This window comes from Haloferax sp. Atlit-10N (assembly GCF_003586325.1).
Taxonomy (GTDB): Archaea; Halobacteriota; Halobacteria; order Halobacteriales; family Haloferacaceae; genus Haloferax; species Haloferax prahovense.
In genome coordinates this window covers 1-57,671 of the sequence record NZ_PSYX01000007.1, presented here as the reverse complement: position 1 = coordinate 57,671, position 57,671 = coordinate 1, and the positions used below count along the sequence as shown (strand labels likewise).

General features: G+C 63.8%; 41 protein-coding genes (1 of these 41 running past the window's edge). 18 read left to right on the top strand and 23 right to left on the bottom strand.

Features of this window, described 5'->3' with window-relative positions; all coding sequences use genetic code 11:
• Positions 1 to 234, bottom strand: the 5' portion of a protein-coding gene (locus C5B91_RS17350) for a hypothetical protein (protein ID WP_008097251.1). Its footprint begins 123 nt before the window's first position; the window shows 234 of its 357 coding nt (coding positions 1–234); the start codon lies at positions 232 to 234; its stop codon lies off the left edge, out of view.
• A gap of 66 nt (positions 235 to 300) precedes the next feature.
• Positions 301 to 1,323: an LLM class flavin-dependent oxidoreductase gene (locus C5B91_RS17345; RefSeq protein WP_008097253.1), complete on the bottom strand. Its 1,023-nt coding sequence runs from the start codon at positions 1,321 to 1,323 to the stop codon at positions 301 to 303.
• A gap of 345 nt (positions 1,324 to 1,668) precedes the next feature.
• Here C5B91_RS17345 and C5B91_RS17340 point away from each other — a divergent pair, with 345 nt between their 5' ends.
• Together C5B91_RS17340 and gdhB are read left to right on the top strand one after the other, a co-directional pair.
• Entirely contained in the window at positions 1,669 to 2,847 is a 1,179-nt protein-coding gene (locus tag C5B91_RS17340) for a M24 family metallopeptidase (RefSeq protein ID WP_008097255.1), read from the top strand.
• Between the two features lie 26 nt (positions 2,848 to 2,873).
• A complete protein-coding gene (gene gdhB / locus C5B91_RS17335; RefSeq protein ID WP_199519543.1) occupies positions 2,874 to 4,181 on the top strand; it encodes a glutamate dehydrogenase GdhB in 1,308 nt (435 codons plus the stop codon).
• 81 nt (positions 4,182 to 4,262) lie between these two features.
• Here the strand turns inward: gdhB and C5B91_RS17330 are convergent, their stop codons facing one another.
• Positions 4,263 to 7,397: an FAD-binding and (Fe-S)-binding domain-containing protein gene (locus C5B91_RS17330; protein ID WP_115820124.1), complete on the bottom strand. Its 3,135-nt coding sequence runs from the start codon at positions 7,395 to 7,397 to the stop codon at positions 4,263 to 4,265.
• Positions 7,398 to 7,403: 6 nt separating this feature from the next.
• Positions 7,404 to 8,372, bottom strand: a complete 969-nt coding sequence (locus tag C5B91_RS17325; RefSeq protein WP_049968805.1) for a D-2-hydroxyacid dehydrogenase — start codon at positions 8,370 to 8,372, stop codon at positions 7,404 to 7,406.
• 127 nt (positions 8,373 to 8,499) lie between these two features.
• Between C5B91_RS17325 and C5B91_RS17320 the strand changes: the two genes are divergently transcribed.
• Positions 8,500 to 9,807 (top strand): amidohydrolase, encoded by a 1,308-nt coding sequence (locus C5B91_RS17320; protein ID WP_049968806.1) that lies wholly within the window; start codon positions 8,500 to 8,502, stop codon positions 9,805 to 9,807.
• Positions 9,804 to 11,102, top strand: a complete 1,299-nt coding sequence (ilvA, locus tag C5B91_RS17315) for a threonine ammonia-lyase (protein ID WP_049968807.1) — start codon at positions 9,804 to 9,806, stop codon at positions 11,100 to 11,102. Before C5B91_RS17320 ends, ilvA begins: the two co-directional genes overlap by 4 nt.
• 75 nt (positions 11,103 to 11,177) lie before the next feature.
• Here ilvA and C5B91_RS17310 read toward each other — a convergent pair whose 3' ends face one another.
• Positions 11,178 to 12,536, bottom strand: a complete 1,359-nt coding sequence (locus tag C5B91_RS17310) for an aminotransferase class III-fold pyridoxal phosphate-dependent enzyme (protein WP_049968808.1) — start codon at positions 12,534 to 12,536, stop codon at positions 11,178 to 11,180.
• A 185-nt stretch (positions 12,537 to 12,721) separates the two neighbouring features.
• Positions 12,722 to 14,356, bottom strand: a complete 1,635-nt coding sequence (locus C5B91_RS17305; RefSeq protein ID WP_049968809.1) for a BCCT family transporter — start codon at positions 14,354 to 14,356, stop codon at positions 12,722 to 12,724.
• A gap of 440 nt (positions 14,357 to 14,796) precedes the next feature.
• Between C5B91_RS17305 and C5B91_RS17300 the strand changes: the two genes are divergently transcribed.
• Positions 14,797 to 15,450 carry a hypothetical protein gene (locus C5B91_RS17300; RefSeq protein ID WP_008097264.1) on the top strand — a complete coding sequence of 218 codons (654 nt, stop codon included), beginning with the start codon at positions 14,797 to 14,799 and terminating at the stop codon, positions 15,448 to 15,450.
• Positions 15,451 to 15,513: 63 nt separating this feature from the next.
• Here C5B91_RS17300 and C5B91_RS17295 read toward each other — a convergent pair whose 3' ends face one another.
• Entirely contained in the window at positions 15,514 to 15,900 is a 387-nt protein-coding gene (locus tag C5B91_RS17295; RefSeq protein WP_115805557.1) for a Rid family detoxifying hydrolase, read from the bottom strand.
• Between the two features lie 18 nt (positions 15,901 to 15,918).
• Positions 15,919 to 17,298 carry an aspartate aminotransferase family protein gene (locus C5B91_RS17290; RefSeq protein ID WP_008097269.1) on the bottom strand — a complete coding sequence of 460 codons (1,380 nt, stop codon included), beginning with the start codon at positions 17,296 to 17,298 and terminating at the stop codon, positions 15,919 to 15,921.
• 158 nt (positions 17,299 to 17,456) lie between these two features.
• Here C5B91_RS17290 and C5B91_RS17285 point away from each other — a divergent pair, with 158 nt between their 5' ends.
• The gene (locus tag C5B91_RS17285; protein ID WP_115805556.1) at positions 17,457 to 19,124 is read left to right on the top strand and encodes an aldehyde ferredoxin oxidoreductase family protein; all 1,668 of its coding nucleotides are present in this window, start codon (positions 17,457 to 17,459) and stop codon (positions 19,122 to 19,124) included.
• 69 nt (positions 19,125 to 19,193) lie between these two features.
• Here the strand turns inward: C5B91_RS17285 and C5B91_RS17280 are convergent, their stop codons facing one another.
• From C5B91_RS17280 to C5B91_RS17270, 3 genes are all read right to left on the bottom strand, one after another.
• Complete coding sequence (locus tag C5B91_RS17280; protein WP_115805555.1) at positions 19,194 to 19,991, bottom strand: IclR family transcriptional regulator; 798 nt, start codon at positions 19,989 to 19,991, stop codon at positions 19,194 to 19,196.
• 656 nt (positions 19,992 to 20,647) lie between these two features.
• Complete coding sequence (locus tag C5B91_RS17275; protein ID WP_008097275.1) at positions 20,648 to 21,451, bottom strand: inositol monophosphatase; 804 nt, start codon at positions 21,449 to 21,451, stop codon at positions 20,648 to 20,650.
• Positions 21,452 to 22,030: 579 nt separating this feature from the next.
• Positions 22,031 to 22,186 (bottom strand): universal stress protein, encoded by a 156-nt coding sequence (locus C5B91_RS17270; protein WP_233514290.1) that lies wholly within the window; start codon positions 22,184 to 22,186, stop codon positions 22,031 to 22,033.
• A 154-nt stretch (positions 22,187 to 22,340) separates the two neighbouring features.
• Here C5B91_RS17270 and C5B91_RS17265 point away from each other — a divergent pair, with 154 nt between their 5' ends.
• Together C5B91_RS17265 and C5B91_RS17260 are read left to right on the top strand one after the other, a co-directional pair.
• Entirely contained in the window at positions 22,341 to 23,735 is a 1,395-nt protein-coding gene (locus C5B91_RS17265) for a GntP family permease (protein WP_049913735.1), read from the top strand.
• 64 nt (positions 23,736 to 23,799) lie between these two features.
• Positions 23,800 to 24,246, top strand: coding sequence for an SDR family oxidoreductase (locus tag C5B91_RS17260; RefSeq protein WP_081909250.1), 447 nt, complete (start codon positions 23,800 to 23,802; stop codon positions 24,244 to 24,246).
• Here the strand turns inward: C5B91_RS17260 and C5B91_RS17255 are convergent.
• Complete coding sequence (locus C5B91_RS17255; protein WP_233514291.1) at positions 24,142 to 25,638, bottom strand: family 43 glycosylhydrolase; 1,497 nt, start codon at positions 25,636 to 25,638, stop codon at positions 24,142 to 24,144. The genes C5B91_RS17260 and C5B91_RS17255 overlap by 105 nt on opposite strands.
• Positions 25,639 to 25,933: 295 nt before the next feature.
• Positions 25,934 to 30,784, bottom strand: a complete 4,851-nt coding sequence (locus tag C5B91_RS17250) for a glycoside hydrolase family 2 TIM barrel-domain containing protein (RefSeq protein WP_115820125.1) — start codon at positions 30,782 to 30,784, stop codon at positions 25,934 to 25,936.
• Positions 30,785 to 31,170: 386 nt separating this feature from the next.
• On the opposite strand from C5B91_RS17250, the gene C5B91_RS17245 reads away from it, so the two are divergent.
• On the top strand, positions 31,171 to 32,724 hold the full coding sequence (locus C5B91_RS17245) for a family 43 glycosylhydrolase (RefSeq protein ID WP_233514293.1): 1,554 nt from the start codon (positions 31,171 to 31,173) through the stop codon (positions 32,722 to 32,724).
• A 980-nt stretch (positions 32,725 to 33,704) separates the two neighbouring features.
• Positions 33,705 to 34,316, top strand: coding sequence for a molybdenum cofactor guanylyltransferase (locus C5B91_RS17240; RefSeq protein ID WP_008097293.1), 612 nt, complete (start codon positions 33,705 to 33,707; stop codon positions 34,314 to 34,316).
• Here the strand turns inward: C5B91_RS17240 and yqeC are convergent.
• Positions 34,313 to 35,044, bottom strand: coding sequence for a selenium cofactor biosynthesis protein YqeC (gene yqeC, locus C5B91_RS17235; RefSeq protein ID WP_115820126.1), 732 nt, complete (start codon positions 35,042 to 35,044; stop codon positions 34,313 to 34,315). The genes C5B91_RS17240 and yqeC overlap by 4 nt on opposite strands.
• 51 nt (positions 35,045 to 35,095) lie before the next feature.
• A complete protein-coding gene (locus tag C5B91_RS17230) occupies positions 35,096 to 36,850 on the bottom strand; it encodes an aldehyde ferredoxin oxidoreductase family protein (protein ID WP_115820127.1) in 1,755 nt (584 codons plus the stop codon).
• A gap of 279 nt (positions 36,851 to 37,129) precedes the next feature.
• Here C5B91_RS17230 and C5B91_RS17225 point away from each other — a divergent pair, with 279 nt between their 5' ends.
• The 3 genes from C5B91_RS17225 (at position 37,130) to C5B91_RS17215 (ending at position 40,009) form a co-directional block, all read left to right on the top strand.
• Positions 37,130 to 38,245, top strand: a complete 1,116-nt coding sequence (locus C5B91_RS17225) for a GTP-binding protein (protein ID WP_049913737.1) — start codon at positions 37,130 to 37,132, stop codon at positions 38,243 to 38,245.
• Between the two features lie 142 nt (positions 38,246 to 38,387).
• Entirely contained in the window at positions 38,388 to 38,777 is a 390-nt protein-coding gene (gene tnpA / locus C5B91_RS17220; protein WP_115805550.1) for an IS200/IS605-like element ISHvo18 family transposase, read from the top strand.
• Complete coding sequence (locus C5B91_RS17215) at positions 38,774 to 40,009, top strand: RNA-guided endonuclease TnpB family protein (protein WP_115805549.1); 1,236 nt, start codon at positions 38,774 to 38,776, stop codon at positions 40,007 to 40,009. Before tnpA ends, C5B91_RS17215 begins: the two co-directional genes overlap by 4 nt.
• A 68-nt stretch (positions 40,010 to 40,077) precedes the next feature.
• Here C5B91_RS17215 and C5B91_RS22510 read toward each other — a convergent pair whose 3' ends face one another.
• The 3 genes from C5B91_RS22510 to C5B91_RS17205 all read right to left on the bottom strand — a co-directional run bounded on the left by C5B91_RS22510 (position 40,078) and on the right by C5B91_RS17205 (position 42,324).
• Positions 40,078 to 40,242, bottom strand: coding sequence for a hypothetical protein (locus tag C5B91_RS22510; protein WP_199519545.1), 165 nt, complete (start codon positions 40,240 to 40,242; stop codon positions 40,078 to 40,080).
• A gap of 69 nt (positions 40,243 to 40,311) precedes the next feature.
• Entirely contained in the window at positions 40,312 to 41,469 is a 1,158-nt protein-coding gene (locus C5B91_RS17210; protein ID WP_049968816.1) for a glutathione-independent formaldehyde dehydrogenase, read from the bottom strand.
• A 579-nt stretch (positions 41,470 to 42,048) separates the two neighbouring features.
• Entirely contained in the window at positions 42,049 to 42,324 is a 276-nt protein-coding gene (locus tag C5B91_RS17205; RefSeq protein WP_008097301.1) for a hypothetical protein, read from the bottom strand.
• A gap of 223 nt (positions 42,325 to 42,547) precedes the next feature.
• Between C5B91_RS17205 and C5B91_RS17200 the strand changes: the two genes are divergently transcribed.
• From C5B91_RS17200 to C5B91_RS17185, 4 genes are all read left to right on the top strand, one after another.
• On the top strand, positions 42,548 to 44,068 hold the full coding sequence (locus tag C5B91_RS17200; protein ID WP_115805548.1) for an NADH-ubiquinone oxidoreductase-F iron-sulfur binding region domain-containing protein: 1,521 nt from the start codon (positions 42,548 to 42,550) through the stop codon (positions 44,066 to 44,068).
• On the top strand, positions 44,065 to 47,391 hold the full coding sequence (gene fdhF, locus C5B91_RS17195; RefSeq protein WP_115820128.1) for a formate dehydrogenase subunit alpha: 3,327 nt from the start codon (positions 44,065 to 44,067) through the stop codon (positions 47,389 to 47,391). Before C5B91_RS17200 ends, fdhF begins: the two co-directional genes overlap by 4 nt.
• Before the next feature lie 1,573 nt (positions 47,392 to 48,964).
• Positions 48,965 to 50,500, top strand: coding sequence for an alpha-N-arabinofuranosidase (locus C5B91_RS17190; protein ID WP_115820129.1), 1,536 nt, complete (start codon positions 48,965 to 48,967; stop codon positions 50,498 to 50,500).
• Between the two features lie 78 nt (positions 50,501 to 50,578).
• Entirely contained in the window at positions 50,579 to 51,913 is a 1,335-nt protein-coding gene (locus tag C5B91_RS17185) for a sialidase family protein (RefSeq protein ID WP_115820130.1), read from the top strand.
• 2 nt (positions 51,914 to 51,915) lie between these two features.
• Here C5B91_RS17185 and C5B91_RS17180 read toward each other — a convergent pair whose 3' ends face one another.
• The 4 genes from C5B91_RS17180 to C5B91_RS17165 form a co-directional block, all read right to left on the bottom strand.
• Complete coding sequence (locus C5B91_RS17180; protein WP_049968818.1) at positions 51,916 to 52,626, bottom strand: hypothetical protein; 711 nt, start codon at positions 52,624 to 52,626, stop codon at positions 51,916 to 51,918.
• On the bottom strand, positions 52,623 to 53,498 hold the full coding sequence (locus tag C5B91_RS17175; protein ID WP_049968819.1) for a carbohydrate ABC transporter permease: 876 nt from the start codon (positions 53,496 to 53,498) through the stop codon (positions 52,623 to 52,625). Before C5B91_RS17175 ends, C5B91_RS17180 begins: the two co-directional genes overlap by 4 nt.
• On the bottom strand, positions 53,491 to 54,366 hold the full coding sequence (locus C5B91_RS17170; RefSeq protein ID WP_008097310.1) for a carbohydrate ABC transporter permease: 876 nt from the start codon (positions 54,364 to 54,366) through the stop codon (positions 53,491 to 53,493). Before C5B91_RS17170 ends, C5B91_RS17175 begins: the two co-directional genes overlap by 8 nt.
• Before the next feature lie 63 nt (positions 54,367 to 54,429).
• Complete coding sequence (locus C5B91_RS17165; RefSeq protein WP_049913739.1) at positions 54,430 to 55,809, bottom strand: ABC transporter substrate-binding protein; 1,380 nt, start codon at positions 55,807 to 55,809, stop codon at positions 54,430 to 54,432.
• Positions 55,810 to 56,016: 207 nt separating this feature from the next.
• Between C5B91_RS17165 and C5B91_RS17160 the strand changes: the two genes are divergently transcribed.
• Positions 56,017 to 57,150 carry an ABC transporter ATP-binding protein gene (locus C5B91_RS17160; protein WP_081909252.1) on the top strand — a complete coding sequence of 378 codons (1,134 nt, stop codon included), beginning with the start codon at positions 56,017 to 56,019 and terminating at the stop codon, positions 57,148 to 57,150.
• A gap of 178 nt (positions 57,151 to 57,328) precedes the next feature.
• Here C5B91_RS17160 and C5B91_RS17155 read toward each other — a convergent pair.
• On the bottom strand, positions 57,329 to 57,671 hold a 343-nt coding region (locus C5B91_RS17155; protein ID WP_199519546.1), incomplete at its 5' end, for a fumarylacetoacetate hydrolase family protein.

Genomic DNA, 57,671 nt, shown 5'->3' with positions numbered 1-57,671 from the left:
ACAGAGGAAGAAGACCGCGAGCTTCGGGAGGACGAGCCCCCAATGGCCGAGGGCGTCCGTGCTCGCCACGAGCAGGGCGTTCGCCTCGTCGAACCGGCGCTCGTAGTAGAGGATAGTGAGCGTCGTGACGATGTCGCCGACGCCGTAGGTTGCGAGCGCGATGAGCCAGAGGAGCGAGAATTCCCGCGCCTCGAAGGGCGTGTCCTTGAGTCGGAGATACCGTACGCGTGACACACTCTCCATTTCGGGGACCGCAATATGAATTATCCGGGCCGACGGACTGTCGCGGAAGCTGACGCGTCAGACGAGCCCGACGCCCTCGGCGAGCAGTTCGTGCGAGCGGAGGCCGTCTTCGTGGTCGCCGACGACGTGCTGAATCATCATCTCGTCGGCTCCGACGCGTTCGGCGAGCTGGTCCAACAGCCCCGAAACCGTCTCGGGACTGCCGGAGATGGCTCGCGGCCACTCTTTCGCCCCGAGCGTCGCGGGCGTGGGTTCGGGGACGCCGCCGAGTTCGTCTATCGCCTCCTCGACAGTCGGTCTCGTCCCGACCTCGCCGCGACGCATCCGCTTGTACGTCGCCTCGGCCACCGCGCGGAGCCGCGCCGCCTCCTCGTCGGTCTCGGCGCAGACCGCGTTCACCGCGACCATCCCGTGGGGTTCGTCGATGCCGCCGGCCAGTGGCGACGCCCGGAAGCTCTCTCGGTACTCCTCGAAGGAGTGGACGGCGAACTGCGGTCTGATGAAGCCCGCGAAACAGTAGGGCAGCCCGAGTTCGCCCGCGATGGTCGCGCTCGACGGACTCGACCCGAGCACCCACGGAACTGGCGGATCGCCGTTGCCTCGCGGAATTTCGAGGTCGGCGTAGGGGTGTTCGTCGGGGTAGTCGTCGTAGAGGTGGTTGACGACGGCCTCGACCTTCTCGGCGTGGTCGCCGTCAGGGTCCTCGACGTGCCGGTCCGTCCCGAGCGCCTGGTCCGAGGCGGGCGACCCGTTCGCCCGGCCGAGCCCAGCGTCGATGCGACCGGGAGCGAGCCCGTCGAGCGCGCCGAACTGCTCTGCGACCTTGAACGGGCTGTAGTGGTTGAGCAGCACCGCGCCGGAGCCGAGCCGAATCGAGTCGGTCTCCGCGGCGAGGTGGCCGAGCAACACCTCGGGGGTCGTTCCCGCGAGGGTGCTCGCCATGCCGTGGTGTTCGGCGACCCAGAAGCGCGAGTAACCCAGTCGCTCGGCTTGCGCGGCGGCCTCGACGGTGTTCGCGTAGGCGTCGGTCGCGGTCCCGCCTCGCGGAACCGGGGAGAGGTCGACGATAGAGAGGTCCATACCCCGCCTCCGAGACTGCGAGGAATAACGATTGGGCTCCCAGCAGATGCGTACTGTTCTCGGTGGGTCGGAGGGACATTAGTATTGTTTATATAGTACTTTATTATATGTTTGAATATCTTGAAAAACCCGAATAATCTAGATTATTTAAGTAGTTATGCATTTTAAGGCATCCTACGTGGGATATATGGATAGAGGGTATATATGGTTATCTGGGTCGGACTGTGTTCTTGTACTATCTACCCATTATACTCATCTCCCGAGCCGTCGGCGTACACAGAATTCGTGACCATGGTCCACAAAAAATTTTTACGGGCCCTATCCGATGGTTCGATAGAGGTTCCCATGCCAAGAGCCGTATTCGACAGCGCCGAGTACGACAGACGCATCGCCCGGACCAAAGAGCGGATGGCCGAACGCGGGCTGGACGCGCTCTTCGTGAGCGACCCCGCGAACATGAACTATCTCACCGGCTACGACGGGTGGTCGTTCTACGTCCATCAGGGGGTCGTGGTCACGCGGGACCGCGACGAACCCGTGTGGGTCGGTCGCGACATGGACGCCAACGGCGCGCGCGCGACGACCACGCTGAGCGAGGAGAGCATCCGGCCGTACAGCGACGACCACGTGCAGTCGCCCCACGACCTCCACCCGATGGACTTCGTCGCGGCCGTGCTGGAGGACCTCGGCGTCGACGACGCGCGCGTCGGCCTCGAGATGGACGCCTACTACTTCACCGCGAAGTCCTACACGCGCCTGCAGAAGAATCTCCCCGAGGCGAGTTTCGAGGACACGACGCTCCTCGTGAACCGGGTGCGCATCAAGAAGTCCGACGCCGAACTCGACTACATGCGCGAGGCGGCCCGCATCTCCGAGAACGCGATGCAGGCCGGCCTCGACGTCATCGAGGAGGGCGTTCCCGAGTACGAGGCCGCCGAGGCCATCTACTCGGCGCTCATCGAGGGCACCGACGACTACGGCGGCGACTACCCGTCTATCGTCCCGCTGATGCCCTCGGGCGACCACACGGGGACGCCGCACCTCACGTGGACCGACCGCGAGTTCGAGGACGGCGACCCGGTCATCATCGAACTCTCCGGCTGTCGGCACCGCTACCACTCGCCGCTCGCCCGGACGACGTTCGTCGGCGACCCCCCGGAAGAGCTGTCCCGGCGGGCCGACATCGTCGTCGAGGGGATGGAAGCCGCCCTCGACGCGGTCGAACCCGGCGTGACCTGCGAGGCCGTCGAGAAGGCGTGGCGCGACACCATCGCCGAGTACGGCATCGAGAAGAAAGACCGCATCGGCTACTCGATGGGGCTCGGCTACCCGCCGGACTGGGGCGAGCACACCGCGAGCCTCCGCCCCGGCGACGAGACGGTGCTCGAAGAGAACATGACGTTCCACACCATCCCCGGCCTCTGGTTCGACGACTTCGGCGTCGAACTCAGCGAGACGTTCGTCGTCACGGCCACTGGGGCGGAACCGCTGGCCGACTTCCCCCGCCGGCTATTCACAACTTAATTATGACTCCGGGTCACAGCCCTCATATGATGACCGAAGATGGCAAAAATCGAAACGGCGAAGCGGTCGCCGACGGCGGCTCGGAGTCCGAACCCGAATCGGCGCTGGCGACGGCGCGCAGGCAGCTCGAACGCGCGGCGAGCCACGCCGACGTCGACGACGGCGTCGTCGCGCGCCTGAAGCACCCGACACGAGTCCAACAGGTGTCGGTCCCGCTCCGCCGCGACGACGGCTCCCTCGACGTGTTTACTGGCTTCCGCGCGCAGCACGACGACGTGCGCGGGCCGTACAAGGGCGGCCTCCGCTACCACCCGGAAGTGACCGCCGACGAGTGCATCGGGCTCTCGATGTGGATGACTTGGAAGTGCGCCGTGATGGACCTCCCGTTCGGCGGCGGCAAGGGCGGCGTCGCGGTCGACCCGAAGACGCTCTCTGACGAGGAGCGCGAGCGACTCACGCGACGGTTCGCCGAGGAGATTCGGAACGTCGTCGGGCCGAAGAAGGACGTTCCCGCGCCCGACATGGGAACCGGTCCGCAGGAGATGGCGTGGTTCATGGACGCCTACTCGATGCAGCAGGGCGAGACGACGCCCGGCGTCGTGACGGGCAAGCCGCCGGTCATCGGCGGCTCGTACGGTCGCGAGGAGGCACCCGGCCGCTCCGTCGCCATCGTCACCCGCGAAGCCATCGACTTCTACGACTGGGACATCGAAGACACCACCGTCGCAGTCCAAGGGTTCGGTTCCGTCGGCGCGAACGCCGCCCGCCTCCTCGACGAATGGGGCGCGAAGGTGGTCGCCGTCTCCGACGTGGACGGGGCCATCTACGACCCCGACGGCCTCGACACGCAGGACGTCGAGGGTCACGACGAGCGCCCCGGCATGGTGTCGGGCTACGACGCCCCCGAGTCGCTCACGAACGAGGAACTGCTCGAACTCGACGTGGACGTGCTCATCCCGGCGGCCATCGGGAACGTCATCACGACCGAAAACGTCGACGCCATCTCGGCGGACATGGTCGTCGAGGGCGCGAACGGGCCGACGACGTTCGCGGCCGACGCCGTCCTCGAAGAGCGCGGGATTCCCGTCGTCCCCGACATCCTCGCCAACGCCGGTGGCGTCACCGTCTCGTACTTCGAGTGGCTGCAGGACATCAACCGCCGCCAGTGGTCGCTCGACCGCGTCCACGAGGAACTGGAAGCGGAGATGCTCAAGGCGTGGAACGCGGTCCGCGAACACGTCGACGAACGCGACCTGACGTGGCGCGACGCGGCGTACGTCGTCGCGCTCTCCCGCATCGGCGGCGCGAAGGAGACGCGGGGCCTCTGGCCCTGAGCGGCTGAGCGTCGAGCGAACCCCAATCGACCGACGACCCAAGGGCCGCGGTGCGGCCCGGTTTCTTTTTCGGCGCGCTTCTCAGTCAGCGACCGCTTCGGCGACCTTCTCTATCGGGTGCGGCGGGTCGTCGGCCGCGCCGTCCATGTCTTCGAGTTGGGTTCGACAGGACGCCCCGGGCGCGACGACGGTGTCGCCGCGGCTCTCGCCGATTTGGTCCGAGAGGATGCCGCCGATGGCCTTCGACAGTGAGTGGTGTTCGGCCTCGTAGCCGAAGCTCCCGGCCATGCCGCAACAGCCCGAATCGAGCGGGTCTACGTCGTAGCCGGCGCGCCGGAGGACGCCCACCGCGTGGTGGTCTTTGCGCGTCGCCTTCTGGTGACAGTGGCCGTGATACGTCAGCGTCTCGGCCGACGCTGAGGCGTCGATGTTTTCCACGAGGCGCTTCGCGTCGAGGTACTCCATGATGCCGTAGGTCTCGGCGGCGACGGTCTCAGCCGCATCGCTCGAAAGCAAGTCGAGGTAGTCCGACTGGAACATGACCGCGTCCGAGGGCTCGACGAGCACGACGCTCCAGCCGGCTTCGACGCGGGGCGCGAGCGCGTCGACGTTCGTCTCGGCGCGCGCCCGCGACCGGTCGAGGAAGCCCTTCGAGTGGGCCGGGCGGCCGGTGGCGGTCGCGTCGTCCGGAATCGAGACGTGGACGCCGGCGGCTTCGAGGACGCGGACCGCGGCCTTCCCCGCGTCGGGGTGGTTGTAGTTGGTGTAGCTGTCGGGGAACAGGAGCACCTTGTCGGTGGCTTCGGCCTCGGGGACGCGAGCGCCGCCCCGCGCCTCGAACCAGTCTTCCAGCGATTCGCGGTAGAACGTCGGGAGCGACCGCTCTCTGGCGATGCCGACGGTCTTCTCTATGACCGTCCGCGCGCCCGGTATCTTCGCCGCCCAGTTCGAAAGCGGGGCGAGCCGCGAGCCCAGCGCGTTCAGTCGGTCCACCTCGGCGAACAGGTGGTCTCGGAGGCTCGCGCCGTGAGACTGGTGGTGGGCGTGTTCGACCTCGGCTTTGAGCTTCGCCATGTCGACCTCGCTGGGGCAGTCACGGGCGCAACCCTTACAGCCGACACAGAGGTCCAGCACCTCGTGCATGAACTCAGTGTCCGTCGCGTCGGCGTCGAGGTCGCCGCTCATGGCCTGCCGGAGCATGTTCGCGCGACCGCGGGTGGAGAGCCCCTCTTCCTCCGTGGCGCGGTAGGTCGGACACATCACGCCGCCGGTGGTCGACTGGTCGCCCCGACAGCCGCCGCAGCCGTGGCAGAGTTCCGCCATCCCCTGAAAGCCGTTTTCGGTGTCCCACTCGAGTTCGGGGTCGAAGCCGGCGTCGAACTCGTAGTCGGGGTCGAACCGGAGGTTCTCGGTCATCGACACGTCGCCGCAGACCTGCCCCGGGTTGAGGAGCCAGTCGGGGTCGAACGCGGTCTTGAGGTCGCGGAAGGCGTTCCAGAGGCGGTCGCCGTACAGTTTGCGGTTCCACTGGGTCCTCGCGCGGCCGTCACCGTGTTCGCCCGACACCGACCCGCCGGCTTCGACGACGAAGTCCGTCACCTCGTCGGCGATGGTCTCGAACGAATCGAGGCCGTCGAGCGTCTTCGTGTTGACGAGTGGGCGGACGTGCAGCACGCCCGGCCCCGCGTGGGCGTAGAAACTCGTGTTGGCGTCGTGGTCGTCGATGACCTCGCGGAACCGCTCGACGTAGCCCGGCAGTTCGTCGGCCGGCACGGCGCAGTCCTCGATGAAGGAGATGTGTTTCTCGTCGGTCGTCCGGGAGAGCAGGATGGGCGCGGCGGCCTTGCGCATCTCCCAGAGCCCCGCGCGGGCCGCCTCGTCGTGGGCTTCCAGCGCGTCGAACGCGCGGGCGTCGTCGGCGACGCCGACGCCCGAAGATGGCGTCGCCTCCGACGTCACCGAGGGTGCGCGAGCCGTCAGCAGGTCGGCGACCTTCCGCCGGCCGTCAGCGTCGGAGTCGGCGTAGAACTCGACCAGCAGGGCCGCGCGGGTCCCGTCGGGGAGCGACGCGGCCACGTCGTGGAACTCCGCGGTGTCGAGCGCGAGGTCGATGAGCACGTCGTCGATGAGTTCGACCGCCGCCGGGTCGTGGTCGAGGATGGGGGCCACGTCGGCGGCGGCGTCGAACACGTCCTCGTAGGTGAGGAGCGCGACGGCCTTCGTCTCCGGGAGCGGTTCGAGCGAGACGGTCGCCTCGGTCACGACGGCGAGGGTCCCCTCGCTCCCGGCGAGCAGGCGCGCGAGGTTCACGGTCCCCGACTCGCAGTCCGGGTCGGTTCCGGTCCCGTCGGCCAGCGGGCGCTCCCCGCGGGCCTCCTCGACCAGCGCGTCGAGGTTGTAGCCCGAGACGTTGCGCTTGAGGTCCGGGTAGCGGGCGTCTATCTCCGCTCGTTCCTCGTCGAGCACGCGGACGACCTCGGCGTAGATTCGGGGGAGAAGCGGACTCTGCGGCCCGTCGGAACCCCACGCGTCGCTCTCGGGGTCGGCCTTCTCCCGGAGTTCGTCCACGCGCATCTCGTCGAAGCGGTGGACGCTCCCGTCGGCGAGGACGACCTCGCACTCCTCGACGTAGTAGTCGGTCTTGCCGTACTTCAGGGAGTGCGCGCCGGTGGAGTTGTTGCCGATAGCGCCCCCGAGGACGCTCCGGTCGCCCGCGGCGGGGTCCGGGCCGAACGTGAGACCATGGTCGGCCGCGGAGTTATTGAGGTCCGCGAGCGTAACCCCGGCCTGCGCGGTCGCCGTCGCCGCCTCGGAGTCCACCGACTGGACCCCGTCCATGTGCCGCGAGAGGTCGAGGACGACCGCCTCGTTGACGGCCTGTCCGGCGAGGCTCGTGCCGCCGCCGCGGGGGAGGACGGGAATCTCGCGGTCGGCGCAGTACTCTACGACGGCCGCCACGTCGGCGGTCGAGGTCGGCATGACGACGCCGACGGGGAGCACCTCGTACGCTGAGGCGTCGGTCGCGTACAGTTGTCGGGTGTACTCGTCGAACCGCACGTCGCCGTCGACGAGGCGTTCGAGGTCGCGGACGAGCGCCTCGCGGTCGGTGTCGCCGCCGACGTAGTCGTAGTCGGCGCGCGGGTCGTCGCCGGGGTCGGCTGACGGGTCGGTCCGCTGGCCGTCGCTGGAGTCGTCCGGACGTTCCTGCGTCGCCATCGGGAGTCAGTTCGACTCGGCGGCCAGCACTTGGTTCTCCAGCTCCTCGCCCTCGTCGAGCCGCCCGAGGTTCCCGGCGACGATGTCGGCGAGGCGGTCCCAGTGCTTCGGCGTGTGGCCGCCCGTGTGGGGCGTGATGAGGCAGTTTTCCAGTCCCCACAGTGGGTGGTCGGCGGGAAGCGGCTCGGGGTCGGTCACGTCGAGCGCGGCCCCGCGAATCTTGTTCGACCGCAGCGCCGACACGAGCGCGTCGGTGTCGACGATGCCGCCGCGGGCGGCGTTGACGAGCACGGCGTCGGTCGGCATCGTGGCGAACTCCGCCTCGTCGATGAGCCCGCGGGTCAGGTCGTTCAGCGGACACGCGACCACGACGTACTCGCTCCGGGAGAGCGCGTCGTGAACCGCGTCGGGTTCGAAGCCGGCGACCTCGTCGGTCGGGCCGCCCTTCGACGGCGTGTAGCGGATGCCGATAGTCTCGACTTCGAAGCCCTGCAACCGCTGGGCGACGGCCTGCCCGATGGAGCCGAGGCCGATAATCGTCACCGTGCTGTCGGTGAACTCGCCGGACTGGAAGTGCCGCCACTCGGCGCGCTCCTTGCGCCGCCAGCCCTCGTGGAGGCGGCGGGCGAACACGAGCATGTTGCCGATAGCCTGCTCGGCGATGCCGGGCGCGTGGATGCCGCCGGCGTTGGTGACGGCGACGCCGTGTTCCGCGAGCGCGTCCATCGGGACGTGGTCGGTCCCGGCGAACGTGCAGGCGAACAGTTCGAGTCGATCGGCGTGGTCCAGCAGGTCCTCGTCTATCGTGATGCCCGTGACGACGCGGGCGTCGGCGACGAGTTCGCGTTCCTGTTTCGGCGTCCGGGCGAGCGTCACGGTCCGGTCCGGGAGGCGCTCGCGGAGCGCGTTCGCGTACGATTCCATCGAAAGGCCCTCGGTCCCCTCGCGGAGGACGACGATGTCTGTCTCGGTCATGGTGTGAGTCGCGCGTCGCGGGCGCGGTTGCTACATCGATTGGGTGACGTTCCCTTAGTCTTTTTGTGTAGCCGGTGTCCACGGATACCGTTTATGCTTAAGTGGGTGGCGAGTGGTACGTGTACGCATGGCCGACGCCGTTCGAGCGCGACTAGCGGAGCTTCGCAGAGACCTCCACCGTCACCCCGAACCCGGCTGGTGCGAGTTCCGGACGACCGCGCGGCTCGTCGAGGAACTGCGCGCCATCGGCGTGGACGAACTCGCCGTCGGCGCGGACGCTTACGACCCCGACGACCGGATGGCCGTTCCGAGCGACGACCGACTCGACGAGTGGTACGACCGGGCGCTCGACAGCGGGGTCGACCCGGACCTCCTCGAACCGCTCCGCGGCGGGACGACCGGTTGTGTCGCCGTCCTCGACCGCGGCGAGGGGCCGACGGTCGGCCTTCGGGTCGACATTGACGGGCTGTTCATCGAGGAGTCGGACGACGCGGGCCACGACCCCGCCGCCGAGGGCTTCCGCTCGGAGACGGGCGAGACGATGCACGCCTGCGGCCACGACACCCACATGACGTGGGGGCTGGCGACGCTCGAAGCCGTCAAGGAAAGCGACTTTTCGGGTCGGCTCGTCGTGTTCTTCCAGCCCGCGGAGGAGATCTCGGGGGGCGGCGCGCCTATGGCGAAAAGCGAGTACGCCGCCGGTATCGACTACTTCTTCGCGGTCCACGTCGGCCTCGACCACCCGACGGGGGAGGTCGTCGCCGGTATCGAGAAGCCGCTCGCCATGTGCCACATCGACGCGGAAATCGAGGGGACGACCGCCCACGCCGGCAAGGAACCGGAAGCCGGCGCGAACGCCATCCACGCGCTCGGCACCGCCATCGAGAGCGTCTACGGGATTCCGCGGCACTCCGACGGGATGACCCGCGTCAACGTCGGTCGGGTCGAAGGCGGCACCGCGAGCAACGTCATCGCCGACGAGGTCGAAGCCGTCGCCGAGGCGCGCGGCGAGACGACCGAACTCATGGAGTACGCCAAGTCCGAACTCCGCCGGCGGTTCGAGAAGGCCGCCGAACTGCACGACTGCGAAGCGACGGTCGACGTGGTCAGCGAGAGCCCGCGGGCCGACAGCGACCCCGAACTCGTGGAGGCCGTCGCCGACGCCGCCGAGAGCGTGCGCGGCGTCGACCGCGTCGTGCCGACCGCCGACTTCGGCGCGAGCGAGGACGCCACGTTCCTCATGGAGCGCGTCCAGCGCGACGGCGGCCTCGCGTGCTACTCCATCGTCGGCACCGACCACCCGACGAGCCACCACACCGCGACGTTCGACGTGGACGAGCGAAGCCTCGAAACCGGCGTCGAAGTCCTCACGCGGTCGATTCTGTCGGTCGCCGGCGTCGAGTCGGTTCCAGAAATCGCGGGAGCGAACCGATGAGCGACGGGCGCGTCACCGGCGAGTCGGCACCCCCGGCGTCGGAAGTCGTCACCGCCGACGACGTTGCGGACGCCCACGAGCGACTCGACGGCGTGGTCCACCGGACGCCGCTCGATAGCTCGCGAACCATAGCCGACCGCTGCGGGGCCGAGCGGGTCGACCTCAAACTGGAGAACGTCCAGCGGACGGGGTCGTTCAAGATTCGCGGCGCGTACAACGCGATGGCGCAGCTCCCCGAGTCGGTGCGAGAACGGGGCGTCGTCGCCTCCAGCGCCGGCAACCACGCGCAGGGCGTCGCGCTCGCCGGCGACCTGCTCGACATCGACACGACCATCGTCGTCCCCGAAATCACGCCGGCGGTGAAAATCGACGCCACCCGCGGTTACGGCGCGGAGGTCGTCGTCGAGGGCGACCTGTACGAGGAGTCGTACGAACACGCTCTGCGACTCGCCGACGACGAGGGACTGGAGTTCGTCCACCCCTTCGACGACGCGGCCGTCATCGCCGGACAGGGGACCGTCGGACGGGAACTCGCGGCTGACGCGCCCGACGTGGATACGGTTCTCGTCTCCATCGGCGGCGGCGGCTTCATCTCCGGTATCGCCACCGCGCTGAAGGCGCGGAACCCCGACGTGCGCGTCGTCGGCGTCCAACCCGAGGGCGCGGCCCACGCCAAGCCCTCGCTCGAGGCCGACGAGATTCGCATGCTCTCGGAGGTCGATACCGTCGCCGAGGGCATCGCCGACGCGCGGCTGTTAGAGCGGACCTTCGCGGTCGTCCGCGACCGCGTCGACGACGTGGTCTCGGTCGACGACACGGACCTCGCGGTCGCCACCACGGTCCTCGCCGAGCGGGCGAAGACCGTCGCCGAACCGGCCGGTGCGGCCCCGGTCGCAGCGCTGCTATCGGGCGCGGTCGACGTCGAGGGCGAGCACGTCGCGGCCGTCGTCTCCGGCGGCAACGTCGGCCTCTCCGAACACGCCGAACTGACTCGCGTCGGGATGGAGGCGCTCGGACGCGCCGCCGAAGCGCGACTCGAACTCGACGACTGGCCGGCGGTTCTCGGCGACCTCTCCGAGGCCGTCGCCGCGTCCGGGGCCGAACTCGATAGCGTCGAGCGCGCCGCCCGAACCGCCGCCGACGAACCGAATCGGGTTCCGGTCGAGGTTCGCCTCGACGGGAGCGGTCCGGACCACCTCGCGGACGCGCTCGGCTCGCTGGCCGCGGTCGACGGCGTCGAAGTCGCTTCGCACTCGCTGGACAGGTGCGTCGGCGAGTCTGCTGACTCGGCCTGAGTAGTCCGGAAAAACGGGACAGACCGCGTCTCGGGTCCGTTTTTTCTCACGCTGTTCGTCCGGCGAAACCCACGCTCACGCGACCGCTTCGGTCGCCACGGCGTCCATCGCCTCGCAGAAGATGCCCACGCCCAGTTCGATTTCGCGCTCGGTGGAGTCGAGCGGGGGCAGGAGGCGAATCGTCTTCTTCCCGCAGCCAAGGGTGAGCAGGCCGCGGTCGAGCGCCGCTTCGACGACGGCGTCGCGGCGCTGTTTGGTGTCGAACTCGACGGCGAGCATCAGACCCTTGCCGCGCACGTCGACCACGTGGTCGGGCGCGTCGTCGGCGAGGAGTTCCTTCGCCTGCCGGCCGCGCTCGGTCGCGTTGTCGAGCAGGTCGTACTCCTCGATGGCGTCGAGCGTGAGCGCGCCCTGCATCGACGCGAGCAGGTCGCCGCCGCCGAACGTCGACCCGAGGCGGTTCTTCTCGGTCGGGAAGACGTCGGACCTCGAGACGGTCGCGCCGACGCGGAGCCCCTTCGCGCTGGCGATGACATCGGGTTCGATGGGGTAGTGGTCGGCGGCCCACATCTCGCCCGTCCGCCCGACGCCCGACTGAATCTCGTCCACGACGAGCGGGATGTCGTAGGTGTCGCAGACGTCGCCCACCTCGGCCATGAACTCCTCGCTCGGGAAGCGGTAGCCGCCGACGCCCTGAATCGGTTCGAGAATCGCGAACGCGACCTCGTCGGGGTTGACGTGGCCGCCCTCCGGCGAGAGCGAGTTCCGCAACTGCGACCCGCCACCCGCGAAGAAGCCGCAGTCGCAAGAGTCCGCCGAACAGCCCGAGTCCGCGCAGAACGGAACCGTCTCGATGCCCGCGACTTGCGGGTAGTGGCGGGTGTAGACCTCTTTCGATTTCGTGAGCGAGAGCGTCCCGAGAGTCCGGCCGTGGAAGCTCTGGTCGAAGGCGTAGCCGTACTTCGCGGGGGCCTTGTGGTCGTGCGTTATCTTCATCGCGTTCTCGACGGCCTCGGCCCCGGAGTTCGACAGGAACACCGTGTCCATCCCGTAGTGAGAGGACACGTCGGTGAGCTTGTCCATCAGATGGCTCGACCCGGGGAACTCGGCGGTTTCGGGGTCCGGTCCCGCGCCGAAGTACATGTCTTGGCCGGCGATTTTCATCGGTTCGACGAGGTCGAACTCCCGGAGCTTCGACAGCACTTTCTCGTTGTTGTAGCCGAGCGGCGCGGCCCCGATGTGGCAGGTGAAGTCCAAGAGGACGTTGCCGTCCACGTCGGTGACGAACGGGCCGTCGGCCTCGGCGGTCACGTCCCAGACGAACTCGTGGGAGTACTCGCTGGGCGCGGCGTGCTTGTGGTGGAACTCGACCCACTGCTTCGCGTTGGGTCCGGGCAGCGCTGCTGCGTCCGGTTCTGCGGTATCCCGATCCATACACAGGATTTGTTGATACCGTACATTAAAACTTGGTATCATAGGAGCTACCACACATCACGGTTCGCGGTCCGCCTCGGTGACCGCGCCGGCGGCGCTCTCGGTCGGTACGGGCCTTCGTAGAATGGAGATGACGGAGACGGGGACAGAGACGGGGACGGAACCGCGTTCGGCTGGAGTCGGCGTCAGTCGTCGTCGTGGCTGGAGACGTTCGCGGCCGGTGCCTGCCCGCCGGTCGACTCCGACTTCCCCCAGAGGTTCGTCTCGTCTTGGAGGAGCAGGCTTCCGTAGTCGTCTTGGAAGGTCCGGATGAGCCCGAGCGTCGCTATCACGCAGATGACGGCGAACGGCGCGCCCGTGATAATCGCCGCGGACTGCAGGGCGTTCACGCCGCCGACGACCATCAGGATGGACGCCACCGCGCCCTGGAGGACGGCCCAGAAGATGCGGTTGAGCGCGGACGGTTCCTTTTTACCGCCGGTCGTCATCATCGACACAGCCAGCGTCGACGAGTCGGCGGAGGTGACGAAGAACGTCGTCACGAGCACGAGGAACCCGAACAGGAGCAGCGGTCCGACGATGGGGAGATTGCCGAAGAGGACGTACCCCGAGACCGCTTCGCCGTACTCGGAGACCGGCCCGAGGACGTTCGCCGCGCCCGTGTGCTGCATGATGACGCCCGCGCCGCCGACGATAGCGAACCACGGGACCGTCGCGAGCGAGGTCGCACCGATGCCGGCGAACGCGACCTCGCGGACGCTCCGACCGCGCGAGATGCGGGCGATGAACAGGCCCGCGAAGGGCGACCACGCGAGCGGCCAGAGCCAGTAGAAGACGGTCCACGCGTTGACCCACTTACTGGCGCTGGTCGCGGTGGCCTGCGTGAACAGGCTCATCTGGAAGAAGTCGCCGATGAAGCCACCGGTCGCCTGCGTGCCGAGTTCGAGGATACGGAAGGTCGGCCCGAATATCAGCGTCGCGAGCATCAACAGGGTGAACACGACCATGTTGAAGTTCGAGAGCCGTCGAATCCCCTTGTCGACGCCCAGCACTAACGAGATGGTGAAGATGACGACCATGCCCGTGATGACGAGGATGGTTCCCACGTCGCCAAGTTGGATTCCCCACTGGAAGTTCAGGCCGGTGATGAACTGGCTTCCGATGAAGCCCAGCGAGGTTGCGACGCCGCCGAGGGTCGCGAACACGGCGAGGATATCGACGGTTTTCCCTATCGCGCCGTCGACGTTGTCCGCACCGAGAATCGGCGTCAGGACCGCCGACACGCGAAGCGGCGCGTCGTAGTTGTAGACGAAGTAGCCGATGGCGAGACCCATCACGGTGAAACACGACCACTGGGTCAGACTCCAATGGAAGATAGAGTACTGGACCGCCAGCGGCATCGCCGCCGAGGACTGGGCCTCGGCCCCGTACAGCGGCGGGACCGTCGAGTAGTGGAACAGCGCCTCCGCGGGACCCCAGAAGACGATACCCGCCGCGAGGCCGGCGGAGTACATCATTGCGAAGTACGAGAGGAAGCCGTACTCGGGGTCCTGGTCTCCGAGCTTCAGGTTACCCCACGGCCCGAAGATGACGAAGCCCAAGAACAGGACGAACCCGAGCATCGCCAACAGGAAGAACCAGTTGAACGTGGCGAGAATCCACCGGCGAATCCCGAGGACGAAGTCGTAGGAGGCCTCCGGATTGAGGCTGAACGCGCCGACGAAGAGCAGCGTTATCGCCGCGCCGAACGCGAACACCACCGGCTCGATTTCGTCGAGGAACTCACTCACGACGCCGTTTGAGGAGCTCACCGCCGACACCCCCCGTGCGTAATCGCCCCGTTCGACCCCGTCTGAACGAGACTGCCACCTCCCGACTGACTGGTCGAGGCCCGCGCCTCGAACTGTGCGCCACGATGACCGTTGCACCCGTGTGCTGTAATGTGGTCTGTCATACTATCGCTCCGACGGACACCATGCTACGTGATGTCTCACATCACGACAAGTGCAAACATTACCATAAAATTTGTGGTTATCGGTGACGCCGAGAACGAAATCCGTTTACAAACGGTCGGAAAGTCGGACGTCGACCCGCTGCAGTCGTGCGCTTTCCCCGCTGCGTAGCGCCTCGCTCCGCCCTCGACCGGTGCGTTCACACGAACTGTAGACGAGACTTCGGAATGCCCCGGCTATCGCCCCGATTCGTCCGGATATTCGGCCCGTTCGTAACGCTTAATCGAATTCGTACACGCGTTCTGTATATGGCAAACGACGCCGACGGAACGGACGGCACCGACGACCTCGCCTACGCCGCCGACCGCGGCCGCGGCATCCTGACGCCGAGCGACCGCGAGTTCCTGCTCGGCCGGAAGACCGACTACACCGACCACTCGAAAAAGCAGAAGCGAAACCGGATTCGACGCCGCCTCCGCAACGCGATACTCGATTTCACCATCCTGTTCGAGTCGCTCGAAGACCGCGACCGCGAGACGGTGTTCAACCCCGACGCCGCCGACCGCGAGGCGTACACGCGGGGCATCACCGACATGCTCGCGTTCCTCCACCTCGGGACGATGGGCTACTACACCCCGTTCAAGGACATGCTCTCCGAGGGCGTCAACAAGGCCGAGCAGGAACTGGCCGGCTCCGACTACCGGATGGTCACGGTGGATTTCAACGTCGAACCGGTCGGCCAAATCGACGTCGACGCCGTCATCGACAAACTCGAACGCGGCGCGTTCGACCAGCTCACCGACGAGGAACTACAGGCGTTCGTCAGGCTTCTGGCGGAGTCAGACGACTTCTCGGCGACCGACCTGCGCGCCGATATGAAAGCCCAGATGTCCGAGTTCGTCGAGCGAATCGACGCCGCGAACGAGCGGCGCGACCGCCGAGTCGACGAACTGAACGACTGAGCCCCGGTTCGACTGGGCCGCGAATCTCCCGGGCGTCCGGGCGGCGCCGCCACGCGCTGCGGCCTACCCGAGATACGCTATCGCGTCCATCTCGACGCGAACGTCGCCGGGCAGGCGCGCGACCTCGACGCAGACGCGCGCCGGCGGCACCTCGTCGAACCGCGCGCCGTACGCCTCGTTGACCCGTTCGTAGTCGTCGAGGTCGGTGACGTACACCGTCAGTTTCACCGCGTCGTCGAGGCCGTCGCCGCCGGCCTCGGAGACGACGGCCGCGATGTTGTCGAGCACGCGGTCGGTCTGTGCTTCGATGTCGCCGTCGACCACCTCACCCGTCTCGGGGTCGACCGGGCCGTAGCCCGAGACGTAGAGCGTGTCGCCGGCGACGACGCCCTGCGAGTAGGGGTTATCCGTACGCGGGGCGTCGTCCGTGATGACTCGTTCGGGTGGCATCGTGGTGTTCGACCGTGGTTAGACTCGTTGCGTTTCGGCCGTGACCGCTTCGATGCCGTCGGTGATGACGTCGAGCGCCGTCTCCGCGAGGTCGTGGGTGAGCACGAGCGGCGGGAGCAGTCGCAGGATGTTGCCGTGCCGGCCGGCCTTCCACACCAGTACGCCGCGCTCGAAGCAGTACTGCTGGAGCGCGTCGGCCGCCTCGCCGTCGGGGTTGCCCTCGGCGTCGACGAACTCCGCGCCGATGAACAGGCCCTTCCCGCGAACGTCCACGATTCGGGGGTTGTCCTCCGCGACCTCCGAGAGCCGGCCGCGGATGTACTGGCCGAGGTCGCGGGCGTGCGCGAGGAGGTCGTGTTCCTGGATATACTCGATGGCGCGGGTGCCGGCGCGCATCCCGACGACGTGGCCGCGGTACGTGCCCGCGTGGTCGCCCGACCCCCACGTGTCGAGGTCCTCGTGGTAGATGGTCGCCGACAGCGGGAAGCCGGTCCCGCCGAGCGCCTTCGCCGAGGTCATCACGTCCGGCGTGACACCGTACCACTCGCTCGCCCACCACTTGCCGGAGCGGCCGAGGCCGCTCTGAATCTCGTCGAACACGAGGGGAACGTCGTTGTCATCGGCGATGTCGCGGAGGCCTTTCAGGAACCCCTTCGGCGGGGTGACGACGCCGCCTTCGCCCTGAATCGGTTCGACGAAGATGCCCGCCGGGTTGGCGAGGCCGCCGTAGGGGTCCTCGAAGATGGCCTTGACCTCTTCGAGACAGTGGTCGACCGCCTCCTGCGGGCCTTTACCCATCTCGACCGTGTTCGGGTAGGGTGCGTGGACCACGTCGGGGAGGAGCGGCGAGTAGTCGCCCTTGAACTTCTTGTTGCCGGTGAGGCTCATTGCGCCGCTCGTCGCGCCGTGGTACGCGCCGCGGAAGGCGACGAGACCGGTCCCTTCGGTGTTGTACTTGGCGAGTTTGATGGACGCCTCGATGGCGTCGCTCCCCGTCGGACCGCCGAAGACGACGCGGTTGTTCCCGCGCAGTCCCTCTGGCGCGATTTCGTCCAACTTCTCGATGAGGTCGAGTCGGGCCTCCGTCGGGAAGTCGACGGTGTGGACGAACTTGTCGGTCTGCTCGTGGACCGCCTCCAACACGTACGGGTTCGAGTGACCCACGTTGAGCACGCCGATACCCGCGAACATGTCGATGAAGGTGTTGCCGTCGGCGTCGCGCACCGTCGCACCCTTCCCGCTTTCGAACGCGATGGGGATGTCCTCGGGATACGAGACGGCGCTGCTGTCGATTCGCTGCTGTTTTTCGAGGAGTCGCGTCGATTTCGGCCCCGGAACGTCGCCCACGTTCGGTGCGTCGTCGAAGTGCAACTCGTGAATCGGCGGACCTGCGACCATGCCTCAACCCATGTAGAACAGTCATAAATAATTTGTCCACGCTTCTTATTGATGACGTACACAGTATTCGGTTTCGGGACTGGTATCCCGCGGTGATTTGGTTAGCGACGTAACAGTAACCACAATGGATTTGTGCGAGGCAAGTCCTTCTTTTTCTAATGTTACACGCAAAAGGTCCGCTGCTCACGGTCGACTTAGGGGACGAGACCAGTCGGACGGAAGACATCGACGAGATTCTCGAATCCTACGTCGGCGGCCGCGGGGTGGCCACCCGTCTCGCCCACGAGCGCGTCTCATTCGACGTTGACCCCTTCAGCCCGGAGAACCGCGTCTACTTCAGCACCGGTCCGATGCAGGCGTCGAACATGAGTTTCACCGGTCGCACGAACTGCACCAGCGTCTCGCCGCTGACCGGCGGCCTCTGCTCGTCGAACGCGGGCGGGTTCGTCTCGCGGAACTTCGCGGACGCGGGCTACTCGGCGGTCGAACTCACGGGCGCGAGCGACGAGTTGGTCGTCCTCCACGTCACAGACGAGGGCGTCGAGTTCGAGTCCGTCCCGGACCTCGCCGGCGCGACGGTCCCCGAGACGGTCGCGTACCTCGACGACGAACACGGCATCGAAGCCGACCGGACGATGGTCGTCGGTCCCGCCGGCGAGAATCTCGTGCGCTTCGCCTCCATCATGACGAGCGAGGAGCGCGCGTTCGGCCGCGGCGGTCTCGGTGCCGTCCTCGGGTCGAAGAACGTGAAGGCGCTCACCTTCGGCGGCGACTCCGCGCCCGACATCGAGATTCCGTCGTCGCAGATGGAGATTCACCGCGAGGCCGCCACCGACGACCACATCATGAAGCGGCAGGGGACCGTCGCCGTGCTGGACCTCGCCAACGAGATGGACGGCCTCCCGTCGTACTACTTCTCCGAGCGCCACTTCGAGGGCGCGGAGGGAATCAACGGCGACGCCATCGAGCAGAAGAAGTACAAGAAGGGCACCTGTTCCGCCTGCGCGTTCGCGTGCAAACTCCCCACGAGAGACGAGGAGGCGGGCGTGGAAACCGAGGGCCCCGAGTTCGAAGTCACTATGGCGTTCGGGTCGAACTCCGGCGTCGACGACATCGTCGAGGTGATGAAGTCGAACGAGCTGTGCGACCGCTACGGCCTCGACGCCATCTCGGCCGGCAACACCGTCGCGGCCTACCTCGCCAGCGAAGACGAGTTCGGTAACACCGACCTTATCCACGACCTCGTGGAGAAAATCGCGCTCCGGGAGGGAATCGGCGACGACCTCGCCGAGGGCATCGCCCGCGTCCACGACGACCTCGGCGTGGAGAACTGGACGGTCAAGGGGATGGACTTCGCCGCCCACGAGGGGCGGGTCCTCCACGGACAGGGTCTGTCGTACGCCGTCGCCAACCGCGGCGCGGACCACATGTACGCGGTGTTCTACTCCCAGGAGTACCCGCTCGTCGGCAAGGACGACGCCTACCCACCGGAGGGGTTCGAGGGCAAGCCCAAGCGCCTCATCGAGAAGGAAAACCAGATGGCGCTCAACGACAGCGGCATCGTCTGTAAGTTCTCGCGGGACTTCATGACTCCCGAGCGCTACGAGATGCTGTTCGGCGCCGACTTCGAGGACCTGCTGGCCGTCGGCGACCGCATCGTCACGCTCGAACGGCACTTCAACAACCAGCGCGGCTTCGACCGCGGCGACGACACGCTCCCGTACGCCGACGAGTTAGACGGGTTCGAAGCGGCGCTCGAAGCGTACTACGAGCGTCGCGGGTGGACTGACGACGGCGTCGTCCCGTCGGGCAACGTCCCGGCGTAACGCGCCCGATTGACCGACTCGCGTCGGTCCGACGAACGTTTCTCACTTCTCACTTTTCGCTTCTCGCACTCACCCTTCGTTCGCCTCGTCCGCTTGAGTCCGATATAGTTCCGCGACGCCCTGTTCGAACCGCTCGGCGGCGCGTTCGAGCAGTTCCACCTGCGTCGCCCGCGTCTCCTCGTCGATAACGTAGGCGGGACCGCTCAGATTCAGCGACCCGTACACCTCACCCCGCGGCGACTTCACGGCCTTTCCGATGGCCCAAAAGCCCTCGACCGCCTCGCCGCTGTTCTCGGCGTACCCTTGCTCGCGGACCGTCGCCAGCTCCGCGAACAGTTCCTCTTCGGTCGTGATGGAGTCGTCCGTCGCCGCCGGCAGTCCCCAGCGGTCGATGATGTCCCGCACCCGCGTCTCCGGGTACTCGGCAATAATCGCCTTGCCCGAACACGTCGTGTGGACGTGAAACGGACTGCCATCGATGAGAAATCGCGGGGAGTTCGCGAACTCGAGGTCGCCGTACAACGAGACGATGCGGCCGTGTTCTTCGACCGCGAAGTCCGCGTCCATCGACGACTCGCTGTCGAGCCACGAGACGGTCTCTTGGGCGACCCGGTAGTAGTCCTTGCGCGTTCTGACGTAGTCGCCGAGGTGGCAGAACTTCGCACCTAACTGGTACTCGTTGTCGATGTTCACGACGTAGCCGTACTCCGCGAGCGTCTTGAGGTGGGCGTGGACGGTGCTCTTCGCGAGATCCGTCGCCTCGACCAACTCGCCCATCGTCGCTCCCTCCAGTTCGAGGATGTGGTCGACGAGCGCCAGCGAGGCGGCGGTCGTCTTGAGCACGCCGGACGGGTCGTGTCTATTCATGGAGGGGAATCCACGGTCAGGGGTTAAAGATGTACCTCCGTTTGCGGGGGCCAGCCATACCGACCAGCGACCGAGACTCGATGCTGAACGCCCGGGGGGTAAACGACCGGTCCTTTCTGCTCGGCGACGCAGTTGGTTCCGGAAAGCCGAACGTTTATACGTGCTCTCTGAGGTTGACAATAGTTAACACACGTCTTAGAGATGTTTACGAAGAATACATATTGGAATTATCTGTTTTTCGGCGGGGGAACCGACTTGCCTCTATATACGTATTCGGAAGTTAGGAACGCCGAGTCTCCCGAGACGCGTGAGGTTCGAATTTACGGGCGAGTGAGGGCTTGAGACCGCCTCACTCGTCACGGCTTTCGGACGCGTGAACGTTTAAGTGAGGTCGCGGACTGGGCGATGCCACCGAACTAACATCCGCACCACGTGTCGGCGGTCCGTGGTCTCGGCTTTCGTTCTCGGTCGGTTCACGGCGAACTCCCGTCCGTAGCCTCGTGACAGAATTATTATATTCGTGGGGTCTCTCGGGGGGTTACGTCTCTCACCGACGGGGTTTCTCCCCATACTCATTACAGACATAACTGTGTAATTCTGACGCCCCGGCCACCCGTCACGAAGTCTGTCCGGTCGGGTGATGGGGGGCGGTGCCGTTATCGCGTCGCCTCGAACGCCGCCTGCGCCGCTTCGAGCACCTCGTCGTGTGCGTGTCCGTTCGACGCGACGAGACCCGGCTGACCCGGTCCCCACCTGTTTCCGTGGAGGTCGGTTACGGTTCCGCCCGCGCGTTCGACGAGGTAGACCCCGGCCACGGTGTCCCACGCGTTCGGTTGTTCGTCGAGCCCGACGACGGCGTCTATCGACCCGTCGGCGAGGCGCGAAAGCGTCAGTTGCGTCGTCCCGAGCTTCCGCATCTCGCCGAACGTGCCGAAGATGTCTCCCGCGAGTCGCTCGATTCCCGGCCGGTCACCGTCCTGATACCGGAGCGTCGAGGAGACGAGAAACGCGCTGGTGTTCGACTCGTCGTTGACCGTGATCGGCCGCCCGTTTCGCTCGACTCCCTCTTCCGTGGCGATGTAGGTGTCTCTCGTCTCGGGAGAGACGTTCACCGCCGCAATCGGCGTCTGGTCTTTGACGACGGCGACGCTCGTCACCCACTCGCGGGCACCTCGGGTGTAGTTTTGCGTCCCGTCTATCGGGTCGATAATCCAGGCGTATCCCGACTCGGGGACGGTCTTCAGTTCGTCTTCCTCCTCGCCGACGACCGCGTCGTCGGGGAACCGCTCTCGAATCGTCGAGATAACCCGCCGTTGTGTCTCGCGGTCGACTTCCGTGACGAGGTCTATCGCGTCGCCTTTCTGCTCGATATCGAGTTTGGTTCTGAAACGCGCCGACGCGTGGTCGGCACCTCTCTCCGCGGCGTCGATTGCGACTTCCTCGCGGGGGTCCGTGTCCATAGCGACTATGTACTACACGGCGAGAAAAAGCCTCGGACAGCGGTCAAGCCTTCGCTGTTTTCTGGCGGTAGACGACGATAGCCGTCGGTTAGTTATTTTCCGAGGGTGCAAGCGTTCTGAGGCACACAATGTACTAGTTCGCGAAATCTCTGCCGTTCTTTCTCTCAGAACGACTAACTGCGGTTGGATAATAGTACGGCACCCCGAGCGAGGCGCTGCGCCCAACGTGGCCCTCCTCCCGAGGCTACGAGTTTGCGGGGCTGAAATCTGTTCTTTCGATGTCTCGACCGCGAGGTTGTACTCTCGCGGCGACTTACCAGACTGACCGCAAGACGCGCTGACAGTTGCCGCCGAACGATTCCTCGTATTCTGTATTCTAACGCACTTCGGAAATCCCGCTGTAATCGCGCTTCTGTGGTCAGAGAGCCGGATATCCGAACTAAACTGCTCGTTTCTATTACACAATTATCTGTGTAATGCTTTGTCAGTTTGTTGTATTGACATTCTCAAATAACAAACAATATATTCACAACTGGGGGTCGCCAGTCGAGTACCGTCTCCAGTCTCGCTGGGGGTCAGTTACAGAAGACGCGAGCGTCGAGTTTTGTACTCGTCTTCCGTCGTCACGTGAACGAGGACCACGTCGGCACTCATCTGCTCGGCAAGCGAACCGGCCTCGCGGGCAACCTGCTTCGAGGTCTCGGATAGGTCTACAACAGCTAGTACTCGGTCCATATCGCCTGCACGTGAGCCCTGTTTGAAGGCACTACGAGTTGGTGACTCACAGACGTTCTCCGAAGACCACACAGTTCCAACGGCCACCAAACACAATCATTCATTGATATATAGTAACGATTATTAACTAACATGATTGACTGACAGACGGATCATGACGGTGGAGTTCGTCCATAGTCCACTACTTACGTTCGTAGTTGGGCTCATACTAGTTGTACTGTTCCTCGTCGTGTGGGACCTCCCTGCGTTCGTGGGGTTGGGTCTCGCCGCGTTCTCCGTCGGCATCGTCAACTCGGTGTTCGTCTCTGACTTCGCTCTCGTCGATGCGGCGACGAGAACGGCAGCGGCGTTCGGAAACGGGATGGAAGGTATCGGTATCCCGATCCTCATGGCGGCAATCATCGGCAAGTCGATGCTCGAAAGCGGGTCCGCTCAACGTGTCGTGCGGACGTTCCAATCGCTCGTCGGAAGGGATAACTCGGAATTCGCGCTGTGGGGAAGTAGCACGGTCCTCTCGATTCCGGTGTTCTTCGACAGCGTCCTGTTCCTTCTGGCGCCGCTCGCCCGCTCGATGCGAGCACGCCGCGGGAAGAACTACGTGTTGTACCTCATCGCCGTGGGCGCCGGCGGCTCTGCGGCGCACGTGTTCATTCCACCGACTCCCGGTCCGCTGGCAGTCGCCAGCGAAGTGGGCGTCGACCTCGGCATGACGATGGCTGTCGGTGTGGCCGTCGCGATTCCCTCGGCGACGATGTCCGGACTCGTCTTCGGCCATTGGGCCAACGCTCGGATGGATATCCCGCTCCGAGACTCGATGGGGACGACGACCGAAGAACTCGAAGAACGGGCACAGCAGAGCAGTGGCTCGCTTCCGGGGACGTTCGAAGCCGCGCTCCCGATACTCCTCGCGGTCGCGTTAGTGAGTTCGCTTACGATTCTCAACACGCTCGAACCGATTTACCCGTCGCTCGCGGTTGTCAGACCGGGAGTCGCGTTCATCGGCGACAAGAACGTCGCCATGACTATCGCTGGGCTTACAGCGGCGCTCACGTACCTCCGTTGGTCCGACCTTTCGCGTTCGCTGTGGGAAGACGAACTCACTGAGGCCCTGAAGAGCGGCGGGAACATCGCTGCAATCACCGCGATGGGTGGCGCGTTCGGTGCGCTGCTCGCCGCGTCAGGAATCGGCCCGTACATCGCCGATAGCCTCCGTGGGATCGGCATCGGACTGCTGGTGACCGCGTGGCTTATCGCCGCTATCGTCCGCATCGCACAGGGATCAGCAACGGCCGCGATGCTGACGACCGCGGGTATCATGGCACCGCTGACGAGCCAGCTCAACGTGCACCCCGCGTACCTCGTCATGGCAATCGGCTCGGGCGGCATCATCTGTTCGTGGTACAACGACTCCGGCTTCTGGCTGATGAAGGAAATCGGCGGCCTGACACAGGTGGAGACGCTGAAAACGTGGACGGCGCTGACGACGATTATCTCGGTTACGGGAATCGTCTCGATTCTCGTCTTCTCGACTATCGTCCCGCTCGCGTGAATTTCGGCCGTCGAAACCGAGCGTCAAACGGAAGCGACGCACGCACCGAAACCGCAGCCGCGTAATCTCGTGGTGTCTTTCTCACCCATCGCTCGGCAGTGAATCTCCGAATGGTCGATTCTCGTCCCGAGTTCTCGAACCCGCCGAACACGCCACCCGGGTCAACGCCGTCACACCGGGTGCCGTCGCCCCGGACGCCGTCGACACGGGGACCGGCTCCGACGATAAGACCGAGTCAGACACCGAACTGACCGTCGCGAAGAAGTCGTGGCCGATGGACGGTTCGCACCGCCCGAGGACCGGGTCCTATCTCTTTCCCGCCAGCGACGACGCGTCGTTCGTCACCGGCCACTTGCTGTACGTCGACGGCGGCTGCGCCGTGCTGTGGCCCCGGTCGGTCGCTCGGTCAGACCGAGGTGAACGTCCACAGCTGGTGTTCGCCGCCGTTGTCGCTCCACTGCTGGACGTTGTCGCCGTCGGCGGTGCCCGCGCTCGCCACCTCGGCGAGTAGCCCGCTGTTCGCGTTGACGAGGCGGTACTGACCGCCGCCAGCGTCTTCGATGGTCCAGGCCTGAGTCGGGTTGGTGGTGTTGCTGTACTGCCGGATGTTGTCGCCCTCCGCCGTGCCGGCGTTCGCGACCTCCAGCCAGAGGCCGCTGTTGACGTTCGTGATCGCGTAGGTGCCGTCGCCGTTCGCCGTGACGTCCCAGTCCTGACACGCGTGGTCGGTGTCGGCGTACTGGCGGACGTTGTCGCCGTCGGCCGTTCCGGCGTCGGCCACTTCGAGCAGTTTGCCGCTGTTGACGTTCGCGATGTGGTACGTGCCGTCGGCGATGGGACCGCTCTCACAACCGGAGGGCTCGCCGGGGACGGGAGCCTCGCTGCTCGGCACGCCGTTGCAGGCGATGACCGGCCAGTCGTTGTTGTCCCACTCGATGCGGTCTTGCATCATGTAGCGCGTCTCGTCGTCGGCGGTCGCCTCCACGTGGTAGAAACACCACCAGTCGCCGTCGGGGCCCTGGAAGACGTCGTTGTGTCCCGGACCCGTGAACTCGCTGTTGCCCTGGAGGATGGGAACTCCCTGATGGGTCTCGGTGAGGTCCCGCAGGTCCGTGCCGTTCTGGTTGTAGTACGGTCCCGTGAACGACGTCGCGCGGCCGCATTCGAGGCGGTAGGTGCTGTCGTAACCCTCACAGCACTGCCCCGACGAATAGAACAGGTACCAGTAGCCGTTGTCCTGGAGCATCACCGGCCCCTCGATCATCTGGCCCGCCATCTGGAACTCGGTGCCGGGGACGATGTCGTCCATCGCGCCGTTCATCTGGACGGCGTAGATGCCTTCGTAGCTGCCCCAGACCAGCCACGGCTGGCCGTCGACGATCACCGTGTCCGCGTCGATGCAGTTCGTCAGGTCGAGGTCGCCGCTCTCGATGACCGGTCCCTGGTCGGTGAAGGGGCCGTCGGGTGTGTCCGAGGTGGCCAGGCCGATTCCGGCGTTGTCGCTCCCCCAGACCGACAGCGAATAGTAGAGGTGGTACTGGCCGTTGTGGTATCGGACGTCGGGTGCCCAGCAGCCCGGGTCCGACTCCGTGGGGTGCCAGCCCGGCGTCTCCGTGAGCGCCGGCGCGATGTACGACCAGTTGTACATGTCCGTCGACTCCGCGATGGGGATGATGTCCTGGGGCGTCTCCGTTCCGTATGCGTAGTAGGTTCCGTTGTCCTCGATGATCGACACGTCGCCGAACCCGATCGGCCCGACCGGGTTGTGGTAGTGCGTGGAACTCTCGTCCGCACTGGCCGTCCCGCTCAGTCCGAGGCCGCCGACGGTCGCCACCGCTCCCGCCCCGAGCGATTTGAGTACTGTCCGTCTATCGATGTTGTTGTCGCCATGACGTTTCGTCATGTCTTCTAGCGCACAGGTTGTACGTATATAATGTTTGTTGATAACACACATGCTAGCTCGGTCGGAACCGCGATGAGAGGACCGACGGCAGCACGGCAGACTGAACAGCAGTTCGGAAGGGAAGCTACGAACGATATCGGGTTGAACCTCCTGCGATACCGACGACGCTCTTCGCTCTGCGACTCTCGGGCCGATTTCTGGCTCCGGTTCGGTTCTCGACACCGAGTTCGCGTCTGCTACGCCCCGCTTCTGTTACGAGCGGGCAGAACGAGGACCGAAGACCGAGGCCCGAACGCTACTCCTGAGCGTCGGGGAGTCGTCGGTTCGCAAGCGCCATCGGGTCGTCGCTGTCGGGGTCGAAGGGCCGAAGGACGACGCCGAACGAAGTCGCCTCGACCGGAACCTGATACCGGTCGAGTGGTTCGGTCGGGGTTCCCCCGAGGCCGGTCACCCGGTGGTCGAGGTTGAACCCGACGGACCCGCGTTCATCCAGTTCGGATTGGTGTTCGGCCGCCGCGAGATTCGCCCACTGTTCGAGGCTGACGTTCGCATCCTCGGCTCCGAGCGTCCCGAGGAGAGACACCTCGCCGTCCGAGAGCGTCGCCCACCGCGTCTGGGCCTTGTTCCCGTTGTCTGTTGGGGGGAGGTAGGGGACGTACTGTTCGTCCACGGTTCCCTCGTAGCGCCCGATTGGGACGCCCCACTTGCGGTCGGGGTAGGTCTCCAGCTCGCCGCGACCGTACCACTCGAAGTCGCCGAATCGCTCGGGGAGTTCGAGTTGGACGCCGACCTTCGGCAGCCAGCCCTCGACCGTCTCGCGAAGCCCCTCGTTGGGGCGGGCCTCCACGTCGACAGCGACATCGCCGCTCCCGTAGACGCGGTAGTGATAGCTGGTGGCGAAGCCCGGACCGTTCGCACCTTCGATGCTACTGAACTCGTCGAGCGGCAACCACGCCACAGCGCCGTCGAGCGGCGTGTCCGCGGCGAGCCCCCCGAGTTCGTCTTCGGAGAGCGCGCGGTCGTAGATGCGAACCTCGTCGAGTGCGGTCCCGTCGGCGACGCTCGAACCGACCTGCGCCGGCGCGTCGATGTGTTGCAGCGCCCCTTCGTAGGATCCGGTTCCGAGACGCTCCCCGTCGACGAACAGCGTCATCTCGCTGCCGTCCCAGACGCCCGCGACGTGATGCCAGCCTTCCGTCCAGTCGTCTGGAACCGGTCCGTCGGCGACGTGCCAGCCGTCGGCGTTGAATACGAACTCCAGATACCCGTCACGACCGTTCTCGCGGCGCTTGAGCAGATACTGTCGTCCGCCCTTGGAGACGTAGACCTGCGCCGCGCCACCGTCCTGTGGCTCGCCGGGGCGGACCCAGAACTCGATTGTGAGTCCCGCGTCGGTGATGTCGAGGCTCTCGGACTGCCCGAGCGAGAGCGTGCTGTCGTTCGTGAACTCGACGGCCTGCCCGGAAGCACCGGTGACGATTCGGGCCTCACCCGTGAGCACGCCGTCGTTGTCGTGTTCGGAACGGTCCGGCGTCTCCAGCCGACGGGACGGTTCGGTGCCCTCGGCGAAGCCCTCGACTGCGACCTCGACCAGCGACTCGTCGCGGCGCTCGACCTCGACAGACTCCACGGAATGAGTCAGTTCGTCCAGACCCGCCTCGTACCACGAGAGCGCGGGGGCGCTCCCCCACTGCTGAATCTCGTTCATCACCGGGGCGCGCCACGAATTGAACAGCGGGCCGCGTTCGAGTAGTTCGGTTCCCTCGTACGCCATTGAAGACAGCGTCCCCACGTCGTCGGCGACGACATACTCGAAGCCGTCACCGGAGATGGTGATATCGCCGGCTTCGTCGACCGATAGCGGTCCCATCGAATCGAGCGACGCGGATTCCGGTTCTGGCGCGTCGACGGGGACTTCTAACTGCTCGAACGCGACTTCGTGACCTGCGTCGGCGTACGCGGTGCTTTCCGCGAGTGTGAATCGCACCGTTAGTCGGCACTCGACGCCCGCCCCGGGATTCGACGGCGCTTCGACGGGGAGGCTGACGCGGCGAGTCTCTCCCGGACCGATGTCGACATCGAAGCCACCGGAGCGGAGCGTTTCGCCGTCGGCGGTCAGTTCCCATCGCCCCTCGACGGCGTCGAGGGACGTGAAGTTGTAGCGGTTCGAGATGTAAATCTCGCCCGCCGCAACGTCAGCGTCGGCGACGCCGACCGGCTGGTGGCTGTGTTTGAGTTGCCACAGTTCGGGCTGTGGGTCTCGATCGGACCAGACCAACCCGTTGAGACAGAACGCCCCGTCGGGGCCGTCGCTGTGGTAGAACTGGAACGGCTCGCCGTCCGCCGTGGTGTCGTTCAGGTCCTGGTTGACCCAGTCCCAGATGAACCCGCCGACGAGGCTCTTGTCTCGCAGCAGGTCGGCGAAGTCGTACGCGACGAGAGCACCGTCCCTTCGTTCGCCGTCGGCGTCGCTCGTCTCGTCGGGGTTCACAGCGCGGTCGTAGATGCCGACGCCGTCGACTGCGAGGTCACCCTCGCCACCGACTCGGACTGGCTCCGTACCAGCGGGAAGTCCCGAGCCGGAGCGATTCGACGTGCCTGCGCGCTCGCCGTCGACGTAAATCGCGAGCGCGTTCGAGTCAGCGACGCCGACGATGGTCGTCCAGTCGCCGAGGCCGCCGTCGGGAATCGGGGCTGTGGCCGTGGCCGTGCCCTCGGCGCCTCCGACCGAGAATTCGATTTCACCGTTCGAAAGCGTCAGCGCGTACCTGCCTTCGTCGACGACGATGGGGATGTCGCCCATCGCGGCACCCTCGTCGACGGAAATCGTCGCGCCGACCGTGAACTCGCCGTCGTGTTCGAACTCGGGGTTTCGTCGGATTTCAATCGCGTCGCCCGCGCCGAGTTCGACCGTCCCGTCGGTGTTCCCCCCCGGTGCCGCGTCCGGCCCGGGAACGACGTCCGGCGACCCGACGAGCACGCCGGGGGTATCGGACCCTGCCCGGTCGGTCGCTTCCCGGACTGGCGGCTTTATGTGCTCGTTCCACATCTCGTGGACGAGTCCCAGACTGTTTCCCATCGCGTGGTTGTACTCACCCATCACCACGGGACGGAGTCCGTCACCGATGTACGACCCGTCGCCGACCGACAGCAACGTCTCGATGTCCGCGTATCGTGGTCCGAGCATGTCGCTGTACTCGACGTTCCAGCCGCCGCCGTTCGGTTGGTGGTAGAGCAGGCGGTCGGACGCTAACCCCTCCGCAGTTCCCTCGAATGACTCGACCGTTCCGACGCCGCTCACGTCGGCGGTATCCTCGGGGATGTACTCGTCAGAGTCGGCCGCTAGCGACGCCATCTCGAGGTGTTCGGCACCCGTCCCGGCCTCGTTGCCGGTCGACCAACTGAAAATCGAGGCGTGATTTCGGTCTCGAAGTACCATTCGGCGGAACTGCGCGACCGCCTGGTCGTGGTAGACCTCCGTGTTCGCGAGCAGTTCCTGCCACCAGTGGCTCTCGACGCAGACTTCGTCTTGCAGGTAGAGTCCGTACTCGTCTGCGAGCCGGTACAGCGACGGGTCGTTCGGGTAGTGGGAGGTCCGGACCGCGTTGATGTTGAACTGCCGCATCGTCTCGATGTCTTCCCGAACGCGCTCGATTGGTACCGTCCGCCCGAAGTCGGGGTCGGTCTCGTGTCGGTTCACGCCCTGAATATCGACCGACTCACCGTTGACCAAAACCTCGGCACCGTGTTGTCCGCGGGTCGTCTCGTAGGTTCGGAAGCCAACTTTCTCCAGCATCGCTTCCGTCGGCTTGCCGCCGGCGGGAGCGAGTTCCAACACGAGTTGGTAGAGGTTCGGATGCTCGGCCGACCACTTCGCGGGGTCCGTTACGTCGGCATCGAGTGTGACTACCGCACCGTCTTCGTCCACGGCCGCGGTCGTTGAGAGGGTCGTAGCCTTGCGCCCGCGGGGCGGCCCGCGGCCGGACCCGGTGTTGTCCGGTGGGTCGCGACCCTGGGGTGCCTCGCGGCCCTTTTGTTTCCCGTTGTCTCGACCTGCCGCGTTCGTACCGTTTCCACGCGGTGGTCCGCGGCCCGGTTTCGTGCGGGAGGTCTCGTAGAGGTGCGCGCGGACCTCGTACTCTCCCGCGGGCGCATCGCCGTAGTTCGCGATTTCGGCATCGATACGAAGTTCGCTGTCTTCGTAGTCGTCGTCGAGGTCGGTGCGCGCGTAAAAGTCCCTGAGGTGTACCGTCGGCGTCGCGAACAAGTAGACGCTTCGGAAGATTCCGGCGTACCGGAACATGTCGATCGTCTCCAGCGCCTCGCTGTCGGACCAGTGATACACCTGCACCGTGACCTGGTGGTCTCCGCCGGCCTCGACGTGGTTGCTGACGTCGAACTCGGCGGGCGTCATCGACCCCGTCCGGAAGCCGACGTACTCGCCGTCGACCCACACGAAGAATGCCTGCTTGACGCCTTCGAAGTGGAGGAACGTCTCGCGTCCGTCCCACGCCTCTGGCACTGCGAACGACCGTCGGTACGTGCCCACGGGGTTGAGGCCGTCGTCGTCGATGCCCGGAACGTCGACGGTGCCGTTCCCGTCGGGCACCAAATCACCTTCCTGACTCGGCTCGTAGGCCTCCCACGAGATGGCATTGTTCGCGTAAATTCGCTGGCCGTACCCCTGCGTCTGCCAAACACCGGGAACGTCTATCGACTCCCACTCGTCGCTCGCAAGGCCGTCGTACGAGTCGGGAAGGTCGGCAGGCCTCTCGTGGAACGCGAACTGCCACTCCCCGTTGAGTAGCTGGACGTACTTCGACTCCGCGAATCGCGATTCGAGTTCGGTAAACGGTTCGTCCGCCGTCCGGGCCGCGTGCACGGACCCGTAGGGAACGGCGGTCGTAACGTGCGTTGGCTCGACGTTCTCGGCGACTATCTCGGGGGCTTCGAGGTACGCCGCGAGATTCGAGACCCGGCCGGGCGACCCCGGCGCGTCCGTCTCCACCGCGGCACCGGATTTCGAACCGGCTCCCATGGCTACCGCGGCCATTCCGGTCGCCTGCAAAAACTTCCGTCGCGTCGGCGTGAGCCGACTATCGGGTGACTGTTCGGTTTGTGTCTTCCGCCGATTTGAGTGTGTCATGGTGCTTCGATGTGCGGTAGGAGGTCTAGATCGCTCGTCAACCGCCTTCCTGACGCGCAGTTGAGGAACTACGACCGTCAAACTATAATCATATACAGTTAACTTAATTCTAATGGCAGTACTACATAGAACCAATAGAAAATGCACGGAGTATTATCTGATTGATGACTACTTGTCACTGAATAGCCGACTCGACCCGTAATCACACCGTGTTAGATAACTGCTATTTTGGGGCCACTCTCGCCTCGTGGCTTATGATGTGGTCTCTCCCCGTCTGTCGTTCGAGAAGCCGATTCCACTATCGTGTTCACTCGGAGTGAGAAGAAACGAGTCAGACAATAACAGTAAAAAGCATTATGTATGTGTGTCTATAGTTTAGCAGTTGCATGGCAGAAGATGACAGTGGCATGAACAGGCGGAACGTCTTGAAAAGCATCGGTATCGGCGCTCTCGGTTCGACTCTTGCAGTGGCGGGGAGCGGGTCAGTCTCTGCGACGACGGACGATTCGACACACTACCACAACGCACTGTACGGCCCTCACTTCCCCGACCCGACGATTCACCGGGACGGAAACGGAACCTGGTGGGCCTACGGAACGAACATGAATCGGAACAACGACTCTGACGAGTTGCTCGTCCCGATTCTGCGCTCTGACAACCTCCACGAGTGGACCTACGTCGGTGAAGCCTTCGACTCCCGTCCGGGCTGGACGTACGGGTCCATCTGGGCACCGGACATCCACTACTACGACGGAGAGTGGGTGATGTTCTACTCGCTTTCACCCCGCCCGTGGGAGAGCGGTGAGTTCGGTATCGGCCTCGCAAAGTCCGACACACCGAACGGCCCCTTCACTGACTACGGCCAGATTATCGGTGACAACGACCACGCGGGCGGCGGGTCCATCGACGGGTACTTCGTCGACTACAACGGCACGCCGTATCTGTTCTGGGGGAGTTTCCAGGGAATCTATCTGATGGAGCTCACCTCGGACCTACAGGACTGGAAGCCAGGGACGCTCCAACAGGTCGCCGGTGACGCCTACGAGGGGTCGACAGTCTTCTACCGCAACGGCTACTGGTACCTGTTTGTCGCAACCGGGACCTGCTGTAACGGCTACAGCAGCACCTACGAGGTGGAAGTCGGGCGCTCGACGAACTTCTTCGGGCCGTACACCGACGTGTCCGGAACGGACATGATGAACTACAACAGCGACAACGCCGGCATCGCGCAACTCACCTCGAACGGTCGGTTCGTCGCGCCCGCCCACGGCGACATCACGACGGACGACAACGGGCAGGACTGGTTCGTCTATCACGCCTACGACCGTACTGGGCCGGAGTACGTAGACGGCGTTCCGGCCCGGCAGTTCTTCATCGACCGTGTCGAGTGGACAGACGACGACTGGCCCGTCATCGCCGGAGATAAGACGCCCAGTCTCCAGTCGGTCGAACCGAACACCAACGACAGCGGCATCCTCGCTGACGGGATTTACGAGATCCAGAACGTCAACAGCGGGAAAGTGATGGAGGTCGCAGATGCCAGTACGAGCGACGGTGCGAACGTTCGGCAGTGGACCGCGAACGACTGCAACTGCCAGCGGTGGTGGGTCGAGTACATCGGCGGCGGCGAGTACCGCATCGTCAACGAGAACAGCAACCGTGCACTCGACGTGCCGGACGGGACGACCACGGACGGCGCGAGTCTCCAGCAGTGGCCGTGGTACACCGGAGCGCCCCAGAAGTGGAACATTATCGACAACGGTGATGGGACCTACCGCATCAAAAATATCGCTACTGATGACGTTGCTGAGGTGTACAACGCCGGGACTGCTGACGGAGACGACGTCGTCCAGTGGCCGTGGAACGGTGGGGACAACCAGCGGTGGAACTTCAACTTCATCGGTGGCGTTCAACCTCTCTGGGACGGCCGCCCTTGGTGATCGGCGTTACTGCGTCACAACGACGCTGATCCAGCACCGCAGCCTCTGACTCCGCGTTGCAATGGCAGTCGTTTAGGTTGCTCGCGCTCGGCGCATCGTCGTGGCACCGACGCGCCGTTTCTCTGTTCGAACGTGGAATCCACTTTGTACCTCTAAGACCAGCACTCGGGTGCGTCTAACATTCGATTACAGATAGCTCGACTCGACTTCTCTGAACCAGATACACGTTCTGTCTCTGAGAGTTCACTGATGCTTGTGTTGAAAGGAAGTGACGCATCAAGCTATCCTCCGAAACTGTGGACCAATCCCAAATTTAGTATAGCGATATATAATTTATCAATCTCTCGTCGCCTCCCCCGTCCTAACTACTAATCCTCGTTGTCTGTAGTAGACAACGATACTAGTATTCAATTCAAATATATTTCATAATCACCGATTGTCTCGAAAATCCCGGATTCAGATTCGGATTGGTCGGCGGAGGCCCGGTTTGGGTGCTCCGGCCCGGGAGTTGTGGACCGAACAAGCAGCTCGCAGGTGAGACATCGGAATGTAGTGGTTGGCTGTTCCAGTGCGTCGCCAGTTCGGTACTGCGACTCGATGTTGAACCATCGAGCGTTAGTTCTGGAAATAGCTTCTTCGGCCCTCACAGTTCTATTCTACGAGGTTCGGGGTGTCGATCTCCTGTTTTCACTCGTCTTGTACCGCAATACGATAGTCGGGGATTCATAAATTGTATAGCGCAATATCATCTGTTGCCATGGAGATAGCTGACTCGGAATTCATTCTGGATTCTCAGCCCATTTTACAATATAGAATAACACAGCTATCTGTGTAATGGTTCCAGTACGTTTTCACCCCCTCACATGTCCCAAAATCAAACGTTCTGACTCCTCAAAAGGCATCGAACACACAGAATGGACCAGATCGATATCCGATTCGTAGCACAACTGCTTTGGACAACGAAAATGAACACGCTTAGTATGCGAACCGGTGTCATCATCGCCGGCGGGTACTCGACGCGGTTCGGTGCGGAGGACAAAGCAGTCGCTTCTCTCGCTGGGACCCCTCTCATCCGTCGCGTCGCCGACCAGATGGTCGGTGTAATCGATAGCCTCGTCGTCAACTGCCGACCGGAACAGGCTGATACGCTCCGAACCGCGCTCGACGGTTACGACCACCCGATAACGATTGCAGAAGACGCAGAGTGCGACGAGGGGCCGATGGCGGGAATCCTGACCGGTTTGCGGGCCGTGGAGACGGAGTACGCGTTCGTCGCCGCATGCGATATGCCCTTTCTCGAACCCGCGCTCATCGACAGACTGTTCGAGCGGGCGGGCGGTCACGACGCTGCCGTGCCGCGGGTCGGTGACGGCTGGTTCCAGCCTACTCACGCGGTGTACCGAGCCTCGGCGATGGCCGACGCTTGTGAAACCGCGCTAGCTGAAGGGAGCCACAAAATCATCGACCCGCTGTTCACTCTCGACTACGTCGTCCTCGGGGAGGACGAGGTGCGCGAGTACGCGAGCCTCGATACCTTCGAGAACATCAACACCCCCGAAGAGCTCGCTCACGCGGCGGAACAGTTGCGCTAGCGTTCTACGGCGGCCACGACGGGGTCAGACGCCGTCAACTGCGTCAGTACGACGCGTGGGACGTCCGACTGAGCCAGAACGTCCGAAGCAATCTCCCGTGCGACAGCCTCGAGGGCCGCGTCGTCGACCTTGTTCAGCACGGGAATCACTGTCGCACCGTCGGGGACATCCGCGTGGCCGCCACGTTCGCTGGTGAGTACTGTTGCGACGTCGGACGGGCGGATCGTGTCGCCGAGTTCGAGGTCGGTGAGGGCGGTGACCCGCTCCGGGCGGTGGACGCACGCTTCGGTAAGCGGTTCGCCGACCGCGTGGACGCTGGCGATGGGGAGGACGGTGTCGGCAGTCTCCGGGAGTTGTGGTTCGCGGTCACCTGGTGCCTTGAACTCGCGCATCCGCGCGCCGTCGGCCTTCACCAGCACGGCGTCGGTGGCGTCCGATTCTCCGATGGCGTCGACCACGTCGGGGTCGTACCCGCGGTAGCGGTCGTCGCGGTCGCGGTCGGGAACGACGCCCACCGGCCAGTCCGCCACCCGTTCGAGCGCGGCAGCCGGGCGCTCGGTCACGACCACGTCGGCGACGTGCTGGTCGAAGATGGGGATGCGGACGGTGGCCGTCACGACGGCGCGGTCGAGTTGACGCGCCAGCGCGTACAGTGTGGACTTTTTACCGCCCGCGCCGACGACGCAGACCACGCCGCTTCGAGCGCAGAGCAGATCGGCGAGCGTCATATTCGCTCCACGGGTAGTGTACAGTTCGCCGTCCCGCCGTTCGTGTGGTGTTCAATCATGGAGGTGGTCGAAGTCCTCGGTGAGTTCAGTAAGGTCGAGGCGGTCGATAGTCTGGGCCGTCGGCACGCCGTTTTCGTCCCAACCACGGCGGCGGTAGTACGCGTCGAGCATCGAGTCGAAATCGTCGCTCTCGACGACTGCACCTGCGCGTGGCCCTGTCCCAAGCGGCTCTTGGAGCGTGGCCGGCAGCGCATCGTCCTCGCGCGAGATACCTTCACGGACGTTGAACAGGCGCGTCACGTTCCAAACCCGTTCGCCGACTGTGGCGAGTTCCCCGACGGTTTCGAGGCTGACCGATTCGAGCCACTCCCGGCCGAGGTCGTCGAGCGCGTCGCCGAAAAAGTCATCGGCGATAAGACTCCAGAGTATCGACCGCTGGTCCTGTTCGCGAATGACCTCCGCCGCGGTCCGGTCGGCTCCCCAGTTCCCGTCGAACACCTCGCGCTCGATGGGTCGCGCCCGCCGATGGCACGCACCCCGATCGCTGGTCGCGTACGCGAGTGCCATGCTCTGCGCGCCGCGCGGGTCGTAGGCAGGGAGCTCCATCGACTTCACCGTGGGGACGAGGTCTCGCCCGCCGAACTGCGTCGCCGCCGCTTCGACTCCGTCCGCGAGCGCGTCGCCGAGGTCTGACTCGCGTTCCGCAATCTCCCCTAAGAGGGCGCGTGCTCCGTCGGGGTCACCGAACGAGAGTGGGCGGTCGAGTACGTCGGCGGCGTTGGCCTTGATGGTCCATGCGACTGCGCTACCAGCGCTAATGAGGTCTATTCCGAGCCGATCACAGGTCTGTCCCAACGCTGCGACGGCGTCGAAGTCGTCGATGTCGAGTCCGGCTCCGAGCGACATCGCGGTGGCGCCGCGTGGGACGTAATCGCCTTCTTCCGTGGCCACGCGATACCCTCCCGGAGTCGTCGCCTCGGCGTATTCGCGACCGACGGCTCGGTCTTCGACTGTCGTGATTCCTACTTCATCCGTCTCGTCGAAGTGTCCGCCACTCCAGCCTCGCGTCGAGAGTGCGCCGATTTCGTTCGCGAAATCGATCGTCTCGACGGTCCCGCTGGCCCGTAGCCACTGTCCGGTAGAGGTCTCTCGGTACTTCGTCGTGTAGGCCTCTCGCAGGTCGTCTAACCCGTCAGGGGGGTCTCCTTTCGCGATGATCGCCTTCAGCCGCTTCGAACCCATCACCGCTCCCGCTCCCCCTCGGCCCGCGTGGTGGTCGCCGGCGTCGGAGGCGATCGTGGCATATGCGATCTGTCGTTCTCCCGCGGGGCCGATACACGCGACAGACGCGTTCGGGAACGCTCGGGCCGTTTCGACCGTACTGGCTCCCCACGTCTCGGCGGCTTCGATTGTCGCGCTCCCGTCTTCGATGACGAGGTGAACGGGGTCGGACGCGATGCCCGTTACGAGCAGGCCCATGTGCGACCCGAGCGCGCCGGCCAGGGAGTCGGGAAACTCACCCCCCGCGTACGAGTCGAGAAAACACCCTGTCAACGGGGATTTCGTGATGGCGGCGTATCTCGAGGCACCCGGGAGATAGCCCGAGAGCGGGCCAAGCATGAACAGAATCGCGTTTTCTTCGCCGAGCGGGTCGACGCCGGCGTCGAGTTCGTCGTAGAGATAGCGGGCACCCAACCCTTTTCCGCCGACGTATCGCTGTCGCCACCCGTCCGGAATCGGCGTACTCTCGACCGAGCCGGCGGACAAGTCGACTGTGAGGAGTCGGTCAGCGATTGGAGGCGCCATCTGGTCGTTCGTCAGTACCGGCGACCAAAAAGATGATGCCGTTCTCGCGGACCGTCGAGCGATTTCGAGGGGCGAACGTCTCCGACAAAGACGCACAGTTCGGTTTGTTCGGTGTTCGAGGTGCCCAACACGAACGGACAGGAAACCAGAAATATCAAAGAATAGTTATGATGTGTTTTTTCACGACGGCAGTTCGGAGAACGGCGGGTTCTGTCTCCTGTGTGAGTCGGCCGCCCCAGTCTTCATTACGACCACTCGTGAGGCGTCACACACATCGACATGTCCACAGCCGAAATACCGATTACGGTCGTTAGCGGTCCACTCGGGGCGGGTAAAACGACGTTGGTCAATCGACTCCTGAACGACCCCGGTGACAGAGACATCGCCGTCGTCGTCAACGATATGGGCGAATTGAACGTCGACGCGGAATTAGTCGCGTCAGAGGCTGACGATGGAGTCGTCGACCTCTCGAACGGCTGTATCTGTTGCCGGTTGCAAGACGACCTCGTGACTGAGGTGACGCGGTTGGCGGAGACGCGTTCGTTCGACTATCTCCTCATCGAGGCCTCGGGAATCAGCGAACCGCTCCCGATTGCGCGGGCGCTGACGGGCGAGTCGAACGAGGGCGGTCTGCCGGAACGACTCCGGTTAGATACCACGGTCTCGGTCATCGACGCCTACGGGTTTTGGAAGGCGTTCGACCCGGAAGAATCGCTTCCGGACGCCGCCCCCGACCCGGAGCGTCCGTTGACGGAGGTGCTCGTCGAGCAGGTCGAGTTCTGCGACGTGTTGTTGCTGAACAAGTGTGATATGGTCCCCGATGATGCGTTGGACGCCGTCGAAGCGGAGATTCGGGAACTCCAGCCACGTGCGAGCCTCCACCGGACGACCTACAGCGAAGTCGACCCGACGCGGGTTCTCGATACGGGACGCTTCGATTTCGAGGCGGCGAAGCGCCATCAGGGCTGGAAACGAGCCCTCACGGGCGACGGGGCCGAGGCGGACCACGACCACGAACACACCCACGACGATGCCGCCTCGGCAGCGACGGCCCACGGTGTCGAATCCTTCGTCTACCGTCGAGACCGCCCGTTCCACCCGCACCGACTCGATGCTTGGCTCGGTGACTGGCGGGGGAACGTCGTCCGTGCGAAAGGGTTCGCGTGGGTCGCGAGTCGTCCCGAAACGGTTCTCGGTGTGAGTCAGGCGGGGCCGTCGGTGCAGGCCGGCCCCATCGGTCGATGGGAAGACGATGACCCCGAGACGCGACTCGTGTTCATCGGCCGCGGCCTCGACGAGGGCACAGTGACTCGAGAACTCGACGAGTGCCTGGCGACGACGGACGAACGAGGGGCGGCGTACCCCGACGACCCGTTTCCCCGCGAGTCTGCCTGATACATAGTGCGAGCGCATACCCGCGTCTTCAGGCGCGGGTCAAGCGGACAATAGCGTACACAACCACCGACGGTAGTACGGCTGGATTTCCCACCGTGTAAGGTGGTTTTAAGACACACGCTACGTATAGTGTGTAGTACGGATGAAGACCACACGGCACGCAACGTACAACCTCAACTACCACATAGTGTGGATACCGAAGTACCGTCGGTCGGTACCCGTCGGTGACGTTGCAACCCGTGTGCGAGACATCCTCCACGAAATCGCTGACGAGAAGGGGTTGGAGATTATCGACCTCACTGTCCAACCCGACCACATCCACCTGTTCGTCAGTAGCCCGCCGAAGCACGCTCCGTCACTTCTCGCCAACTGGTTCAAAGGCATCAGTTCGCGGAAGTACAACCACCGACACGCCGACCACGACAGTGAGAAAATCAAGTGGGTGCGAGGCTACTACGCGGGGACAGCAGGACACGTTTCGAGTGAGACTGTCGAGAAGTACATCCAGCGTCACGAGGAGGACGAACAGTGACCGAACTCACCGAGACGCTGGAACTGAAGCTTGTGGAACCGAACACCCACAAGCATCGGAAACTCTGTGAGACGGAACAGGCGTACCAAGACGCCCTTGAATCCGCGTTCAACGCTAACTGCACCACACAGTCGGCGGCGAACGACGTGGTAGTCAACTACGACCTGAGCGGCTACGCCAAGAACGCGCTCAAGAAGTACGTCCCACAACTCTGTGGCGGAAGCTACGACGCCAAAGAGCTTCACGACGACCACCCCGTTCGGTTCACGAACGAAGGCCCGAAGCTCGACCACAAGCCACAGAACGCTATCGAGTGGTACGTCAAAATCCCGCACCACGACGACTACAACCTCTGGTTGCCCGCGCAACCGAATCCCGAACAGCGAGAGTGGTTGGAAGCGTTGCACGCAGGAGACGCAAAGATGGGCGAATGTCGGTTGTTCGACCGTGACGGCGAGTGGTACTTTCACATCGTCGCCACGCGGGACGTGGAGGAACGAGAGACCAGTTCGGTGGAAACGCCGATTGGGGTAGACATCGGGGAAGCCTCTTTGTTAACGGTGTGTCACCGTGACGAGCGCGGCTCCCCGACTGCACCCAACCTCTGGAACGACGAAGGCATGCGAGTACGGCAACTCCGTGAGACGTACTTCACGGCGACTCGACGCCTTCAAAAACGCGGAAGCGAACGTATCGCTGAATCCTACGGCGACGAGTTGTGGCGACACATCGACCACATCCTTCACACGGTCACGTCGGAGGTCGTCTCCTACGCCGACCGATTCGAGAATCCCGTGTTGGTTCTGGAAGACTTGACGCACATCCGTGAGAACATGGACTACGGCGCGTTCATGAATCGACGGCTTCACGGATGGGGCTTCGCCAAGATGCACGCTCAGATTCGCTACAAGGCGTCTGAGAAAGGGATTCGTGTGGAGACAGTGAATCCCGCGTACACCTCGAAAACGTGCCACTGTTGCGGAGAGACGGGCTACCGTCCGAAGCAGGCGACGTTCAAGTGTTCCAACTCGGCGTGTTGGGTTTCGGAGTACCAAGCAGACGTTAACGCCGCGCTCAATATTGCAGACCGCTACCTCAGTGGAGAGAGTCATTCAAGAGAACACACGGATGGCGATGACTCGGCTGAGGAAGGGGGACATTTGACCGTCCCACAAGACAGCCAAGCCGATGCTGACACCCAGCAAGAGACGCTTGGAACGTATGCGTCTTGAAACCTTAGGGCCGCACTCGGCCTGAAATCCCATGGTGGGATTCCCGCGACTTTAGGCGCGGGAGGAGGTCAATAGGCCGCGCCGAAATCGACCTCGTCTCGGAGTTCGTCCCACGGTTCGTGGAAGCCGTAGGTCGACTCCGAGTCACCGCTGATTACCGTCTGATACACCTCGTCGTACTCCAACAACTGCGTCCAACCGTCGTGGTACCGGTAACTGCAGTACTGACACATAGAACGCGATACCGGACTAACCGGCAAAGGAGTGTCGGTGAGGGGGCCGAGTTGAGAGACTCCGCTACGTTAGGGTTCCAGCAGTACCTTCGTGACTCCCTCCTCGCGGTTGTCGAACTTCTCGTACATCTCGGGCGCGTCGTCGAGGCCGACGCGGTGGGAGACGGCCCAACTCGGGTCGGCGCGGCCTTCGATTATCATGTCCCGGAGTTGTCGGTTGTACTCCTTGACGTTACACTGGCCGGTGCCGAGTGCCTGACCTTTCTCGAAGAGGAGGCCGAAGTCGATGCCGAGGCGACCCTGAGCGGCCATCTCGTCGGGAGCGCCGGGGTCGTCTGGCACGTAGAGACCGGGAATACCGAGTTCGCCGGTCGGTCGGACCGTCCGAATGAGGTTGTTGATGACGACAGCCGGGTTCTCGCGAGCAGGGTCGTACGCGGCGTCGGCTTCCTTGTCCGGGTCGATAGCCTGGTAGCCGACCGCGTCGACGCCCTTGTCGACGCCGCCGCCGTGAATCTCTTTGATCTGTTCGACGGGGTCGCCCTCCTCGAAGTTGATGGGCGTGGCGTCGCAGTGCTCCTCGGCGAGTGCGAGGCGACTGGGAACGCGGTCGACGACGTAAATCTCGGCAGCGCCCTTGAGCTTGGCGCTGTAGGCGGCCATCAGGCCGACCGGACCGGCACCGTAGATAGCGACGGAATCACCGGCTTCGAGGTTAGCGAGTTCCGTGCCGTGCCAGCCCGTCGGGAAGATGTCCGCGAGCAGCGCGAACGAGTCCTCGTGCTCCCGTCCGTCCGGTAGCTTGAGCGCGTTGAAGTCGGCGTACGGAATGCGGAGCTTCTCGGCCTGCCCTCCTTGATAGGGTCCCATGGCGACGTACCCGTACGCTCCCCCGGCGAACCCCGGATTAACGTTCGTACAGAAGCCGGTGTAGCCGTTCTCACAGTTCTCACAGAAGCCACAGGCGACGTTGAACGGTGCGACGACGCGGTCGCCGACTTCGAGACTACTGACGGCCTCGCCGACCTCTTCGACGATACCCATATTCTCGTGGCCGAACACGATTCCCGGCTCCGCGGCCGTCCGTCCCTCGTACATGTGGAGGTCGGACCCGCAGATGCAGGTCGTCGTGATGTCGATGACGACGTCGTTTGGATGTTCGATCTGGGGCTCTTCGACTTCTTCGACTGCGACTTCTCGTTCGCCTTTGTAGACGACTGCGTTCATAGACATTGTGCGGACTCCACTCGGCCTCTGCGAGCGGTTGCTATTTATATCTCGGGTCGATTCAGCCTTCCTGATATCGGACACTTCACGCTTGAGGAGGGTTTAGTAATGCATTCTCAAAATATCAGAAAAATTATTATGTGTGTTTTCTATGTTGAACCCGGTTCGATTACTCGCTCACTGAAGCTCGAGTTCGAACTCGACGGTCGCGGCCGCGTTCGGCGCTATCTGTCCGACCGACTGTCGCAGGACCGTACCGCAATCAACTTCGCCGGAGTCTGTATCTCACGTGCGAGCCGAGATATCCCACAAGCACTCTGTTTTCTTACATGATGTGCGGGGCGTTCGCCCCCGGAATGAATCCACGACGGACCGCCCAAAACGGCTGGCGATGAAGCGCATCAGTAGCACTTCGACACCTCGGCAGTTGTTGGCGCATACTGTCAGGTAACGACGGACAGCGATTTGGTTCTCACCGTGGGACGGCGTCCGCTCGCGCCCGACGCGGAGCGACTCGGTGACACGTCCGACACGTCCCGACGAGAATGCGCTTCCGAACACCCGGTACCAGAGTAATGACTACTTCAATCGCATGTTCTCGGCTCGCTCCGCCGCGAGGTCGGTAATCTCCTCGACGTCGCTATCGGAGCGGTCCGCGAGGACCCGAACCAGCATCCCGAGTTGGACGGCCGCAGTCTCGCGTAACTCCGACGCCTCTTCGGTATCGTTGGCGAAGTAGTACTCGTGTCGACCGTCGTGGTGGACGAGCCCGGTGTACACGGACAGGACGTCGTCTTCGCGAGTCGCATCGGCCGCCTTCTCTCGAACGTCGTCGAACCGTGGGTTCGTCATCATCACGGTAGACGGCACGTCGCCGCCTTAGGTCTTTGCTCCGCTCGCTGTCCCGTCCGGTGCAGTCACCTGTCTCCCGCCCAATCGCGCTCGCGCCGACTTCGACGCGTTCGGGAAACCGAACTCGAAGCCGGTTCCGAACTCTCTCGAATGCCTCGACCCCGCACTCCGGCGCGCGTGGGTTGGGATGATTTTTTAACCCCGCCGTGTCTCTTCATCCGTGAGAATGAATCGCACAGGCGAAGGGCTCCAGTCGCCGACTGTCCGGGTCTCGGGAGCCGGACGAACGGAACACGGCGAGCGCGTCTTGAGCACCGCACGTGCCGCCGCCGACTCCGTCACGGTCCTCCGAACGGGACCCACCGGAATCAGCGAGTACGACCCGTTGGTCCTCGCGACCGACGCGGGACGGACTGTGTTTTTCCCAGCTCCGGAGACGCCGAAGGTCCGAGACCTCGTCGCCGCCATGGAAGATGGGGAGTTACCGACGGACGGTGGCGCAGCAGTCGTCGAACATGACGTCGAGACGACGACGCTTCCGGTTCCGACGGACGGGCCGTTCGCGGTGGGGGAGCGGCGCGTCCTCGGTCCCTGTGGGTGGGTCGGCCCCCTGGACCCGACAGCGTACCAGTTTCACTCGCTCGATAGAGACGCGGGCGCAATCGCGGACGCTGGGCTCGTCGGTCGCGGCAGAGGTGATGCCACCGCTGACGAACCGGTCGCGGACGCTTGGCGACGCGCACGAGAGGCCGACGGCGACCCAGTCGTCGTCGTGAATGCAAACGACGCGGACGACCGGCAGCGGGCGGACCAAACGCTCCTCGCCGGGTCGCCGATGTCGGTGCTCGACGGAGTGGCGGCCGTCGCCGAGTACCTCGATACGACTGATGCGGTCATCCACCTCGCAGAGACCGACACCGAACTCCGGGAGCGTCTTCGGCAGGCCATTGCGGCCGCTGCGGACGAACTACCGGTCGTTCCGGTACTCGTCGCAGGCCCCGACGAATACCGTGCCGGCGAACCGACGGCGGCGCTCGAAGCGATAGAGGGTGCGGATAGAATTGAGCCCCGTCTCCAGCCACCGTCGCCGGCCGAGTACGGGCTCTACGGTCGCCCCACGGTCATCCATACGCCGCGGACCTTCGCCCATATCCATCTCGCGCTCTCGGACCCGGAGGAGACCAATAGAAGCGGGTCTGGATCGGCGACGCGACTGCTCACTGTCACCGGCGACGTGACTGCCCCCGCGACGATAGAGTTGGGTTCTGACGCCCACCTCTCGGCGGTTCGGAACGCCGTCGAACTGGAGGGTTCGTTCAAGATGGCCTGCGTCGGCGGGGTTTTTGGCGGAGTCACCCGGACGCTGGATATCGCACCAACCGTAGCCGGACTGACTGCGGCTGGCCTCGGAACGGAGGGCGTCGTCGAACTGTTGAACGATGAGCGGTGTGCGGTTGCGACTGCCGGAGACCGAGCGCGCTTTGCCTCGGAAGCCAACAGCGGGCGGTGCGTTCCGGGACGAGAAGGGACCGTTCAACTCACCGAGCTGTTGCGAGCGGTCTACCGAGGCTCGTTCGACCGGGGGAAGATACGCGAACTCGGCCGGGTCATGACTCAGTCGAGCAACTGCCTGATCGGTGCCCATGCACCGCGTCCGGTCCTGACTGCGATGGACGAGTTCGAATCGAGTTTCGAAGCACATGCTGACGGCCGCTGTCCGAGCGGCACCTGTACTGACAAACTATGAGTACTGACGACCCACTCCCGGGCGTTCCGGAGATAGACGACCCACAGCACGAGACAGCGGTCACGGCGGAGTTTGAGACCGGGACCGCGAACGACCCACCCGTCGGAACCGGCGGTGAGAGTCCAACGACAATCACGGTTAACGGAACACGGGTTACCGTTCCACCGGGGTCGACTATCATCGACGCCATGCAGGCCGTCGACGACGAGATAGTGAGCGTGGACCCCGGTGCCGACAGCCTCGACGAGGACGCTGACGTTCCGGCGCTCTGCTACTACGACCGCGAAGGCGATGCGAGCGACGAAATCGGTCCTCGGAGCGAGTGTCGAACCTGCATGGTCGAAACGGACGAACACGGGGTTGTCCCCTCCTGTTCGTTCCCAGCTGAGGATGGGCTGACGGTCGAGACCGACACGGCGACCGCCGAGGAGTGCCGGAGCGTCAATCTCGACCTCGTCCTCTCTAACCACAATCTGCGCTGTACGACCTGTAACGGAAACGGACGCTGTGAACTACAGGAGACGGCCATCAGCGAGGGGGTCGACCACCCGCGCTACGGCGTCTTCGACGAGCGCAGCGAATACGAACCGCTCGACGACAGTTCCTCGTTCATTCAGATCGACCGCAACAAGTGCATCCTCTGTAACCGGTGCGTCGAGGGCTGTAACGACGTTCAGGTCGAAGGCGTCCTCCGCATCGAGGGCTCCGGGGAGGACACCCGCATCGGCTTCCAGTCCGACGCCGAGACGATGGCCGACTCCGACTGCGTCTCCTGCGGACACTGCGCCACGGTCTGTCCGACCGGCGCCCTGACCGAGAAGGATATCGGCGGTGCCGGGACGCTCCCGCTGCCGGGATTCACACAGCGGAACTCAGTCGGACGAGTCATCGAACACGAGGAGGTAGAGACGCTCGACGACACGACGGCACCGAACCGCTCGCCCGCTCCCGGTAGTGCGGGGAGTGCTGGGGACGAAGCCAACGCAAGACAGGAGGAGCAAAGCGGTGTCGCCCGCTATATGGATCAGAGCAAACGCCGGGCGTCCGACTTCCTCGAAAAATACGGTCGGAAGGCCGTACTCGCGGGCGAACACACCGCGGAGAACATTGCGGCGCAGACGCTGCCAGAGGGTCGGCTATTCGACATCGCGTCGCTCGTCAGCGACTACCGATTGGGCAAGGTCGACAAAGCGGAGACGACGTGTGGGTTCTGTGCGGTCGGCTGTCGGTTCGAGATGTGGGGCAAAGACGGCAACGCCCTCGGCGTCCAACCCGTCGACGACCCGGACAATGCACCGGCCAACAACTTCTCGACGTGCGTGAAGGGGAAGTTCGGACACGACTTCGCCAACAGCAAGAAGCGGCTCACGAAGCCACTGATTCGAAACGAGGACGGCGAGTTCGAGGCGGCCTCGTGGGACGAGGCGCTCGACTACGTCGCCAGCGAACTCCACGGGATTCAGGACGAACACGGCGTCGACGCGGTTAGTTGCCTCGCGTCGTCGAAGGGGAGCAACGAGGAGGCGTATCTCGTCCAGAAGTTCGCTCGACAGGTGCTCGGCACGAAGAACATCGACAACTGCGCCCGACTCTGTCACTCGTCGACGGTGGCGGCGCTCCAACAGACGCTCGGCTACGGCGCGATGACGAACCGCATCAACGAGGACATCGGCGAGGCCGACGCCTACCTCATCAGCGGGTCGAACACGACCGAGTCGCATCCGGTGTTGGCGACTCGCATCAAGCAGAACGTCCGCGACGGGGCCGACCTCGTGGTGTTCGACCCCCGGAAAATCGGCATCGCCGAGCACGCCGACCAGTACACGAGAACGACGCCTGGCTACGACGTGGCGTGGCTCAACGGACTCATCCGATACCTCATCGAACACGACCTGCACGACGAGACGTTCATCGAACGGAATACGAACGGGTTCGAGGAGGTCAAGCAGAAGGTCCAGGCGTTTACACCCGAGAAAGTCGAGGAACTGGCCGGCGTCCCTCCAGCAGAACTGCAGTCGGCCGCCGAGACGCTCGCAAACGCCGAGAACGTCGTCTTCGGCTGGGCGATGGGGATGACCCAATCCAGCCACGGGACGGAAAACCTCCTCGCGATGGCCGACCTCGCGCTCACGCTCGGGCAGGTCGGGAAACCGGGTGCCGGACTCTCTCCCTTCCGGGGCCAGAACAATGTGCAGGGCGGCGGCGGCGACATGGGTACCCTGCCCGGCAGTCTCCCCGGGTACCAAGACCCGGCCGACGACGAGGTCGGCGAGAAGTTCGCCGAGGTGTGGGGCGAACGTCCGCCGGCCGAACCCGGGCTCAAAGTCCCGGAGATGCTCAGCGAGGCCCACGAAGGCAAACTCCGCGGAATGTACATCGTCGGGGAGAACCCCGCGCTCTCGGAACCCGATATCCAGCACGCCGGTGAGGCGCTCGACGGCTTGGACTTCCTCGTCGTACAGGACATCTTCATGACGGAGACTGCAGAGCACGCGGACGTGGTGTTGCCGGCGGCGACCTCGCCGGAGAAACACGGCACGTTCACCAACACCGAGCGTCGGGTACAGCGGGTTCGAGCGTCGGCGGAACCGCCCGGAAAGGCGCGTCAGGACTGGGAGATTACGCAGGAACTGGCGGCCAGACTGGGCTACGACTGGGGCTACGACCACCCGCGGGAAGTGATGGACGAGATTAGCGAGCTGACGCCTATCTACGGCGGCGTCAGCTACGAGCGTCTCGAATCGGGCGACGAGCACGGACTCCAGTGGCCCTGCTGGGATGAAGACCATCCCGGTACGCCGTATCTCTACGACTACGAGGAGGGAGAGTTCAACTTCGACGACGGTCTCGCCCGCTTCGTGCCGGCAGACGGCGGCCATCCCGGTGAACTACCGGACGAGGAGTACCCCCTCACGCTCACGTCCGGGCGGGTTCTCTATCACTGGCACACCGGACAGATCACCCGACGTGTCGAGGGGCTTATGAGTCACGTCGGCGAGAGCTTCGTCGAAATCAGCCCGACGACCGCCGCGGAACTCGGCGTCTCGGACGGCGAGTACGTCAGGGTCGAATCCCGCCGTGGCGACATCGTCGTCAAGGCGGAGGTGACCGACCGCGTCGGCGACGGAACGCTCTTCATCCCGATGCACTTCGCGGCCGGTGCGGTCAACAAACTCACGCAGGAAACCTTCGACCCGCAGGCCGGCATTCCGGAGTACAAAGTGTCGAGCGTGCGCGTCGAACCGCTCGGACCGGATGCCGACCCGGACGTGCTGCGGACTCCGGACGCAGGTGCTGGCAGCGCCGACCGCGGCAGCGACTGATTTACGGGGGTCGCTTCGTTTCGCCGGACTGCTCTACAACACCTGGCGGCTTGCTGACTCCCGCTGAAAGCTGGGATTTGTGGCGGGGTGGACTACGCGCCTGTACTGGCGTTCTCGGCTCACGGGCGGTCGGAGCTTTCAATAAAGTGAATAGCGCTATATCTATTATCGATCGGTGGTGTCCCACCCATCCTCCGGGGCTGTGAACGCGCCACCGACGGTCGAGTTTGATTCTCCCGACAGACGCTCGTATTGTTGATTCTCTATCGGTTCGTCCGTCTCCTCAATCTGCTCCGCGCGGAAGGACGTATCCACACGAGTCGCAGACGAAGGCGACGTCGTAAAACGAATCGTAGACGGCGAGACTGTGACTACACTTTGGGCAACGCATGCATTTCCTTAGCCATTCGATAGTCACTTAACCCTTACTACGACGATTGTCGTTATCTCTTGGAGAGCGGTCGCGTTTAGTTCCGGTGTTAAGATTTGCAGAGAAAGAAAAACTAATGTGGGGCTCAATCGTCGAGTTATATGGTCGATAGCGTAACCGACCAACGAGGCTAACGTAACAGTCATGTCATAGACGTGGCGTTATGGGCGGAGTAGGTCTGTCCCGGTCGAAGCTTATGAACACCTGACAGCACTACCACGTCGAGCTCAACACACCACCCGCTGCCATCATTTTTGTTCTATATCTGATAGCTTTAACCGCGAGTTTCGCCTCCCGAGTTAGAACTCTTGTGTCGCTTGGGAGCCATGGGTCACCGACCAGTTGGGAATAGTCCGACATCTACCTGAGCTTACGCGATGACCCCGCTTTCACGTTTCCCCCAGTCGAGATATTGTTCTCGATACCAGAAAACTTAGCAAAACTTGCCAAGTTGTGCGAGTTGAAACGCAGGAGTGTAGTGTCACTGAGTCGGCCACCTCTCTCCATAAGCAAAAGCGTAGACCCAAACCGTCTGACGACGCTCCAGGAACACAGTCCGTGTTGCAGTCTGGGGATAATTACAGGACGGAACTACTGTCTTCGTGAACTCGGATGCGCGATCGAGGACGAACGCCTCGGAGGGCCCGCCGTATCGAACCCTCTGTGAAACCGGCCCGGCGGTGTTCTGGGAACGGGTCGTATTTCGGCGTCGGCTCGTCGCGCCAGCAGCGATAGATTTCACGGGGCACTCTCTGGACCGGGTGCCGGATACGGTCAACGTCGTCGAGCTAACGGAACTAACTGTTCGCTACTATGCCCACGGGTTATTGCCGCTGTTCACTATGACGGAACAACATACCGGATGCCTCGAACCCGCCCGGAGAGACCGGTTTCGTAGAGTATCCGCTGCTACCCTGATAGAGATTACATACGTATGCTTGTAATCATTGTGCGCAGAACGATATTGTCTCGTTCTGAAATAGGGAACCTTAGAGAAATTGCAATGACCGCGTTACCGACGGATTCGAGGCACCAGCGCTTCGACCTGCGTCCATCGCGTAACTGGATGGTTCCGCATCTGACCTCGTGCAAACAGGGAACAAGGCACAATAGTTATTTAACCGGGTACTGATGAAAGAACGTATGCAGAGTGAAGTACGCGTTAGCAGTCAGGAGCCGATAGACCATATCTCGGAGAACATCTACGGTCACTTCGCCGAACACCTCGGACGGTGTATCTACGGCGGTCTCTGGGTCGGCGACGACGATAGGGTCGAGACCGAGGACGGCATCCGAATGGACACCGTCTCGCTGCTCCGCGGACTGAATATGCCGGTGCTCCGTTGGCCGGGTGGCTGCTTCGCCGACGATTACCACTGGGAAGACGGTGTCGGCCCGCGAGAGGACCGTCCTCGCCGGCGGAACCTGTGGTGGACGCAGGGGCGAGAAAACGTCCCCGAGGAGTCCAACGAGTTCGGGACGGACGAGTTCCTCCGACTCTGCCAACTCCTCGACACGGACCCCTACATCGCGGTCAACGTCGGGTCGTCGACGCCGCAGGAGGCGCTCGACTGGATCGAATACTGCAACTACGGCGGCGACACGGAACTCGCCGACAGGCGGCGAGAGAACGGGCAAGAAGAGCCGTATGGGGTGAAGTACTGGGGCATCGGGAACGAGAACTGGGGCTGTGGCGGTCGGTTCGCGCCGGACGAGTACGCCGACGAGTACCGCCGGTTCGCGAACTACTTCAACGGCTTCGATAAGCTGATGAACGAGGACTCGACCGAATTCATCGCCTGCGGACACCTCACGGACGACTGGAACAAGGTCTTCTTCGACAGCCTCAACGGCGGGATGGAGTTCGGCCCCGGCTCGTTCCTCGGCATGGGGTCGCCGTTCAACCTGATGGACCACTTCTCCGTCCACCGCTACTATCAGGCGGGCGGTGACACCGATTTCACCGACGAGCAGTACTACAAGATTTTCGCGCGCGCACAGAAGGTCGGTGGGGACATCGACCGAGCCGCCGAGACGATTTCGGAGTACGTTCCGGAGGGAGAAATCGGAATCATCGTCGACGAGTGGGGCGTGTGGCATCCGGAGGCGAGAAGCGACAACGGACTAGAGCAGGAAAACACCGTTCGGGACGCGCTGACGACCGCCGGTGTGCTCGACCTCATCCACGCGCGGGCCGACGTCGTCTCGATGGCGAACATCGCACAGCTCGTCAACGTCCTGCAGTGCCTCGTCCAGACCGACGAAGAGGCCGCGTGGCGGACGCCGACGTACCACGTCTTCGACCTGTACGAGAACCACGTCGGCCAGACGGCGCTCGAAACGAGCGTCGACACGGAGCAACGCGAAATCGAGGGCGAGGACCACGACGTCCCGATGGTCTCGGCGTCGGCTTCTGAAGGCGACGGAGAACTGTTCGTCACGGCCTCGAACCGCCGCCACGACGAGGCTGAACTGCTCACCGTCGACGTCGGGTCGTCGGCGTACTCGGTGTCCTCGGCGACCGTTCTCTTCGAAGACAACGACATCCGGGAGTACTCGACGAAGGAGAATGCGGAGTCGTTCGAAGCCAGCGACTTGGCCGTCACCGACGAGGGCGACGGAACTATCACGTTCGAAGCGCCGCCGGCGTCCGTCGTCGGTCTGACGCTGACGGAGTAACGGAGCCGCCGTCGTTCTTTTTCGAGCTGACACCGGGGATACAGTTATTATGGTGTCGTGTGAACACATAGCAGCGTCATGAGCGAACGCGATTCCATCCGCCAGCACAGCCGCCGGAAGTACCTCGCCGCGGTCGGCGCCGTCGGGGCCGCAGCAGTCGGGTCAACCGGCGTTATCGCGGGCAGCGGCCGCGACGACGAACAGACAGACGTCGAAGGAACGCTGTACTCGCCCCCGTCGGACGCGCCCGCCCCCGGGTCGCTGTATCCTCGAGTCACGCGACTGAAACACGGGTCGGGAAAGGGCGGCGAGAAGCAGTTACTCGCGACGTTTGAGTTCTACCCGTCGATGAGCGGCGGGTCGGAGCCGTATTTCCCCGTCTACCGGAGTACTGACGGAGGACGAACCTGGTCGAAGTTCTCCGAGATTCACGACACGAGCGGGAAGGGCTGGGGGCTTCGATACCAGCCGACTCTGTTCGAACTCCCGCACGCGGTCGGTCCGTGGCCGGCCGGGACGGTCCTCGCCGCCGGGAACTCCATCCCGATCCTCGACGACCCCGAAGACGTCCCCGAGGGCGAGATCGGCGAACTCGGCGAGACGAGCATCGACCTCTACGCCAGTACCGACCGCGGGGCGGCCTGGGAGTTCGTGAGCACCGTCGTCACGGGCGGCAAGGCCGTCCCCTACGACGGGAACAGCCCCGTCTGGGAGCCGGAGCTTGGGCTGGACGACGACGGGAATCTCGTCTGTTACTTCGCCGACGAGCGGATGGGGAGCGACGACGACTACAATCAGCTGGTCGCGTACAAAGCCTCCGAGGACGGCGGCCAGTCGTGGGGCGACGAGCAGTTCGTCGCGGCCATTCCGGACGAGACGACGCGCCCGGGGATGCCCACCGTCACCCCGCTGCCCAACGGTACGTACATGATGAGCTACGAGGTCATCGGGCCGGACTACCTGTACGGCGAGGTCCACGTCAAGACTTCGCCCGACGGGCGTGACTGGGGCGACCCGACGGACGCGGGAACCCTCGTCTCGACCGCCGACGGCCGGCGGTTCATCAACGGCCCGTACGTGACGTGGACCCGCGCCGGCGGCAAAGACGGAACGATACTCGTGTCCGGAAAACAGCTCGTCGACGGGAACCGCGAGCTCGCGGAGGGGAACGGCGAGGTCGTGCTCGCGAACTCGAACCTCGACGGGAGCGGCGACTGGGAGGCGGTCGACGCCCCGCTGTCGTTCGAGACGGAGAGCGACCTCGGCGGTCGGGCGTTCGTCGGTTGGACGACACCGCTGCTGCCCTCGCGCCACGGGGATGAGCTACTGCAGCTCACGTCGGTCGCGGACGGGCCGAATCTCTGTGAGATCAGTTACGGCGTTCAGTCGCTAAAACTCGACGACGGGACGTAGCGTCACCGTCGAAACGTCGCGGAGAAATCGTTTCGCAGACTCTCACCGGAGACTGGGCGGTCGGTCGGAGCGGTCGAGTCCGCTGCGTCGGCCGCGTCCTCTTTTTGGGCGCGCGTCTGGGCGGCCAGTTCCGTGTGGAACGCGGCCACGAGCGCGGGAAACACGAGCGGGAGTGCGACCGTCAACACCGAACACACGACGAGTAGCGTCGCGGTCACGACACCGACCAGCACCGTCGCCACCGGCCGCTCGACGGACCACCGGTATCCGTCGGTGACAGCGTCGAACGCGTCGTCACCCTGCGCGAGCGCGACGAATGCCAGCGCGAAGACGACCCACGCGTGGTACGCGAGATAGAACCCGACCATCCCGAGAACGCCCGCGAGCGCCGACCCGGAGGCAGCGAACCGGCCGAGATAGAAGACGGCGAGAGCCGGGAACGCGACCATGAGCCCGCTGAAGAGGAGCGCGTCGAGCCAGTAGTTCGAGAGCGTCGCTCTGACGGCGTCACGGTCGATGTGGCCCTGTTCGCGGACGGAGGCGACGGCGCTGTAGACGCCCAACGTCGCCGGGCCGAGCGTGACCAGGGGGATCGATGCGAGTACCCAGCCGACGCTGATGGCGACCATCTGAACGGGGTGATGGAACACCGTTCGGACCGCGGCGACGAGCGCGCGGTGGACGCCGACGGTGCCGTCCGCTGACTCGCTCATCCCGTCGCGCCCTGCATCTGCACTGCTCGCACGATCTGTCCCTGGAAGATGAGGTAGATGATGAACAGCGGCAAGGACCCCAGAATCGCGACGGCCATGTGGAGTCCGGGCGTGTCGATGTTCCCCTGATAGAGGTTCACCAGTCCGATGGGAAGCGTGTACGCCGTCTCGTTCGACAGCACGAGCAGCGGCCAGAGGAACGCGTTCCAGTTGTAGACGAACATGAACAGCGCCAGCGCCGAGAGAATCGGCTTCGCGAGCGGGAGGATGATGCGGGTGTACACCTGGAACGTGGTGAACCCGTCGAGCCTCGCCGCCTCCTCGTACTCGACTGGGATGTCCTTGAAGAACTGGTAGAGGAGGAACACGCCGAGCGGACTGGCCACGGCCGGCAGTATCACGCCCCAGTAGGAATTGATGAGGCCGAGGTCCGAGACGATCTGGTACAGCGGAACAATGTTCATGTAGTACGGAACCATGAAGCTCGCGAGGATAACCCCCATGACCACGCCCTGTCCGGGCCAGTCGAGCCGCGTGAGCGAGAACGCGACCATCGAGTCGATGACGACGATGAGCAGCGTCGCACCGGCGGCGATGATGAAGGTGTTGATGGTCCACTCCACGACGAGCGTGTTGTTCAGTAGGTACTGGTAGTGTTCGAGCGTTATCGGCTCGCCCGCGAGCGGCGGTATCCAGTAGGGTCGCGGGTCGCGCAACAGCTCGGTCGGCTGGAAGGACCGAGAGAGCGTGTACAGGTACGGGACCGCCATGAGAACGGCGAGGCCGTAGAGGAACGCGTGAAGCAACACGTTCCGCACCGTGTCGCCGTTGAGCCGCGCGCGTATCGAGCTCTGCGATGTCGTTTCAGTCATTTGAGTCACCGATTACTTTGAAGTTCACGATTGCGATAATGATGAGGATTGCGACCAGCACGTACCCCATCGCCGCGCCGTAGCCGAACTGCTGTTGGGAGAAGGCGCTCCGGTACAGATAGTAGACGAGCGTGTCCGAGGTGTCCTTCGGGCCGCCCTGCGTCATCACGTACGGCTGTGCGAACACCTGGAACTGGAGGATGAACTGTACCATGACCACGAACACGACCGAGTTTCGCATCTGGGGGAGCGTGATATCCTTGAAGGCCCGCCAGCCGGTCGCGCCGTCGAGGCGTGCGGCCTCGTAGAGCCGTTCGGGAATGCTCTGTCGGGCCGCCAGGAAGATGACGAAGTTGAACCCGACCAGCCACCAGACGGTCATGAACGCGAGCGCCGCCATGACGAGGTCCGGCGACGTGAGCCATCCCGGCGGGTTGTCGATGAAGAAGCCGAGGTAGTAGTTTATCAGGCCGTAGCTCTGGGAGTACACCTGTCCCCAGACCAGCGTCACGACCGCGACAGTGAGGACGTACGGGCTGAAGTAGATGGCCCGGAGCGTGCGCTTTCCGGCCACATCTCGGTTCACGCCGAGCGCCATTATCAGCCCGAGGATGACCAGCGCTGGAACCGAGATGGCGACGAAGAGGAGCGTGCCCTCCATGGCGTTGTAAAACACCGGGTCGCGGAACAGTTCCACGTAGTTCTGGAGGCCGACCCACTCCGTCTCCGTGAGGTCGAACTTGTTCGGGTACGTGTGGAAGCTCATGTAGAGCCCCTTCAGCGCCGGCCAGATGAGGAACACCGTGAACACGGCGAGGTACGGAAGTGACCACAGGACGCCCTCGATGGTCTCCTTGCGGAGACCCATGACTGTCTTGCTGTTCGTCGCGTTCTCACCTCCCATAATGCGTTCTGTTATCCCCATCTTCGATTACTCCGAGATGCCGTTAGAGACCGTCTGGATTCCGGAGTCGATAGCCGCCTGCGGCTCAGAGTTCTGCGCCCAGATGTCGACGAGCCACGTGTACCAGTTCTGCGCGTTCGGGTCGCCGTTCGGGACCTTCGGGTGGTAGAAGTAGTCGCCGTCTTCGGCCATCTCAACGTACTTGTTGAGCGTCTTGTCGTAGTACGGACTGTTCTGGAAGGCGTCGGACTCGTAGATGCTGTTCGCGGCGGGCAGGTGACCGGCTTCGGCACCCCACGAGGGGTTCTGTGTGGTCATCCAGTGGGCCACCTCGGCGGCGATTTCAGACTTGGCGTCACTTCGGCCCTGCTTCTTCGGGAGGACGATAGAGTGGCCGTCCGCCCAGACCTTATCCTGCTGTTTGTTCGGACCGACGGTCGGTTCGAAGAAGCCCCAGTTGAGTCCGTCGACGTTTGCTAAGGCCGCCACGTACCACGTTCCGTTCATCGCCATCGCACACGTACCGTTCTGGAAGGCGTTGTTCCCCCAGTTGGCCTCGCTCGTGGGCTTCGACCAGCCCATATCGCCGGTCATATCGGAGAACAGCTGGGCGACGTTCTGTCCGGCCTCGCTGTCGAACGTTGGGTTCCACTCGTCGTCGTACAGGCTCCCACCCTGCTGTTTGACCCAACTACTCCACACGCGGTACGAACCGAAGCCGTCGTTGTACGGCGACTGCGTAAACGCGTGGGCGTCAGTATTCTCGACGACCGCGTTACCCGCTTGCTGGAACTCCTCCCAGTTCGTCGGCGGACTCTCCGGGTCCAGGCCGGCCTGCTCGAACAGGTCCTTGTTGTAGTACACGCCAAGGGGATGCATGTCCATCGGCAGCGCGTTCACGTTGCCGTCGACGGTGACGAGGTCCCAGTGGCTCGCGGTGTAATCGCCCTTGATCGACGCCGTGTCGGCGTAGGTGCCGATTGGGTCGATACCGCCGTCCCACGCTCGCAGGTACGCGGCGTGCATGATCGCCATGTCGGGCGCTTCTCCGCCCGAGAGGGCGGTGAACAGCTTGTTGTAGTACTCGTTCCACGGCGTTCGTTGTCGATTGATGGTCACCTCCGCGTCCGTGTCGAGCGGCTGTTCCTCGTTGAACTTGTTGACGATGCTCTCCATAATCGGCCCTTCGCCACCGCTGAACAGCTCCCAGAAGGTGATTTCGTAGGACTCGCTCCGCGTGTTTCCGGAGCTGCCACCGTCGCTGTTGTCACCGTTACCGCTGCCGCTTCCGCTGTCTCCACCGTTGTCGCCGTTACCGGCACAGCCTGCGAGTGCGACGGTCCCCGCGACTCCGGCAGATTTGATAAACTTCCGACGGGTACTGCTAGTGATAGCTTCTCGAACCATGTGTCACATGTACATGCTGGGGCATGGATTAAACTATTTTCCGTGACCAATACTGCCGGTAGATGAGGCCGGACACGCCACCCGTTCGTCCGTCTGTCGTGGCGGCGCGGTGAGCTGACGTTCAGAATGCGCTCGCGTACCCGAATGATGCAGCCTTGACCGGAAGTAACCACAACTATTATTAGTTCTCTTGGCAACCCACGCACTATGGGTACTGTTAGCATCGAAAACGTGCGGAAAGTCTACGGCGGCGACTCGGATATTGTCGCTGTCGACGACATCAGCTTCGAGATAGAAGACGGGGAGTTTCTGACTATCGTCGGTCCCTCGGGTTCGGGCAAGTCGACGTTGCTCCGTATGATTGCGGGTCTGGAAGATATCACAGATGGGACGATACGTATCGGAGACCGTGTCGTCAACGGCGTACAGCCGCAGGACCGCGACGTCGCAATGGTGTTTCAGAACTACGCGCTGTACCCGCACATGACCGCGCGGAAGAACATGAGCTACGGGTTGCAGTTGACGACCGACCTCCCCGAAGACGAGATCAACCGACGGGTGATGGAGGCGGCGGAGATGATGGGCGTCACGGACCAACTGGACAAGCATCCCGGGAACCTCTCTGGCGGTCAGCAACAGCGTATCGCCACGGGCCGCGCCATCGTGCGCGAGCCGTCCGTCTTCCTGTTCGACGAGCCGCTCTCGAACCTGGACGCCAAGCTCAGACTGCACATGCGGACGGAACTCCAGCAGTTACAGGACACGCTCGGGACGACGACGGTGTACGTCACGCACGACCAGGAGGAGGCGATGACGATGTCCGACCGCATCGCTGTCGTCGACGGCGGCGAACTCCAGCAGATAGGGACGCCCGAGGAGATATACAACGAACCCCGGAACCTGTTCGTGGGCGACTTCGTCGGGAACCCGCCGATGAACCAGTTCAAAGTGCGGCTGTCGGGCACGTCGCTGGTCGCCGACGGCTTCAGTTACGACCTCTCCGAGAGGGTCCTCGAACACATCAAACAGTACGCCGACGGAGTAGACGAGTTCGTGCTCGGTATCCGCCCCGAGAACATCACCCTCACAGACAGCGACGAGCCCAACGCGGTTCGAGCGTACCTCGACGTCCGCGAGCCGGTGGGGTCGGACAACTATCTCCACTTCGACATCGAGGGCGAGGAGTGTTGGGTCCGCGTGCCCGGAGACGTCAAACCCGACACGAACCAGGAGCTATCGCTCGCCTTCGACGAGGAGCGGCTGCATCTCTTTCGGCAATCGGACGGCATCAACATTCTCGCTCAAGAGGAACCGTCGTTAGAGGCGGCGGCTGAACAGTAGTGTTTTCGCGGAGCGAGACGCGAACGACGCGTCGATGAGATTCGTCGGTGAAGGCGGGAGTCGGAACTACGGTTCGACTCCGACGAGGAGCGGCGACGCCATCGATGTCGCTATCGGTCTCCGTCGGTCCCCCCCGTCGGCAGACTGAACTCTTCGAGGATATCGGTGGGTGTGGGTGTCATACGGTAGTGACGCCGTTCGAGAGGGTGCCGATACCCTCGACGGTGATGTCGACGCGGTCGCCTTCTTGGAGGTCGAACGGTTGTTCGGGGACGAGCGAGGTACCGGTGAGGATGACCGCCAGTTCGGGGACCGTGTTGTGGCGCGTGAAGTACGACACGAGTTCCTCGCAACTGCGGACCATCTCGCTGGTGTTCGTGGCGTCGTCGTAGATGACCTCGCCGTCGCGCTCGATAGTCATGCTCATCTCTAACTCGTGAGGGTCGTCGATGTCATCGGGCGTGACCACGCACGGGCCGAGCGAACAACAGCGGTCGTAGACCTTCGCCTGCGGCAGGTAC

What these genes read in the sequence shown, in the direction of transcription:
- C5B91_RS17250 (WP_115820125.1), bottom strand. Translation starts at nt 30,784, where the DNA reads ATGACACACTCAAATCGGCGGAAGACACAAACCGAACAGTCACCCGAT.
- C5B91_RS17340 (WP_008097255.1), top strand. Translation starts at nt 1,669, where the DNA reads ATGCCAAGAGCCGTATTCGACAGCGCCGAGTACGACAGACGCATCGCC.
- C5B91_RS22510 (WP_199519545.1), bottom strand. Translation starts at nt 40,242, where the DNA reads ATGTGTCAGTACTGCAGTTACCGGTACCACGACGGTTGGACGCAGTTG.
- tnpA (WP_115805550.1), top strand. Translation starts at nt 38,388, where the DNA reads ATGAAGACCACACGGCACGCAACGTACAACCTCAACTACCACATAGTG.
- C5B91_RS17210 (WP_049968816.1), bottom strand. Translation starts at nt 41,469, where the DNA reads ATGAACGCAGTCGTCTACAAAGGCGAACGAGAAGTCGCAGTCGAAGAA.
- C5B91_RS17310 (WP_049968808.1), bottom strand. Translation starts at nt 12,536, where the DNA reads ATGGATCGGGATACCGCAGAACCGGACGCAGCAGCGCTGCCCGGACCC.
- C5B91_RS17160 (WP_081909252.1), top strand. Translation starts at nt 56,017, where the DNA reads ATGGGTACTGTTAGCATCGAAAACGTGCGGAAAGTCTACGGCGGCGAC.
- C5B91_RS17295 (WP_115805557.1), bottom strand. Translation starts at nt 15,900, where the DNA reads ATGCCACCCGAACGAGTCATCACGGACGACGCCCCGCGTACGGATAAC.
- C5B91_RS17240 (WP_008097293.1), top strand. Translation starts at nt 33,705, where the DNA reads ATGCGAACCGGTGTCATCATCGCCGGCGGGTACTCGACGCGGTTCGGT.
- C5B91_RS17265 (WP_049913735.1), top strand. Translation starts at nt 22,341, where the DNA reads ATGACGGTGGAGTTCGTCCATAGTCCACTACTTACGTTCGTAGTTGGG.
- C5B91_RS17345 (WP_008097253.1), bottom strand. Translation starts at nt 1,323, where the DNA reads ATGGACCTCTCTATCGTCGACCTCTCCCCGGTTCCGCGAGGCGGGACC.
- C5B91_RS17200 (WP_115805548.1), top strand. Translation starts at nt 42,548, where the DNA reads ATGAATCGCACAGGCGAAGGGCTCCAGTCGCCGACTGTCCGGGTCTCG.
- C5B91_RS17330 (WP_115820124.1), bottom strand. Translation starts at nt 7,397, where the DNA reads ATGGCGACGCAGGAACGTCCGGACGACTCCAGCGACGGCCAGCGGACC.
- C5B91_RS17205 (WP_008097301.1), bottom strand. Translation starts at nt 42,324, where the DNA reads ATGATGACGAACCCACGGTTCGACGACGTTCGAGAGAAGGCGGCCGAT.
- gdhB (WP_199519543.1), top strand. Translation starts at nt 2,874, where the DNA reads ATGATGACCGAAGATGGCAAAAATCGAAACGGCGAAGCGGTCGCCGAC.
- C5B91_RS17225 (WP_049913737.1), top strand. Translation starts at nt 37,130, where the DNA reads ATGTCCACAGCCGAAATACCGATTACGGTCGTTAGCGGTCCACTCGGG.
- C5B91_RS17185 (WP_115820130.1), top strand. Translation starts at nt 50,579, where the DNA reads ATGAGCGAACGCGATTCCATCCGCCAGCACAGCCGCCGGAAGTACCTC.
- C5B91_RS17270 (WP_233514290.1), bottom strand. Translation starts at nt 22,186, where the DNA reads ATGGACCGAGTACTAGCTGTTGTAGACCTATCCGAGACCTCGAAGCAG.
- C5B91_RS17280 (WP_115805555.1), bottom strand. Translation starts at nt 19,991, where the DNA reads ATGAATAGACACGACCCGTCCGGCGTGCTCAAGACGACCGCCGCCTCG.
- C5B91_RS17190 (WP_115820129.1), top strand. Translation starts at nt 48,965, where the DNA reads ATGCAGAGTGAAGTACGCGTTAGCAGTCAGGAGCCGATAGACCATATC.
- fdhF (WP_115820128.1), top strand. Translation starts at nt 44,065, where the DNA reads ATGAGTACTGACGACCCACTCCCGGGCGTTCCGGAGATAGACGACCCA.
- C5B91_RS17230 (WP_115820127.1), bottom strand. Translation starts at nt 36,850, where the DNA reads ATGGCGCCTCCAATCGCTGACCGACTCCTCACAGTCGACTTGTCCGCC.
- C5B91_RS17285 (WP_115805556.1), top strand. Translation starts at nt 17,457, where the DNA reads ATGTTACACGCAAAAGGTCCGCTGCTCACGGTCGACTTAGGGGACGAG.
- C5B91_RS17300 (WP_008097264.1), top strand. Translation starts at nt 14,797, where the DNA reads ATGGCAAACGACGCCGACGGAACGGACGGCACCGACGACCTCGCCTAC.
- C5B91_RS17320 (WP_049968806.1), top strand. Translation starts at nt 8,500, where the DNA reads ATGGCCGACGCCGTTCGAGCGCGACTAGCGGAGCTTCGCAGAGACCTC.
- C5B91_RS17325 (WP_049968805.1), bottom strand. Translation starts at nt 8,372, where the DNA reads ATGACCGAGACAGACATCGTCGTCCTCCGCGAGGGGACCGAGGGCCTT.
- C5B91_RS17245 (WP_233514293.1), top strand. Translation starts at nt 31,171, where the DNA reads ATGGCAGAAGATGACAGTGGCATGAACAGGCGGAACGTCTTGAAAAGC.
- C5B91_RS17255 (WP_233514291.1), bottom strand. Translation starts at nt 25,638, where the DNA reads ATGACGAAACGTCATGGCGACAACAACATCGATAGACGGACAGTACTC.
- yqeC (WP_115820126.1), bottom strand. Translation starts at nt 35,044, where the DNA reads ATGACGCTCGCCGATCTGCTCTGCGCTCGAAGCGGCGTGGTCTGCGTC.
- C5B91_RS17175 (WP_049968819.1), bottom strand. Translation starts at nt 53,498, where the DNA reads ATGACTGAAACGACATCGCAGAGCTCGATACGCGCGCGGCTCAACGGC.
- C5B91_RS17275 (WP_008097275.1), bottom strand. Translation starts at nt 21,451, where the DNA reads ATGGACACGGACCCCCGCGAGGAAGTCGCAATCGACGCCGCGGAGAGA.
- C5B91_RS17180 (WP_049968818.1), bottom strand. Translation starts at nt 52,626, where the DNA reads ATGAGCGAGTCAGCGGACGGCACCGTCGGCGTCCACCGCGCGCTCGTC.
- C5B91_RS17290 (WP_008097269.1), bottom strand. Translation starts at nt 17,298, where the DNA reads ATGGTCGCAGGTCCGCCGATTCACGAGTTGCACTTCGACGACGCACCG.
- ilvA (WP_049968807.1), top strand. Translation starts at nt 9,804, where the DNA reads ATGAGCGACGGGCGCGTCACCGGCGAGTCGGCACCCCCGGCGTCGGAA.
- C5B91_RS17165 (WP_049913739.1), bottom strand. Translation starts at nt 55,809, where the DNA reads ATGGTTCGAGAAGCTATCACTAGCAGTACCCGTCGGAAGTTTATCAAA.
- C5B91_RS17170 (WP_008097310.1), bottom strand. Translation starts at nt 54,366, where the DNA reads ATGGGTCTCCGCAAGGAGACCATCGAGGGCGTCCTGTGGTCACTTCCG.